Annotated in this window: 46 protein-coding genes and 5 pseudogenes (2 of these 51 running past the window's edge); 22 read left to right on the top strand and 29 right to left on the bottom strand. The window is 70.1% G+C overall.

Annotation, left to right across the window (positions count from 1 at the left end):
- Positions 1-197: pseudogene (locus ACIOKD_RS30005) on the top strand (transposase); its annotated part reaches 262 nt to the left of the window's first position; the annotation flags it as partial.
- Between the two features lie 227 nt (positions 198-424).
- Here the strand turns inward: ACIOKD_RS30005 and ACIOKD_RS30000 are convergent.
- From ACIOKD_RS30000 to ACIOKD_RS29960, 9 genes and pseudogenes are all read right to left on the bottom strand, one after another.
- Positions 425-1,342: a CU044_5270 family protein gene (locus ACIOKD_RS30000; RefSeq protein ID WP_402090184.1), complete on the bottom strand. Its 918-nt coding sequence runs from the start codon at positions 1,340-1,342 to the stop codon at positions 425-427.
- Positions 1,339-1,953 (bottom strand): RNA polymerase sigma factor, encoded by a 615-nt coding sequence (locus ACIOKD_RS29995; protein ID WP_402090182.1) that lies wholly within the window; start codon positions 1,951-1,953, stop codon positions 1,339-1,341. Before ACIOKD_RS29995 ends, ACIOKD_RS30000 begins: the two co-directional genes overlap by 4 nt.
- A 221-nt stretch (positions 1,954-2,174) precedes the next feature.
- Positions 2,175-2,294 (bottom strand): annotated as a pseudogene (locus ACIOKD_RS29990) (IS5/IS1182 family transposase); the annotation flags it as partial.
- 149 nt (positions 2,295-2,443) lie between these two features.
- Positions 2,444-2,725 (bottom strand): annotated as a pseudogene (locus ACIOKD_RS29985) (transposase); the annotation flags it as partial.
- Positions 2,726-3,489: 764 nt separating this feature from the next.
- A complete protein-coding gene (locus ACIOKD_RS29980) occupies positions 3,490-6,756 on the bottom strand; it encodes an RHS repeat-associated core domain-containing protein (RefSeq protein ID WP_402090329.1) in 3,267 nt (1,088 codons plus the stop codon).
- Between the two features lie 355 nt (positions 6,757-7,111).
- A complete protein-coding gene (locus ACIOKD_RS29975) occupies positions 7,112-7,261 on the bottom strand; it encodes a hypothetical protein (RefSeq protein ID WP_402090180.1) in 150 nt (49 codons plus the stop codon).
- Between the two features lie 484 nt (positions 7,262-7,745).
- Complete coding sequence (locus ACIOKD_RS29970; RefSeq protein ID WP_402090178.1) at positions 7,746-8,996, bottom strand: RNA-guided endonuclease InsQ/TnpB family protein; 1,251 nt, start codon at positions 8,994-8,996, stop codon at positions 7,746-7,748.
- Positions 8,997-9,243: 247 nt separating this feature from the next.
- A pseudogene (locus ACIOKD_RS29965) lies at positions 9,244-9,427 on the bottom strand (hypothetical protein); the annotation flags it as partial.
- Positions 9,428-9,523: 96 nt separating this feature from the next.
- Positions 9,524-10,471: a M56 family metallopeptidase gene (locus tag ACIOKD_RS29960; protein ID WP_402090176.1), complete on the bottom strand. Its 948-nt coding sequence runs from the start codon at positions 10,469-10,471 to the stop codon at positions 9,524-9,526.
- Between the two features lie 357 nt (positions 10,472-10,828).
- Between ACIOKD_RS29960 and ACIOKD_RS29955 the strand changes: the two genes are divergently transcribed.
- Both ACIOKD_RS29955 and ACIOKD_RS29950 read left to right on the top strand, forming a co-directional pair.
- Positions 10,829-11,740, top strand: coding sequence for a glycosyltransferase family 2 protein (locus ACIOKD_RS29955; RefSeq protein ID WP_402090327.1), 912 nt, complete (start codon positions 10,829-10,831; stop codon positions 11,738-11,740).
- A gap of 476 nt (positions 11,741-12,216) precedes the next feature.
- On the top strand, positions 12,217-15,783 hold the full coding sequence (locus ACIOKD_RS29950) for a BTAD domain-containing putative transcriptional regulator (protein WP_402090174.1): 3,567 nt from the start codon (positions 12,217-12,219) through the stop codon (positions 15,781-15,783).
- Positions 15,784-15,918: 135 nt separating this feature from the next.
- On the opposite strand, the gene ACIOKD_RS29945 is transcribed toward ACIOKD_RS29950, so the two are convergent.
- From ACIOKD_RS29945 to ACIOKD_RS29935, 3 genes are all read right to left on the bottom strand, one after another.
- The gene (locus ACIOKD_RS29945; protein WP_402090172.1) at positions 15,919-17,682 is read right to left on the bottom strand and encodes a bifunctional 3'-5' exonuclease/DNA polymerase; all 1,764 of its coding nucleotides are present in this window, start codon (positions 17,680-17,682) and stop codon (positions 15,919-15,921) included.
- A gap of 212 nt (positions 17,683-17,894) precedes the next feature.
- Positions 17,895-18,620 carry a Clp protease N-terminal domain-containing protein gene (locus ACIOKD_RS29940; RefSeq protein WP_402090170.1) on the bottom strand — a complete coding sequence of 242 codons (726 nt, stop codon included), beginning with the start codon at positions 18,618-18,620 and terminating at the stop codon, positions 17,895-17,897.
- Positions 18,621-18,724: 104 nt separating this feature from the next.
- The gene (locus ACIOKD_RS29935; protein ID WP_402090168.1) at positions 18,725-19,354 is read right to left on the bottom strand and encodes a LysE family translocator; all 630 of its coding nucleotides are present in this window, start codon (positions 19,352-19,354) and stop codon (positions 18,725-18,727) included.
- A 136-nt stretch (positions 19,355-19,490) separates the two neighbouring features.
- On the opposite strand from ACIOKD_RS29935, the gene ACIOKD_RS29930 reads away from it, so the two are divergent.
- Entirely contained in the window at positions 19,491-20,723 is a 1,233-nt protein-coding gene (locus ACIOKD_RS29930; protein WP_402090166.1) for a DUF2786 domain-containing protein, read from the top strand.
- A gap of 82 nt (positions 20,724-20,805) precedes the next feature.
- Here the strand turns inward: ACIOKD_RS29930 and ACIOKD_RS29925 are convergent, their stop codons facing one another.
- A complete protein-coding gene (locus ACIOKD_RS29925) occupies positions 20,806-21,363 on the bottom strand; it encodes a DUF4232 domain-containing protein (RefSeq protein WP_402090164.1) in 558 nt (185 codons plus the stop codon).
- A 216-nt stretch (positions 21,364-21,579) separates the two neighbouring features.
- On the opposite strand from ACIOKD_RS29925, the gene ACIOKD_RS29920 reads away from it, so the two are divergent.
- A complete protein-coding gene (locus tag ACIOKD_RS29920) occupies positions 21,580-23,805 on the top strand; it encodes an FUSC family protein (RefSeq protein ID WP_402090162.1) in 2,226 nt (741 codons plus the stop codon).
- Here the strand turns inward: ACIOKD_RS29920 and ACIOKD_RS29915 are convergent.
- Together ACIOKD_RS29915 and ACIOKD_RS29910 are read right to left on the bottom strand one after the other, a co-directional pair.
- Positions 23,783-24,319, bottom strand: coding sequence for a hypothetical protein (locus tag ACIOKD_RS29915; protein WP_402090160.1), 537 nt, complete (start codon positions 24,317-24,319; stop codon positions 23,783-23,785). The two genes, ACIOKD_RS29920 and ACIOKD_RS29915, sit on opposite strands and share 23 nt — an antisense overlap.
- 413 nt (positions 24,320-24,732) lie before the next feature.
- A pseudogene (locus ACIOKD_RS29910) lies at positions 24,733-24,864 on the bottom strand (30S ribosomal protein S14); the annotation flags it as partial.
- A gap of 331 nt (positions 24,865-25,195) precedes the next feature.
- Here ACIOKD_RS29910 and ACIOKD_RS29905 point away from each other — a divergent pair.
- Positions 25,196-25,414, top strand: coding sequence for a DUF397 domain-containing protein (locus tag ACIOKD_RS29905; protein WP_402090325.1), 219 nt, complete (start codon positions 25,196-25,198; stop codon positions 25,412-25,414).
- A gap of 151 nt (positions 25,415-25,565) precedes the next feature.
- Here ACIOKD_RS29905 and ACIOKD_RS29900 read toward each other — a convergent pair whose 3' ends face one another.
- Entirely contained in the window at positions 25,566-26,042 is a 477-nt protein-coding gene (locus tag ACIOKD_RS29900; protein ID WP_402090158.1) for an ATP-binding protein, read from the bottom strand.
- Positions 26,043-26,407: 365 nt separating this feature from the next.
- On the opposite strand from ACIOKD_RS29900, the gene ACIOKD_RS29895 reads away from it, so the two are divergent.
- The 5 genes from ACIOKD_RS29895 (at position 26,408) to ACIOKD_RS29875 (ending at position 31,343) form a co-directional block, all read left to right on the top strand.
- Positions 26,408-27,232: a helix-turn-helix domain-containing protein gene (locus ACIOKD_RS29895; RefSeq protein WP_402090323.1), complete on the top strand. Its 825-nt coding sequence runs from the start codon at positions 26,408-26,410 to the stop codon at positions 27,230-27,232.
- An 80-nt stretch (positions 27,233-27,312) separates the two neighbouring features.
- Positions 27,313-28,776 carry an aldehyde dehydrogenase family protein gene (locus ACIOKD_RS29890; protein WP_402090156.1) on the top strand — a complete coding sequence of 488 codons (1,464 nt, stop codon included), beginning with the start codon at positions 27,313-27,315 and terminating at the stop codon, positions 28,774-28,776.
- A gap of 82 nt (positions 28,777-28,858) precedes the next feature.
- Entirely contained in the window at positions 28,859-29,500 is a 642-nt protein-coding gene (locus ACIOKD_RS29885; protein WP_402090154.1) for a PadR family transcriptional regulator, read from the top strand.
- 113 nt (positions 29,501-29,613) lie between these two features.
- On the top strand, positions 29,614-30,585 hold the full coding sequence (locus tag ACIOKD_RS29880; protein WP_402090152.1) for an ATP-binding cassette domain-containing protein: 972 nt from the start codon (positions 29,614-29,616) through the stop codon (positions 30,583-30,585).
- On the top strand, positions 30,582-31,343 hold the full coding sequence (locus ACIOKD_RS29875; protein WP_402090150.1) for an ABC transporter permease: 762 nt from the start codon (positions 30,582-30,584) through the stop codon (positions 31,341-31,343). The genes ACIOKD_RS29880 and ACIOKD_RS29875 overlap by 4 nt, the downstream gene beginning before the upstream one ends.
- A gap of 52 nt (positions 31,344-31,395) precedes the next feature.
- Here the strand turns inward: ACIOKD_RS29875 and ACIOKD_RS29870 are convergent, their stop codons facing one another.
- Both ACIOKD_RS29870 and ACIOKD_RS29865 read right to left on the bottom strand, forming a co-directional pair.
- Entirely contained in the window at positions 31,396-31,605 is a 210-nt protein-coding gene (locus ACIOKD_RS29870; RefSeq protein ID WP_402090148.1) for a DUF397 domain-containing protein, read from the bottom strand.
- Positions 31,602-32,384: a helix-turn-helix domain-containing protein gene (locus ACIOKD_RS29865; protein ID WP_402090146.1), complete on the bottom strand. Its 783-nt coding sequence runs from the start codon at positions 32,382-32,384 to the stop codon at positions 31,602-31,604. Before ACIOKD_RS29865 ends, ACIOKD_RS29870 begins: the two co-directional genes overlap by 4 nt.
- A gap of 176 nt (positions 32,385-32,560) precedes the next feature.
- On the opposite strand from ACIOKD_RS29865, the gene ACIOKD_RS29860 reads away from it, so the two are divergent.
- Positions 32,561-32,794, top strand: coding sequence for a hypothetical protein (locus tag ACIOKD_RS29860; RefSeq protein WP_402090144.1), 234 nt, complete (start codon positions 32,561-32,563; stop codon positions 32,792-32,794).
- 109 nt (positions 32,795-32,903) lie between these two features.
- Here ACIOKD_RS29860 and ACIOKD_RS29855 read toward each other — a convergent pair whose 3' ends face one another.
- On the bottom strand, positions 32,904-34,310 hold the full coding sequence (locus ACIOKD_RS29855; protein WP_402090142.1) for a glutamate decarboxylase: 1,407 nt from the start codon (positions 34,308-34,310) through the stop codon (positions 32,904-32,906).
- Between the two features lie 240 nt (positions 34,311-34,550).
- Here ACIOKD_RS29855 and ACIOKD_RS29850 point away from each other — a divergent pair, with 240 nt between their 5' ends.
- Positions 34,551-35,309: a MerR family transcriptional regulator gene (locus tag ACIOKD_RS29850; protein WP_402090140.1), complete on the top strand. Its 759-nt coding sequence runs from the start codon at positions 34,551-34,553 to the stop codon at positions 35,307-35,309.
- A gap of 55 nt (positions 35,310-35,364) precedes the next feature.
- Here ACIOKD_RS29850 and ACIOKD_RS29845 read toward each other — a convergent pair whose 3' ends face one another.
- Positions 35,365-35,730, bottom strand: a complete 366-nt coding sequence (locus tag ACIOKD_RS29845) for a YbjQ family protein (RefSeq protein ID WP_402090138.1) — start codon at positions 35,728-35,730, stop codon at positions 35,365-35,367.
- Positions 35,731-35,871: 141 nt separating this feature from the next.
- Between ACIOKD_RS29845 and ACIOKD_RS29840 the strand changes: the two genes are divergently transcribed.
- Positions 35,872-36,906 (top strand): DedA family protein, encoded by a 1,035-nt coding sequence (locus tag ACIOKD_RS29840; protein ID WP_402090136.1) that lies wholly within the window; start codon positions 35,872-35,874, stop codon positions 36,904-36,906.
- 116 nt (positions 36,907-37,022) lie between these two features.
- On the opposite strand, the gene ACIOKD_RS29835 is transcribed toward ACIOKD_RS29840, so the two are convergent.
- Positions 37,023-38,681, bottom strand: coding sequence for a threonine/serine exporter ThrE family protein (locus ACIOKD_RS29835; RefSeq protein ID WP_402090134.1), 1,659 nt, complete (start codon positions 38,679-38,681; stop codon positions 37,023-37,025).
- A gap of 106 nt (positions 38,682-38,787) precedes the next feature.
- On the bottom strand, positions 38,788-39,279 hold the full coding sequence (locus ACIOKD_RS29830) for an inorganic diphosphatase (protein ID WP_402090321.1): 492 nt from the start codon (positions 39,277-39,279) through the stop codon (positions 38,788-38,790).
- A gap of 79 nt (positions 39,280-39,358) precedes the next feature.
- Here ACIOKD_RS29830 and dacB point away from each other — a divergent pair, with 79 nt between their 5' ends.
- From dacB to folE, 6 genes are all read left to right on the top strand, one after another.
- Complete coding sequence (gene dacB / locus ACIOKD_RS29825; RefSeq protein WP_402090132.1) at positions 39,359-41,032, top strand: D-alanyl-D-alanine carboxypeptidase/D-alanyl-D-alanine-endopeptidase; 1,674 nt, start codon at positions 39,359-39,361, stop codon at positions 41,030-41,032.
- Between the two features lie 213 nt (positions 41,033-41,245).
- Positions 41,246-42,370, top strand: coding sequence for a zinc-dependent metalloprotease (locus ACIOKD_RS29820; protein ID WP_402090130.1), 1,125 nt, complete (start codon positions 41,246-41,248; stop codon positions 42,368-42,370).
- A gap of 172 nt (positions 42,371-42,542) precedes the next feature.
- On the top strand, positions 42,543-43,583 hold the full coding sequence (gene tilS / locus ACIOKD_RS29815; RefSeq protein WP_402090128.1) for a tRNA lysidine(34) synthetase TilS: 1,041 nt from the start codon (positions 42,543-42,545) through the stop codon (positions 43,581-43,583).
- Between the two features lie 107 nt (positions 43,584-43,690).
- Positions 43,691-44,251 (top strand): hypoxanthine phosphoribosyltransferase, encoded by a 561-nt coding sequence (gene hpt, locus ACIOKD_RS29810; protein WP_189773346.1) that lies wholly within the window; start codon positions 43,691-43,693, stop codon positions 44,249-44,251.
- A gap of 211 nt (positions 44,252-44,462) precedes the next feature.
- A complete protein-coding gene (gene ftsH / locus ACIOKD_RS29805; RefSeq protein WP_402090318.1) occupies positions 44,463-46,502 on the top strand; it encodes an ATP-dependent zinc metalloprotease FtsH in 2,040 nt (679 codons plus the stop codon).
- 156 nt (positions 46,503-46,658) lie between these two features.
- On the top strand, positions 46,659-47,264 hold the full coding sequence (gene folE / locus ACIOKD_RS29800; protein WP_402090126.1) for a GTP cyclohydrolase I FolE: 606 nt from the start codon (positions 46,659-46,661) through the stop codon (positions 47,262-47,264).
- Positions 47,265-47,423: 159 nt separating this feature from the next.
- On the opposite strand, the gene ACIOKD_RS29795 is transcribed toward folE, so the two are convergent.
- The 6 genes from ACIOKD_RS29795 to ACIOKD_RS29770 form a co-directional block, all read right to left on the bottom strand.
- Complete coding sequence (locus ACIOKD_RS29795) at positions 47,424-47,906, bottom strand: DUF3180 domain-containing protein (protein ID WP_402090124.1); 483 nt, start codon at positions 47,904-47,906, stop codon at positions 47,424-47,426.
- Positions 47,907-47,954: 48 nt separating this feature from the next.
- Positions 47,955-48,563, bottom strand: coding sequence for a 2-amino-4-hydroxy-6-hydroxymethyldihydropteridine diphosphokinase (gene folK / locus ACIOKD_RS29790; RefSeq protein WP_402090122.1), 609 nt, complete (start codon positions 48,561-48,563; stop codon positions 47,955-47,957).
- Positions 48,560-48,919: a dihydroneopterin aldolase gene (folB, locus tag ACIOKD_RS29785; RefSeq protein WP_402090120.1), complete on the bottom strand. Its 360-nt coding sequence runs from the start codon at positions 48,917-48,919 to the stop codon at positions 48,560-48,562. The genes folK and folB overlap by 4 nt, the downstream gene beginning before the upstream one ends.
- A gap of 243 nt (positions 48,920-49,162) precedes the next feature.
- Complete coding sequence (locus ACIOKD_RS29780) at positions 49,163-49,666, bottom strand: nuclear transport factor 2 family protein (protein ID WP_402090118.1); 504 nt, start codon at positions 49,664-49,666, stop codon at positions 49,163-49,165.
- The gene (gene folP / locus ACIOKD_RS29775) at positions 49,663-50,541 is read right to left on the bottom strand and encodes a dihydropteroate synthase (RefSeq protein ID WP_402090116.1); all 879 of its coding nucleotides are present in this window, start codon (positions 50,539-50,541) and stop codon (positions 49,663-49,665) included. Before folP ends, ACIOKD_RS29780 begins: the two co-directional genes overlap by 4 nt.
- Positions 50,542-50,665: 124 nt before the next feature.
- Entirely contained in the window at positions 50,666-52,540 is a 1,875-nt protein-coding gene (locus ACIOKD_RS29770; RefSeq protein ID WP_402090114.1) for a phosphatidylglycerol lysyltransferase domain-containing protein, read from the bottom strand.
- Between the two features lie 224 nt (positions 52,541-52,764).
- Between ACIOKD_RS29770 and ACIOKD_RS29765 the strand changes: the two genes are divergently transcribed.
- Positions 52,765-53,889, top strand: coding sequence for an alpha/beta hydrolase (locus ACIOKD_RS29765; RefSeq protein ID WP_402090112.1), 1,125 nt, complete (start codon positions 52,765-52,767; stop codon positions 53,887-53,889).
- Between the two features lie 471 nt (positions 53,890-54,360).
- Positions 54,361-56,142: a hypothetical protein gene (locus tag ACIOKD_RS29760; protein WP_402090110.1), complete on the top strand. Its 1,782-nt coding sequence runs from the start codon at positions 54,361-54,363 to the stop codon at positions 56,140-56,142.
- Between the two features lie 73 nt (positions 56,143-56,215).
- Here the strand turns inward: ACIOKD_RS29760 and ACIOKD_RS29755 are convergent, their stop codons facing one another.
- Positions 56,216-57,116, bottom strand: partial view of a PH domain-containing protein gene (locus tag ACIOKD_RS29755; RefSeq protein WP_402090108.1) — the 3' portion only. It continues 404 nt past the right edge of the window; only the last 901 of its 1,305 coding nucleotides appear in the window; its start codon lies off the right edge, out of view — the gene reads right to left on this strand; it ends in the stop codon at positions 56,216-56,218.

Raw genomic sequence — 57,116 nt, 5'->3', positions numbered from 1 at the left:
TCCGGGTCCGCCGGGGGTTCAGGAACATCCGCGCTCACCTCGCCTGCCCGACCCGTGTTCCCAAACCACGAGGTGCAGGCCCCGGACGACCACCTGGCGCCAAGAACCAATACCGGGCCCCCCGCTACGACGTCGGCAAGACCGTCAAACGCTCCGAGACCCTCAAGGCCATCGGCAAGCCTGGCAGGTCCTGGTAGATGAAGAACAAGCTTAGAAACTGTTTCTGAACCTTTCGTTTCATCAACCTGTAGCCAGGGCCGTCGGGCTGGAATGTGGGGCTTACGGCCACCGTACGCGTGGCGCCCCGGCCGCTTCCTGCCGGCCAGGGCACCACGGTGTCCTTCGTCAAGCCGCTGTCACCGGGCTTCATGCTCCTGGTTCGGCAAGGCTTAGGTGCTCATCCGGGCGAGGCTTTCTCGCCCTCCTAAGGACGCTGGCCCGGCTTGTCGACGACAGTTCGCTCGATGACCGCGCTGGACCCGGTGAGTTCGCCCTTCTTCTGCCCGTCGGGGAGGTCTTGAACAGCGACGACGCGCTCCCCCAGGAATTGCTTCGTCTCCTTGTCGAAGATCAGCTCCTGGCGCTCGCCATCGTTCACGCGCGCGACGGCCACGCCGTGCCGTCCCGCCGCGTCGACCACGTCCGAAATGACGACGACCCCGGGAATTCTGGCTGCCGCGCGGTAGAGAGCTGCGCTCTGAGCGGGCGGCATCAGCCCTTCGAATGACAGATTACCGACCTGCACGAAGGTGTTCTGGTCCTCGCTCTCGCCCCCGTCGCTGACCCGGTGGAGCCACTTCAGCATCTTGTCGGGATCGGTCGGCAGGGTTTCCAGATTCCGGTAGTTGGTGGAGGCCTCGTAGAGCGGCTCGGGCTTCAGTGCCTCCTCGTCGGCGAAACCGTAGTCAGGCTCGCGGAGCAGCCCCGTGTGCAGCCCATCCACCGACAGCCAGACCTCCCGCTTGTGAAGGGGATCCAGTTTCGCCTTCTTGCCCTCCTCGTGCGTGGTGTAGCCCACCCTGCTCTCGACGTACACGAACTGGTCGTCACGGATGCCATGGGGCACCTTCGCGCGCTCGGCGGCCAACGCGATGTCCTCCAGCAACGCCACAGCCTCCTTTGTCGGCGGTTGCGCGCTTGCGCCCCCGTCGGACGACGGGAGGAGCACGAAGGTGACAGCGGCCGCGGTGGCGACGGCCGCCGCGGCGAACCCGGGCCGCATCCACTTCCCGCGTCCAGAACTCTGCGCGGGCGCCTCGGTCTGCCGGATCTCGGTCATCAGATGCTCCTTGAGGAGTTCGTGACGGCCCGGAGGAAGGCTTTTCTCGGGAAGCTCGGTCATCGGTTTCCCTCCTTGATGGGCCTGACCGCAGTAGCGCGGTCACCTCTCATCTGTCCGTGTCCGGAAAGCGGTTCCACATGTTTCGCGAGTTTTGTTCTTGCACGGGAGAGCCGCGATCGCACGGTTCCGACAGGCACCCTGAGCGCCTCGGCCGCCGCCGCGTAGTCGAGCCCCGCCCAGACGCAGAGGGCCAGTACTTCCCGATCGGCCCTGCGAAGCTCGGACAGTGCCGTCCGTACGAGAGCCAGCTGTGCCGAGTCATCGAGACGCCCGGCGATCTCGTCGGCGAAGTCACGCTCGATCTCGCCCCGGGGAAGTCGCGCGACGGCGGCCGCGTGTCTTCGCGCCGCCCGGCGCGTGTTGCGCGTGACGTTGGTGGCGATGCCGAGCAGCCAGGGCCGCAGCGAACCGCCTTCCTCATTGACCTTCTCGCGCAGGCGCCAGGCGTCCAGGAAGGTCAGCGACACGACATCTTGGGCCTGCGTCCAGTTCCCCGTAAGCCGGAAAGCATGGTTGTAGACGGAGCGTGCGTACGCGTCGAAGAGCTCACCGAAAGCGCCGTGATCCCCCGTGCTGATGCGTTTCCGCAGAGTCGTATCCACACCTTCCATCTGTCCGTACGGCGAAGGGCGGTTCCAGTGACTCACGTCACAGGGGGTCGGTCTTCGCCGACATACCTCGTGGAGGTCAGAGCGGCATGCGGTCGGCGCCGGACTCAAGCAGTCGGCACAGGCGGGAAGATGCTGAATGACTGCGGGTTTGGCCCAGTTTGGGCCGCCTGCGGCAGATAATGCGGGCTGACGGCGCACCGGACGGCGGGACGGGCCTTGCGTCGGGTGAGCCGTCGTGTCATCAGGGTGATTGCCGCCCACGTGATCAGCGACTCGTTCATCTCGGGGAGGCGCTCGTGGTCGCGGCAGTGCCGTCTGGCCCGCATGATCCAAGACCAAGACCCTCATGGCCGGACGCGCAGGCGTCCCACTCCTCCGCCATCGCGTCGTACTGATCGCACACCTACGCCGCCGTGATGCGGACCGGCCGACCCTCACGCCGAGATGATCTCCAGCTACGAAAATCTTGCCAGAGCCAGCTTAGGTCGTACGCCGACACCGGGCCGAAGACGGCTGGCTCACGCCGCAGCATCGCGACATCCGCTAGGCAGTCACCGCCCAGTGCGACCGCCAGAGCGACGTCCAGGAGGATCTTGCCGGGATCGTAAACGGCCCGCGGTTTGCGCCACGGAGTCAGAGCTGCGGATATCGCCTGGTCACAACCCGTCTTGCGGACCGTCTCCAGCAGCGGGACCGCACCGGCCTGCGAGAGCACCTGCCGACCGTCTCCCCGGACACGGACACGTGGGTACGACGAGAGAGGCTCTCTCACCTGGAAAGTGCTCTTTCCTTGCAGCCAACAGGACTCTCAGCAAGTCCTATCGCTGCGGGGCAAGGGCACTTTCCGTTTTTCTGATCAATTCTTGGACAGTCCACCTCGTGAAAGCGCGAGGTTGGGGCGCCGAAGCCGATGCCGACAGCGATGCAGCCGACACCGGTGGAACACAGAGCTGCCGTAGCAGCTACTCCCAGGACCCCACCGGCTGTTCCTCCGATGGCTTCGCCGATATCGGGGAGACTCAAGAGGTGTGCGGGGCTGATGCGGTTGACGGGGTCGCCGCTACTCCAGCCCGGTTCTAATCAACGGTAAAAATGCCAACAATAATTCCAGCCGCTATTATGATCACCCATAGGGTGACTTGAATCTTATTGGAGTTAGTCACGATCTACCACCGATCGGGCGGAACTCTTATGGGCTTCTGTGGTGTTAGCCGCTTTCAGTGACGACCGGCTGCCCCGTCGCACGGGGCAGCCGGTCATGTTTGAGCCCACTTGCCTGCGCGTCTTATGGCGGGCTCATTTTCATCTGGCTGTTACTGGCGTTGCCGTCTGCGGTTACTGAAGTACAGCGCGATGAATACGACCAAGGCGACGGTGAAGAGGCCTGTGACGACAAATCGCAAGGTAATCCATACGGGTCCAGAGGGGTCCCAGATGGCGTCTGCGAGGTTCAGAAGGACAGCTATGGCGAAGGCGCCCAGCAATGCGTTCTTTGCTCTCGCTGTTCTTTCTTGAGCCGTCGACATCAGCGTCCTTTCATTCCGTGACCCATGCGTACGGGTTGAAGCAACTGTTGAGGTCGCCAGCCTCATCCTTCAGGGAGTTGTCCGTGTCATCCCAGGCTTTTTTGGCGTAGCAGCCGACAGGCGCGGCGCTGGAGGCTCTGCCCAAGAATTTCGGGCCCTTGGTTTTCGCGAAGTTGAGAACGCCCGAGTACCAGGCCAGTCCGGTGGGGTCGATGCGGTTGACGGGGTCACCTTCGGCGTAGAGGTAGGGGTTCTGCTCTTGGCCGGAGGGGTCGGGGCTGGTGAAGCGGCCGATGTTGGGGTCGTAGTAGCGGGCGGCGAAGTGGTAGAGGCCGGTCGGGTCCTGGTAGCCGGCTGCGAACCGGTAGGGCTGGGGGACCGTCTCCGTTGTTGTGTCGCGGGTGACGCCACGGGGGCTGTAGGCGTACGTGTTGGCCTTCGCGCCCGACTCGTCGGCGAGCGCGACGACGGAGCCGAGCGCGTCGGTGAGGTAGTAGTACGCCTTGCCTCCAGCCGTCACGGAATTCAGCGTGCCCCCGGGTTCGCGGTTGAATCCCGTGTCCGCTCCGGCAGTTGACGTTCCGGACAGGCCCAGGGGACCGTTGTGGAAGTAGGTGTCACCGAGGCGGATTCGCTCCGACTGGTCGGTCGAGCCGTACTGGCCGGTGTAGGTCTTGCCGCCCGCTGTGATCGAGGTCAGCTGGGAGTAGTCCGACCACTTCTCGCCGGTGCGGGTGCCTTCCGGGGTGGAGGCGCCGGCGGTCTCGTTGCCGGTCTGGTCGTAGGACCAGTTGGCGGTCGAGCCGTTCTTGGAGGTGATCTGCTGGGCGTCGTTGACGGTGTACGTCGTGCCTCCGGGGCAGCCTGCCGCGGTGCCCTGGCTGGTGAGGTTTCCGGCGAGGTCGTAGCAGTAGAGCCAGGAGGCGTTGAGGGTGGTGCCCTTCTTCTCCTCGGCGTAGGAGAAGCGGCCGGCGCTGTCGTAGGTGTAGGTCGTCTTCAGCCCGGTGACGTTGTCGGCGGAGGAGCGGATCTTGCTGCCGTCGGTCGTGCCGCCGGTTCCGTAGCCGTAGGTGTAGGCCAGATCGACCAGCGTGCCCTTGGGTGAGGTGGTTTTGATGGTGGACGGCCGGCTGGACTTGTCCGGCTCGACTTTCTGCAGCGTTCCACCCGGGTACTTCGTGGTGGTGCGGAAGTCGTTGCTGTTGTACTCGTACGCCGTCACTCGGCCCTGTGGGTCCTTGAGCTCCTTGAGCTTGTTGACCTCGTTCCAGGTGTAGTCGGTCTTGCCCGTGGGGTCCTGGTAGTAGTCGACGTTGCCGGCCGGGGTGTAGGCCAGCAGGGTCTGTGAGCCGTCCTGGAGGGTGCGGACCGTCTCACGCTGGAGCGGATCGAACTGGTACTTGATCACGCCGGTGCCGTCCGTGCGCTGGGCGAGGTTGCCGTCCCCGTCGTACCGGTACTCCACGGTGTCGTTGGTGGAGGAGACCTTCGTGAGGCGGTCCCGGTTGTCGTACGTGTACACGGTCTTGATGCCGCGGCCGTCGGTGAGCGTCTCGGTGCGGCCCAGCGCGTCATAGGTGTAGGTCGTCTTGCCCAGCGGGGCGGGCGGGGTGGCGGTGTCGAGGTTGCCCTTGGTGTCGTGGTGGAAGGTGGTGGTGACTGTCTTCGTCGACGACATCTTCGTCTTCTGGGTGCAGCGCTGGCCTTCGAACCCGCCGCAGGTGGGGGTGGCCGGGTTGTAGGTGTAGGAGATGTTGCCGCCGCCGGTGCCGGTCTGTGCGACGGACATGGTGTTGCCGGCCGTGTCGTACGTGTACTCGGTCTTCTCGCCGTCCGGGTTGGTGGAGTCCTTCGGGACGTCGCCGCCGGCGATGGTCTGCCAGTTGTTGACCGTCTTGGCGCCGGTCGGCAGGGCCACGGTGTCCAGGTTGTTGCGGGTGTTGAAGCCGTAGTCGGTCACGTTGCCCGTAGAGGTCCCCGAGCCCATGGCGTCGGTGGCGGTGTCGATGTTGTGGTTGGCGTCGAACTTCGTGGACCGCTTGTGGGTCAGCGCGTCCGTCACCTCGGAGACTTCGCCGTCGGCGTTGTGCTTGTACGAGGTGCTGTGGGACTCCGGGTCGGTGACCTTTGTCGTGCCCGCGGCGGACGGCGTGGTGGTGTCGTAGCTGTAGGTCCAGGTGGGGCCGGTGTGGGCGGAGCCGTTGAAGTCGGTGGCGCGCAGCATGGAGGTGACGCGGTTGGCGTCGTCGTAGGTGAAGGCGGTGACGCGGCCCTCGGCGGTGGTGATCTTGTTGATCCGGCCGGAGGAGTCGTGGCCGAAGACGGTGGACTTGCCTTCGGTGTCGGTGGTCTTGGACAGGTTGCCGGACGGGTCGAGGTCGAAGACGGCGGTGCGGCCGGTGTGGTCCTTGGCCTGCCACTGTGAGGCGTCGGTCTTCAGCAGGTCGATCGACCGGCCGGAGCGGTTCTCGGTGAGTTTGAAGCCCTTGTGCTCGCTGCCCTCGTCGTGCTGGGTGACGGTGATGGTGCCGTTGTTGCGGTCGGTGACCTTGGTCAGGGTTCCGTTGGCGTTGTACGTGTCCTTCGTCCCGGACTTGCGCTGGGTGAGGGTGTAGGTGCCGTCGGCGTTCTTCTTCAGGTCCTTGCTGTAGCCCTTGGGTGTGGTGAAGGAGCCGTCCGTGTTCTGGGTGAAGCGCAGGGTGTCGCCGGAGGCGTCGTACAGCACCGTTTCGGTGTCGGAGATCTGCAGGTAGCGCTCGTACTGCTGCCACCATCGCTGGGAGACCTTGCCCCACGGGGCGTCCAGGGAGTTGTAGGTGCGGGCCAGGGTGAGCTTCTGGCCTACGCCGGCGATGTCGAAGTCGGTCGCGGTCAGCATCAGATTGCCGGTCGAGTGGTCGATCCGGGCGGTCAGCGCGTCGGTGATCGCGAAGTCTGTGATGCGGTGCCAGGGAACGTCACCCTGGCCCTCCGGAACAAACGCCAGCGCGTCGCCATCCGCCCCACCGGCATGACCAGAATCTGAGCCGGACTTGCCGCTCCTCGGGGCAGGGCGGGTGGCACGTTCCTTCTGGGCCTTGCGCCAGGCCACCACCTCCGCCGACGGTGACTTCTCCGCCTCCGTCGGCACCGGCTCGGTGGAGCCGACCTTCACCTCCGGCATGTCGAAACGGGGCGCGTCCTTGCCCCACGCCGAGGCAGGCTGCGGTTCGTCCGCGAACGCTTCAGTGGCCGGAAGCACCGACAGAGCCAGTGCACTTGAGGCGATGACGGCCATGACGGCCAGGCGGGATGATCTCTTACGGGCACGCCGAACGGGCATGCCTAAGGCACGAGTGTTCAAGGCTTCCCCCACAGGAAGACGGATCCCGGTGCACCCCAGTGGTCACCGGAAGCGCACAAGGTGTCACAGGAACCGCACAAAATTTCGGTTCCTACCCCGGAAGTCACATCTCATGCAGCCCGGAATCCGCCCCACCCCTTGAACCGTCCATAACGTACTGAAGGCGCTCGAAAGCCCTTACTGCTCGTTCTGGACCGTCGTCAACCACCGAACCAAGCGCCAGGAACTGACCGAAAGTCATGTCCCGTGCAATGAAGACGGCGGCTCTCCGCCCCGTCCTCCACGCTGATCACTCCTTCTCCTGGGCTGACTCGTCCTCGAACATCTCCTCGGTGAGCAGTGGGGCGTTGACTGCGATCCGTACGACGAGCGGCATGTCGACCGGTTCGAACAGTTCGTCAGCGCCTCCCTGGAGAGTCCCGGAGGGCCGTTGGCCCAAGGGCGTGGCTGGCCCGGGAGCTTGGCTGGAGAAGGGTGTTGGCCACTACTCCAACGTCGCCGACATCAAGGGAGGGGTGATCCTCCTCGACTGCGAGGCGAACAGGTCCAGTCCGACCGCAACGCGGTATCGCCACTACGGCCCCATGAGGACCAACTGACATGCTCGACAGGGAAGAGGCCGAGCGCAGGGCCGCGGAGTTTCTCACCGTCGAAGGCAGTCCTGGGGTCCGTCCTCCCGCGTCCGGATCATTCCCGAGTACCGCTTCTTCGACGGAGGGAGGCAGTTCACCGCTCTCTACGACCATGTCGACTTCCTCGACCACGATCAGGAGGACATTGGTGGTCAGGTTTCTTCTTGCTGCAGGTATCCGCCTGGTGGCCGACCGGTGGCCAACTGAACCAACTGCGCAAACGACGTGCATTGACTTGTATCTCGTGCTGAAGCGCGAGGATTCTGGCCTTCTCGACTTGTTGCTGTGCCGCTACGCGGCACGGGCTTGGGTCGGGGATCCGTGACTTCCTGTTTCTTCGCGCTGAGCCGGGATTGCTCCTGGTCTTACCGGCGCTCCGCAGGCCGATACCGCCAGTCCGGCGGCCGTCTTCACATTTTTTGCGGCATTGTGGTCCCGGTCGTGGACCGCGCCGCAGGCGGCACACGTCCACTCCCGGATGTTCAGGGGCTTGGGCCCGTCTTTGACGCCGCAGGTGGAGCAGGTCTGACTGGTCGGCTCGAACCGGCCGATCCTCACCAGAGTCCGCCCGTACCGCTCCGCCTTGTATTCCAGCATGTTCACGAACGAGGCCCATCCGGCGTCGTGGACGGACTTGGCCAGCCTGGTGCGCGCCAGTCCCGCCACCGCCAGGTCCTCCACAGCGATCCCTTGGTTCTCGGAGATCAGCTTCGTGGAGAGCTGGTGGTGGAACTCGTGGCGGGCGTCGGCGACCTGGGCGTGGGCGCGGGCGACCTTGAGCCGGGCTTTTTCGCGGTTCCTGGACCCCTTCTGTTTGCGGGACAGTTCCCGCTGGGCCTTCTTCAGTTTCTTCTCCGCGCGGCGCAGGAACCGCGGCGAGTCGATCTTCGTGCCGTCGGACAGGACCGCGATGGGGGTCCCCCCGGACGAAGTCTGGGGGAGGGTGAGGCCCAGGTCGATGCCGATGGTGCGGTCGGTGTCGGGCATCCGGGCCGCGTCGGCGGCGGGGTCGGTGTCGATGACGAAGGAGGCGAAGAACCTGCCGGCCGCATCTTTGATGACGGTGACCGAGGTGGGGGTGGTGGGCAGGGTGCGGGACCACTTCACCTTCACCGCCCCGATCTTCGGCAGGTTCAGCCGCCCGCTGCCGGTGATCTTCCAGCGGGCGTTCGCGGTGAACCGGATCGACTGGCGGGTGTCCTTGCGGGACTTGAAGCGGGGCGCACCGGTCCTTGGCCCCTTGCGGGTGCCCCTGAGGGAAGCGAAGTAGTTGCGGTACGCGGTCTCGGCGTCGCGCAGGGACTGCTGCAGGACGACCGCGGAGACCTCGCCCAGCCAGGAGCGTGCGGTGGTCTGCTTCGCCTGGGTGATCAGGTGGGTGGACAGCTCGGCGGCCGTCGGGAACGGCTTTCCCGCCTTGCGGGCGTCCTCGCGGGCGCGTACCGCGTCGTTGAACACGACGCGGGCGCACCCGAACGCCTGCGCCAACGCGGCGCGCTGGCCGGTGTCCGGGTACAGCCTGAGGGCGTACCTGAGCTGCATGCCGATCACACTAGACAGGTCGAACGCACACCGTCATGACGGAACATTCGTACGAACCCGCACCGCTCCGGCAGCAAAGTCCGGCTCCGCGGGAAGGACACCGCGACGCTCCGCGTCGCGACCATCAGATTCGCTTCACCACCGGGCTGAAGCCCGATGCACTGCGAATGAATCCGGTAGCGGAGGCCCGGGACTGCCGACGGGGGATGTAGACGCGGCTCACGCGGGTGTGCAACCGGGATCTAATGGTTCGTGAGGTGTCCAGGGACCGGGCGGAGGTCGGCGAGCGCGTAAAAGTCGTTCTCCCGTAGGCCAATCCGCGGGTTGACGTGGTGCAGGAGCCCGGGACTTTGGTGGCGGGCGGTCACGTACGTCTGATCCAGCTCGCTCTGCTCGTCCTCCACCCAGGCGAATGGACGGCCGTCTGGGTAGGACCAGTTGGTGGTCGAAGCGTTCTTCGACGTCATCTGCTGGTGTCCCGCCTCGTAGAGCCGGACCGACGTCCTGTCCGCGACTGGCGGAAGGCCCTATGAGGCCAGTGTCGCCAGCGCCGGGCCGAAGGCGATCAGCAACGGGACCAGCGGAGCCAGTGCGGCGGCCGTCGTGGTGCTTCTGCGGTGGGATCGGGTGAGGCGGGGCGGCGGGTCCAGGAGGCGTTCCACGCGTTGGTGGAGCAGGGGCCTGGGGGTGGCGCAGGAGAGCACGCCCCGGTGCTGGTTCAGCTCGATGAGGGCCAGCGCGGTCGTGAGGTGGCCGCAGCGGCGCGAGGCGGTGTCGTCGGCGGAGAGTTCGACGAGGCGGTGCGTCTGGTCGCGGAAGTCACGGAAGACCGGGATGCCCGGGAAGCCGCCGGCCAGTGCCTGGGAGAGATGCAGGAGCCAGTCGTGGCGGGCGCGGGCGTGGCCGAGTTCGTGGGCCTGGATGGCGTCCAGCTGGTGGTCGGTGAGGCGGTGCAGGGCGCCCGTGGTGACGACGAGCTGGGACGGGTTGCCCGGCATCCACCAGGCGTCCGGATACTCGTCCTCCAGTACGAGGAGTGGGCCGCGGGAGGTCGGCAGGCCGGCCGGCAGCTCGGGGGCCCGTTCACGCAGGTGCTCGCGGCGCAGGCGGCTGCGCCTGCGGGCCTCCGTCACCTCGCGGGCGAGCATCGCCGTGGTCCAGGCGGCGCCACCGGCCAGCAGCAGCGTCAGCGCGGTGGTCCAGGGCGGGGCAGCGGCCAGGTCGTACGCCGCGGTGACGGAGGGCGGCGCGGGCGCGAAGACATGGGCGCGGACCGTGTGGAAGACGGCGGATGCGCTCAGCACGAGCGACGACAGACAGCACAGCAGGACCGTGGCGACCAGGCACTGCCACACCCACAGCGCGAGTACGGGCTCCCGCTCGGGCCAGGAAGCGCCGGTCAGGACGCGGGGCGCCACCACCGCGGTACTCAGGGCGACGGCCGCCATCAGCATGAGGGAGACGGTTACGGTCATGTCGTGGGCCCCTTCTTCCCCTCGGTCCTGCGGCTCCTGCGGCTCCTGCGGCTCCTGCGGCTCCTGCGGCTCCGGCGTGTCCTGCGTGTCCCGCCGAATCTGCCGGTCGTCCCGTAGTCCTCTGGTCTTGTGGTCATGCGGGTCATGCGGGTCATGCGGGTCATGCGGGTCATGGACACGCTACCGGTCGTCGGGCTCCCGAGCACCCAGCGAAGTGACGGCCGCAGCTCACACCCGTACCGCACGGGGAGCGCAAGCAAGCCGGAACGCGCCGCGACACCCTTACGAAGTCGCGTACTTGAGGAGTCCGCAGCGTGAACGGCTAGCATCGTCCTCTGGTTGTCCGACGAGGTCGAGATCGGGGTGGGCGTCGTGTCGGTGGGACCGCGGATCGCGGTGGCCGTGGTGACGATGGGGACGCGGCCCGCAGAGGTCGACGCGCTGCTCGCGTCGGTGGCCAAGCAGGACGTCGCCCCCGAGCGGATCGTGATCGTCGGGAACGGCTGTCCGCTGCCGGAGTTCGCCGAGCGGCTGGGCCTGCCCGGTGAGGTCACCGCCATCGAGGTCGACGAGAACCTCGGCTGCCCGGGCGGCCGCAACGTCGCACTGCGGCGCCTGCGGGAGTTCGGGGACGTGGACGTCGTCGTCGAACTGGACGACGACGGGCTGCTCGTCGACCCCGATGTCCTGCGGACGGTACGGGACCTGTACGCCGTCGAGCCGCGCCTGGGCATCGTCGGTTTCCGCATCGCCGACGAGAACGGCGAGACCCAGCGGCGCCACGTACCCAGGCTCGGCGCCAAGGACCCCATGCGCGGCGGCGAGGTGACCTGTTTCCTCGGCGGTGGCCACGCCCTCTCCATGGAGATGCTCGCGCAGACGGGGGACTGGCCCGCCGAGTTCTTCTTCGCGCACGAGGAGACCGACCTGGCGTGGCGGGCCGCCGACGCCGGCTGGACCATCCGGTACGAGCCCCAGCTGCTGCTCCAGCATCCGAAGACATCACCCGCCCGGCACGCCATCTACTACCGCGTCACCGCGCGCAACCGCGTCTGGCTGGTCAGGCGTCGGCTGCCCCTTCCACTGATCCCCGTCCACCTGGCGGTCTGGATCGCGCTGACCCTCGTACGGACGCGGTCCGTCGGTGGGCTGCGGGCGTGGTTCGGCGGTTTCGTGGAAGGGCTGAGGGCGTCGGCCGGGGAGCGTCGGCCGATGCGCTGGAGGACCGTGTGGCGGCTTACGCGGCTGGGGCGGCCGCCCGTCATCTGAGGGGCGGGGAGGGCGGGAGGTGCGCCCGATTCCTTCGTTTTTGCCCGGTACGCGGGTGTCTCACGCGTATTCCGCGGACTTTCGGACCCGGCCGCGACGGCGACACTCCCCCGAGTCGCGGCGACCTGCGACGCCTACCGCGTACCGGAGCGACCGGATCCGATGCGGTGATCAAATCAGGCCACGCCAACCGATCGCTAACATGGGACGAACGGTGCGGCGAGGCACGGAGTTTCGCCCGAGGGTCGGCGGAGCGTCGGATTCCGGCCGCCCGACGCCGCCTAGGAAGGGGCGTACAGGTGGGCGGCGGGACACGCGGGACACGTGGGACACGGTCGGAGCGGGAAGCCGGTCTGCCCAGCATGTCCACGTTCACGTCCACGGCTTCGTCCACATCCACGGCCTGGTCCACGGCTTCGGCTTCGGCTTCGTTCCCTTTGCCCGGGGTCCCGCCTCTTCCGCATGCCTCGGACGTCGTGCCCGCTCCGGACACCTCGCTCGACGCTTCCGCCGCGGGCCCGTGCCGGTTGCGCTTCGGGCTGCTCGGGCCCACGGTCGTGTACGACGCCGACGGCGCACCCCGGCCGGTCAGCAGCGCCAAGGGGCGCGTCCTGCTCACCGCTCTGCTCCTGGAGCCGGGGCGGGTCGTCTCCGTGCACACGCTCAAGGACGCGTTGTGGGGCGGGTTTCCGCCCGCGTCCGCGCACGCCTCGCTGCAGAATCATGTGACCCGTCTGCGGCGGCTCCTGGACGACCCGGACCGCCTGCGGTCGGTGGCCCCCGGCTATCAGTTGCGGTTGTCTGAGGGTGAGTTGGACGTCGAGGTCTTCGAGGCCCGGGGCGTGGCCGCCCGCGCGGCACACGCACGGCGCGACTGGGCGAGGGCTTCGGCCGAGGCCGTGGCGGCGCTCGCGCTGTGGCGCGGTACCCCGTTGGACGGCTGGTCCCCGGAGGTCGGAGGGATCTCCCTCGTGCAACGGCTGGAGGAGACAAGGCTGGTCGCGCTGGAGTGCCGTTACGACGCCGAACTGGAGCTCGGTCGGGGAGCGGCCGACCGGGGTGTACGGCTCTCCGGGCTCGCTCCCGAACTGGCCGCGTTGGTCGCCGGGTTCCCTCTGCGTGAGGCCTTCCACCGGCAGTTGATGCTGGTCCTGTACCGGACGGGCCGTCAGGCGGAGGCGCTGGCCGTCCACCGCGAGCTGCGCGGCAGGCTCGTCCGCGAACTAGGTGTGGAGCCGGGCAGCGCGGTGCGGGAAGCCCATCTGGAGATTCTGCGGGAGCCGGGGGGTGGGCCTCCTGGCGGCGAGGCCGCGGTGACCACCACCCGTTTCCGGGCGCGGACCGACGAAGGGGCTGCCGACGAAGGGGCTGCCGGTGAATGGACCGACGGAGGTGTACGGACCGACGGAGGTGTACGGACCGACGGAGGTGTACGGACCGACGGAGGTGTACGGACCGAGACGGAGGTGTACGGACCCGACGGCGGCGTACGGTTCGCCGGCGTGCGGGCTGCCGGCGAGTCCAGCTCCCGGGGGACCGCCCCGCCCCTGCGGCCTGCCACCACCACCATCCTGGCGGAGACGTTCGCCACAGGGCCGTTTCCGGCTCCGGCTCCGGCTCCGGCTCCGGTACGGGCTCCGTTTCCGTTTCCGTTTCCGGTTCCGGCTATTCCCGCGCAGGCTCCCCGGGCCTCCCGGGCTGTCACCGCCACCGCCACCGCCATTGCCACCGCCATCGCCACCGCAGTTCCGAGGCCCGCCCAACTTCCCCCTGTCCCTGTCCACTTCACCGGCCGTGAGGCAAGCGTTCAGGCGCTGCGCACCGCGCTCCTCCCCGCTGGGGACGGCCGCCCCCGGGTCGCCGTCGTCAGCGGTATGGCGGGGGTCGGGAAGAGTGCGCTGGGCGTCCGGGTGGCGCACGGGCTGCGGACGGAGTTCCCCGACGGCCAGCTGTACGTACGCCTGCACGGGGCGACGCCGGGCGTGCCGCCGCTCACCGTCGGGCAGGCCCTCGCCGCACTGCTCCGCGACCTCGGTGCGGAACCGCGAGACGTACCCGAACACCCGGACGCGGCAAGCGCGTTGCTGCGCTCGCTGCTGGCACCCACCCGCACCCTGCTCGTGCTGGATGATGTCGCGAACGCCGCCCAGGTCCGCCACCTGCTGCCCGCGGGCCCCGGGTGCGCGGTGATCGTCACCAGCCGTTCGCCCCTCACCGCGCTGGACGGCGCGACGCGCTTTCCGCTCGCGCCGCTCTCCGACGAGGAGAGCGCCGAGCTGCTGCGCGCCGTCTCGGGAAGGGACGGCCTCGACGGTACGCACCCACTCGTCGGTCTCACCGGACGGCTGCCCCTCGCGCTGCGGATCGTCGCCGCGCGGCTGGCCGCCCGGCACGTTCTCTCGCCGGACGCGCTGGCCCGTCAACTGGCCGCCAGCGACGAACGGTTGCACCATCTGGAGTACGACGACCTGAGTGTGCGCCGCTCGCTCGCGGTCGCCCTCGACGCGCTGCGCGTCTCGGACCGCGAGGCCGACCGGGACGCCGCGCTCGCCCTGCGCCGGATCGGCGCGCTCGACCTGCCGACGTACGGGATTCCGCTGCTGGCACGGCTGCTGGCCACCGGTGAGCGGCGCGCTGAGGCCGCTCTCGACCGCCTCGTCGACGTCGCCCTCCTCGACGAGAGCACGTACGGTCGCTACGCCCCCCACGACCTCGTACGGGATTTCGCCCGCGAGGTCTCCCGGGAGGTCTCCCGCGAGGGTGCCGCCGATTTCGCCCGCGCGGCGGGGGCGGGGTCCGGTACCCCGGACTCGCCGGACTCGCCGGACTCGCCGGACTCGCCGGACTCGCCGGACCCGGTCCCGGTCCCGACGGGCCATGCGGGCCATGCGGGCCCGTACGACCCATGCGCCCTGTACGACCCGACCGACACAGCCCTCCGTTGGTACATCGCCTCCGCCCGCCAATGCGTGCTGGCCCTGACCCCCTCCGGAGTCGACCGGGACAACCGGCTCGATGTGACCGTCGCCGAGAGGGAGCGCGCGGCCACTGATGGAGCCGGGGCCCTGCCCCCGCCGTTCGGTTCGGCCGCCGAGGCCGTCGCTTGGGGAGACCGGGAGGTGGCGAACGTCGTCGCGCTCGTCGAAGGGCGGGCCGCCGCCTCCCCGCTCGTCCCCGTCCTCGTCCGCGCCCTCTTTCCGTATCTGCAGCGCCGCGGCCGGCTCCGCGAGCTGGCGACGCTCGGGCGGCGGGCGCTGGACGTGGCTCGGCGCCTCGGTGACGAAGCCGCCGAGGCGATCGCGCTCTCCGACCTGGCGGGCCTGCACTTCATGCAGGGCCGGGCCGGCGAGGCGCTCGTCCTGACCGATCAGGCGCTCGCGCGCTGGCGCGGTCTCGGCGTCCTGCGGCGCGTCCAGCGCTGTCTGAACAACCGGGGCCTGCTGCTCGAAAGTCTGGGCCGGTACACCGAGTGCGAGACCGCCCTGCGGGAAAGCCTCGAACTGGCACGGCAGGCGGGCGACGCGGACGGCGAGGCCGTCGTCTACAGCAACCTCGGCAACCTGTACGAGCACAGCGACCCGCGCGCCGCCATCGAGTGGCACGAGAGGAGCCTCGCGCTCGGGGAAGTCATGGGCGACTTACGAGTCCGCGAGTCGGGGCACTGCAACATCGGGTACGCCCACCTCACGCTCGGCGAACCGGCCGGTGCGCTGGAGCAATTCGACCGTGCTCTGAGCATCTCGGACGGGGTCGACTGGCAGAGCGGTTCGCAGACCCGTCTGGGCCTGGTGCGCGCCCTGCGCGACCTCGACCGCTCGGAGCGGGCCGCCCGGGAGTGCGCTCTGCTGCTGGAGCGGGCCGAGCGGCGCGCCGACCGCTACACCGCGGGTCTCGCCCGGCACCAGCAGGGACTGCTCCTCCGGTCGGCAGGCCGTGCGGAGGAGGCGTACGAGCAGTGGGAACTGGCCCTCGACGATCTCGACGGCACCGACAGCCCGGTGGTCGAGGAGCTGAGGGATCTGCTCCTGAGCCGCATCGGCTGACCAACTGACCAACTGACCAACTGACCACCTGGCACCGGGCACCGGACACCGGGCTCACGGCGCTCACGGTCCTCACGGCGCTCACGGTCCTCACGGCGCTGACGGTGCTCCCGATGCCCACGGTGCTCACGGTGCTCACTTCGCGTCCGCGTAGCACTTCACCACCGCCGTGGTGAACGGGAACCGCACCGGCGTTTCCCCGAACGTCAGCCGTCCCGCCTCCGCCGCCGCCCCCCGGATGGCCTCGACCACCGCGTCGGCCTCCTCCTCCGGGCAATGCACCATCACCTCGTCGTGCTGGAAGAAGACCAGCTCGGCGGCCATGTCCCGGCAGCTGCGCCGAAGCCCGGCGAGCACGAGAAGGGTCCAGTCGGCGGCGCTGCCCTGCACCACGAAGTTACGGGCGAAGCGGCCCCGGGCACGGGAGTTGCTGGACGCGTAACCGGGCACCCAGTCCTGGACGCTCCCGGCGTCGGCACCCTCATCCGGACCGCCCGGACCGCCCGGACCGCCCGGACCGCCCGGACCGCCCGGACTGCCCGAACCACCGGCCTCCTCGCTGTCCGGAATACCCGCCTCCTCGCCCGAGGAGTCCGACCCCGCCGCGGGTGGGCAGGTGCGGCCCAGCCAGGTCCGTACGAGCCGGCCCTCCTCGCCCGCGCGGGCCGCGTCGTCCACGTATGCCACCGCCCTGGGGAAGCGGCGGCGCAGCAGCGCGAGGTTCTTGAGGCCGTCGCCCGACGTCTGGCCGTAGATGGCGCCGAGGACGGCGAGCTTCGCCTGGGCGCGGTCGCCGGAGAAGGCCCGGTCGGAGACTGCCTGGTAGAGATCGCTCTCGCGGCCCGCGACCTCCATCAGACCGGGGTCGCGGGAGATCGCGGCCAGTACCCGCGGCTCCATCTGGTCGGCGTCCGCGACGACGAGTCGCCAGCCGGGGTCGGCGACCGCGGCCCTGCGGATGACCTTGGGGATCTGCAGCGCGCCGCCGCCGTTGGTCACCCAGCGGCCGGTGACGGTGCCGCCCGCCTGGTACTCCGGTCTGAACCGCCCGTCCCGCACCCAGTCCTGGAGCCACGACCAGCCGTGGGCGACCCAGATCCGGTACAGCTTCTTGTACTCGACCAGGGGCTTCACCGCCGGGTGGTCGATGGCCTCGATCTCCCAACGCCGCGTGGACCTCACCTTGATCCCGGCCTGCGCAAAGGCCTTGACGACATCGGCGGGCAGGTCGGGCCGGACCCGGCGGCCGAACGCGGCCGACACCTCTTCCGTCAGCTCGGCCAGCCGCCGTGGCTCACCGCCGCCCGCGTACCGTTCGCCGAGCAGTTCGTGCAGTACCTCCCGGTGCACGTCGGCGCTCCACGGCAGCCCTGTCTCGTTCATCTCGGCCGCCACGAGCATGCCCGCCGACTCGGAGGCCGTGAGCAGCCGCATCCGCCCGGGCCGCGCGGTCGCGTCGTGTCTTCGCTGCTGGTCCCCGTACACCTCGATGAGCTGGGCCAGCGGTACGTGGACGGGGCGCGGCTCGAAGAGGGAGGACTGCGAGCCGGGCTCGGCGGAACGCTGCGCAGGGTCGGGCGGTACGGGGCCGCCGCGCAGCCTGGCCAGGGCGGCTGCGGCCGAACGGGGCTCGCCGAGCCGTCCCTCGTGGCCGAGGAGGAGGGTCTCGGCGGCCTCCAGGTCGTAACACCGCTCGACCCGGACGCCCTCGGCGCGCAGCCGTGGGTAGACCTCCGCCGTCGCCCGCCAGACCCAGCGGGTGACGTCCGGCCGGGAGCGGACGGATTCGGCGAGGTCCGGTTCCCGCAGGAGCGGTCCGGCGGGCAGCCCGTCGGGGCCGAGGGGGGCGAGCTCGGCGCCGCCGTCCTCGGCCGGCACGAGAGCCCACCGTCCGGTCATGACGTGAGTCTCGCAGGAGGGTCTGACAATCCGGCCTCGCCGCGGCTCACCGCCCCTCACCGCCGCTCGCCGCCGGAACTGCCGGAACTGCCGGAACCGCCGGAGAGGCCAGGATCTACCGGAGGGGCTGGGGTCTACCGGAGGGGCCGGGGTCTACCGGAGGGGCCGGGGTCTACCGGAGGGGACCGGGGGCTACTGGAGGGGACCGGGGGCTACTGGAGGGGCTGCTTCAGCTGCTCCAGTGACTTCGCGATGTCCGCCTCGGTCGCCGTCTTGGTGACGCCGAGTCCGCTCAGCAGGCCCGTACCGGCCTCGTGCTCCAGCAGGGCGAGAAGGATGTGCTCCGTGCCGATGTAGTTGTGGCCCAGGCGCAGGGCCTCGCGGAAGGTGAGTTCGAGGGCCTTCTTGGCGCCGGCGTCGAAGGGGACGAGCGCGGGCATGGTCTCCGCGCGCGGTGGGAGGCAGGCGCTGGCGGCCTCGCGTACGGCGTCCAGGGTGACGCCCTGCGCGGTGATCGCCTTCGCCCCGAGGCTCTCCGGTTCGGCGATCAGGCCGAGGAGCAGGTGCTCGGTGCGGATCTGGTCGTTGCCCGCGGTCCTGGCCTCTTCCTGGGAGGCCACCACCACGTTCCTGGCGCGTGCCGTGTAACGGCTGAAGCCCTGGCTCGGGTCGAGGTCCGACTCGGCCTTCGGTACGAACCGCTTCTGGGCCGCCTGCCGGGTGACCCCCATGCTCCTGCCGATGTCCGTCCAGGAGGCGCCCGAACGCCGGGCCTGGTCCACGAAGTGCCCGATCAGATGGTCGGCCACGTCGCCGAGGTGGTCCGCGGCGATCACCGCGTCCTGGAGCTGGTCGAGGGCGTCTTCGTGGACCTTCTTGATGGCCTCGATGAGGTCGTCGAGGCGTACGGAAGTCGTGCCGCGTGGATTCGTGGTCATGTGTCAACCGTAGGTTGACGATCTGAGAGTGTCAACCTCGTGTTGACACTGCATTCCTGGATGACCACCATGGGCTGTCCCGGCCCGTGTCCCGGCCCGTCCGGCTACTTCGGGGACGCCACGAGCAGACGTACGGCCAGCCCCGTGAAGACCGTGCCGCTGAAGATGTTGAGCGCCCGGGCGACCCGGCGGCTGCGCCGCAGCAGGTCGGAGAGGCGGCCGGAGAGCGCCCCCACCGACGCGTCGAAGGCGAAGCCCATGACCACGATGGTGACGCCGAGGACGAGGAACTGGCCCATCACATGGCCGAGTCCGGGGTTCACGAACTGCGGCAGGAACGCCACGTTGAAGAGGATCACCTTGGGGTTGAGCAGGTTGGTGACCGCCCCCTGCCAGAAGGCCCGCCGCCGGCCCGGACCGACGGCGGTGCCCTCCTCGACCGGTACCGAGCGGTCCCGGAACGCCTTGACCGCGAGGTACAGGAGGTAGACCGCACCGACCCAGCGCAGTAGGTGGTACAGCGTCGGCAGCGCCGTGAACAGGGCGGAGAGGCCCAGCATCGCGGCGACCGAGTGCACGAGCATCGCCGTGGCGACACCCGCCGCGGCCATCACCCCCGTGACCGGCCCGCCCCTCCCTCCCATCGCCACGATGAACATCATGTCGGGGCCGGGGCTCACCACGAGCGCGAGCGCGGCAACCAGGAACGCCGCGTACAGAGAGGTGTCGACCATAGGGGCATGTTCGGGCCCGTCCGCCACCGGGTCGAGCGTTTTTCACCCACTGAGACGCCCGCTTCCGTATCCGGGCCCGGCGCGGGTCTCCCGGCGGTCACCCGGCCCCCCGGCCCCCCCATGACACGATCGACGAATGAGTAGTACGTCCTCCACGGTGGAGCGCGCCTTCGCGGCCGCCCTCTACGCCGACTCCGACACGGCCCTCGACACCGGCGCCTCCCTGCTCGCCGCCGACCCCGGTTCCGACACCGAACTCGCCCGTCGCGGCGAGGAGTTCGTCGCGGCGGCCTGGCGGCGCGGCTGGCAGCCCGCGGACGTCGTACGGATCGTGCGGCGCGAGCTGGACGACGTGCACGAACGCCTGGCGGCGGAGCTGGTCCTCGCCGAGGCCGCCCGGGACCGTACGCCCCGAGGCCCACGCTGGACGGCACAACTGGACGAGCTGCGGTCCGGACCGCCCGACCGCTCCGACCGCTCGGATCGCTCGGATCGCTTGGACCGCTCCGACCGATCGGGCGGTCCGGACCGCCTGGACCGTTTCCAGTACGCGACCACCGCCCTGGAGCTGTACCGCCTGCTGCTGCGCCTGCCCTCCCTGGAGCCGCTGGACGCCCATGTACCCCGCGCGCCCGGCGTCGGCTCCGCCAAGCGGGACACCCGCGTGCTCACCCGTATCCGTGCGCTCCTCGCCAAGGCGGAGGCGACCGGGTTCCCTGAGGAGGCGGAGGCGCTGAGCGCCAAGGCGCAGGAGCTGATGGCGCGGCACAGCATCGACGAGGCCCTGCTCGCGGCGCGTACACACGCCAAGGACGCGCCCGGCGCCTGCCGGATCGGCGTCGATCCGCCGTACGAGACCGCCAAGGCCGTGCTCCTCGACGCGGTGGCCGGCGCCAACCGCTGCCGAGCGGTGTGGAACGAGGCCCTCGGCTTCTCCACCGTCGTCGGCTTCGAACCCGACCTGGAGGCGGTCGAACTCCTCCACACCTCGCTCCTCGTGCAGGCCACGGCCGCGATGACGAAGGCGGAGGCGGCCCAGCGCGCGGGCGGCAGGAAGCGTACGAAGTCCTTCCGGCAGTCCTTCCTCGCCGCGTACGCGCATCGCATCGGCGACCGGCTGGCCGACGCGGCCGACGTGGCCGAGGGACAGGTGACCGCCACGGAGGGGGAGACGGCCGCCACGGCGGGGGAGTTGCTGCCGGTCCTCGCCGCGCGCGACGTCGCGGTCACGGACGAGACGGAGCGCATGTTCCCGGACACCGTCACGACCCGGATGCGCGGGGTGAACGACGCGGCCGGCTGGCAGGAGGGAGCCGCGGCGGCGGACCGCGCCCAGGTCAGGGCACGCCCGCCGCTGCGCAGGCCCTGATCCGCCCCGTCAGGGGCGCGGGGGAACCGTGCGACCGGCCCCCACCGGCCCGCGGATCATCCCCAGGCTCGCAGCGGAGCGTTCAGTCCCCCGTCCGCTGCAGCGGAGTCACCGACGCGTCCGGCTCGCTGCCGCCCGCGCTCCGCAGCGCCACCTCGCCGTACTTCCAGGCGAAGGACAGCTCGCCGTCGGCTCCGGGCAGCCCGAACTTCACGGTCGTCACGGCGGCGGCCTTTTCGGCGTCACCTGCGGGCCCTCGTACGTACGTGATCGTGAAGCCGACCGTCTCGTCCTTCTTCACGGTCAGCTTCTGCGCCTCCGCGGACTTCTCCGGAGCGACGGACAGAGCGGTGCCGCCAACGTCCAGGCCGACGGTGGGGAAGCCCTTCAGTGTGCAGTCGGCTCCGGAGCCGTTCGTGAGGGTGACGGAGACGGTTCCGGTGTCGCCCGCGGCCGGGGCCTCGCTGGCGACGACCTCCTGAGCGAACTTGTCGGCCGCGCAGACGGTGGAGGAACTCGACGAACCGCTCTTCTCGCTGCTGGTCTTCTTGTCACCGCCGCCACCGTCACGGCCGCAGGCGGTCAGGGTCAGGGTGAGTGTCGCCGCGAGGGCGGTGACGGCGATCGGCAGGGTGCGCATGGATGTCCTCTGACCTCAGGATGCTGATGCTGATGCTGATGCTGATGTTGGTACTGGTACTGGTACTGGTACTGGTACGGGCACGGGCACGGGCACGGGCACGGGTACGAGTCCTGGTACTGGCGATGCTGGTGATGCGGGGTGATGACGATATCCGTAGATCATCATGGATCCTCCGCCCCTCCGCCCCTCCGACCCCTCCCGTACGCTGGCTCAGTGAGCTGGCGACGAGCGCTTAAGGACACCGCGCGCTCGGGGCTCGCCGTGGAGAAGAAGCGGCTCGAACCTCTCATCGCGGTGCGCGGAGCGGCGGGGCTCGCGATCGTGATCGCGGTGAGCCTGTGGGCCTTCGGTCCGGCCGCCGCCGCGAGTTCGGCGTTCGGCGCGTTCCAGGCGGCGATCGCCACGTTCCAGCGCAGTTGGCGCCCCCGCCCCGAACTGGCCCTCGCCTCCGGTACGAGCCTCGCCGTCTCCACCTTCCTCGGCTACCTGACGGTCTCCCAGGAACCGCTCTTCCTCGCACTGCTGGTGGTGTGGACGTACGCCGCAGGGATGAGCTGGGCCGCCGGCCCGACCATCGGCCTGATCGCTTCCTCGAACGTGGCGATCATGCTCGTGACGGTCACCCTGCCGACCTCCGTCGCCCAGGCCGCGGGCCACGCCGCGATGATGATCGTGGGCGGTGTCGTCCAGGCCGCACTGATCGTGCTCTTCCCCGTACGCCGCTGGGGCGCCCATCGTGACGCGCTCGCCGACGCCCTGGCCGCCGAGGCGGACTACGCGCGCCGGCTGCGCCACGACCCCCTCGCGTCCTTCGACCCGCTGCCCCTGATGGAGGCCCGCAACGCGGCCGCCGTCACACCCCGCCAGGCCCGGCGCCGCCCCGCCGAACTGCACGGCGCCCGCGGTGTCGCCGAGCGCATCCGCCCGGTTCTCGCCTCCCTCGCCGACCCGGCGATGGGCGTACCGGCGGAGGGGCGCGCCCGCGACCGAGTCCGTGAACTGCTCGCCGCCGCCGGCGCCATCCTCGACGTGGCGGCCCACGCGATCCGCCGGGGTGAGCCCGTGACCGTCCCGGGCGCGGCCCTGGCCACCTTCCGTACCCCGGACACCGGCAGCATCCTCACCGGCCGCCCCTACCGCGCGGCGTCCCGCCTCAACACCCTCCTCCAGGACGTACTGGAAACGGCGGGCGGCAGCACACCGAAGGGCAGTGACCGGGCCCCGGCCGTCGGCGTCGCCCCGGCCGCCCCGTCCCACCGCCCCCGCAGCCGTCCCACCCTGCTCGCCCTGATCCCCACCGCGCTCAGGGCCATGCGCAAGGAACTCCGCAGGGGCTCTCCGATCACCCGGCACGCCACACGGGTGTCCGCGGTCGCCGCCGCAGGCTACGTCCTCGGCACCGCGCTGCCCTTCGGCCACGGCTACTGGGCCCCGCTGACCTCGGTCATGGTCATGCGCCCGGACTTCTCACAGACGTACAGCCGGGCGGTGGCCCGGCTCGGCGGCACCGTCGTCGGTGTGGCCGTGGCCACGGCCGTGCTGCGGCTGGCCGACCCGGGCACGTACCTCTCCGGCACCCTCGCCGTGGTGAGCGCCGCGCTCATGTACCTACTGATGCGCACTGGCCAGTTCGCGGCGCAGGGTTGCATCGCCGCGTACGTGGTCTTCCTGCTCGGCATGGGCGGCGAACAGTGGACACAGACCGTGCCCGAACGTGTCCTGCTCACCCTGCTCGGCGGACTGCTGGCGATGCTCGCGTACGCCGTCTACCCGGCGTGGGAGACACCGCGCCTGCGTACCCGCCTCGCCGACTGGCTGGCGACGCAGGGCCGTTACGCCGCCGTGGTCTTCGACGCCTACGCCGACCCGGCGCTCAGGAACGCCCCGGACGTCCGCGAGGCCCTGCTCGCCGCGCGCACCGCCCGAGCGGCCTGGCACACCGCCGTGGCCCGTGCCACCGCCGAGCCGGTCCGCCACCGGGGCCTCTCCCGGACCGCCGCGGACGACGCCGAGGACGCGCTCGCCCAGCTGGGCCGCGTCGCCATGCTCCTGGAGGCCCATCTTCCGGAACGCGGCGCGACACCGGTCCCGGCAGGCGCCGGCCTCGCCGAGGCTCTGCGCGAGTCCACTCAGCAGGGGGCGAAGGGCATCCGCGAGCGCCGGGTGCCGGGCTGGGACGCGGTACGGGCTGTCGTGGAGGCCTGGGAGGCGGAGTCGCCGGACGCGGAGGAGGTCTCCCTCGTCCCCTCCAACGACACATTCGTGGGCGGCGCGGCGCGGCTCGTCCTCGATGCCCTGACCGAGCTGTCCGAGGCCCTCGACACCGCCGTACCGCCGATGACGCTCGACGGGACGTCGGCGGGCGCGGAGCCGGTGACGAAGCCCGTGACGAAGCCGGTCACGAAGAAGTCCGGTGTCAGGAACCCAGGCTCGCCGTAGGCAGCCCGGGCGGCAGGCCCTCACCCTCGGACCTGGTGTACGTCTCCGCGCCGAAGCCGTCCCAGGTGACCTTCAGGGTGGTGGAGTCGACGGAGTCCACCATGCCCTCGGCGCGGTCCTTGTTCCCGTCGGTGCACTTCAGCGCGATCATGCTCATGCCCGAGGTCTTGTCGGCGGTGCCGCTGCAGATGGATCCGCCCGTCGAGAACAGGCCGGCCTGCTTGCCGTTGATCACCAGGGCCACGGCCTTGCCGCCCTTGGTGGTCAGCCAGTTGCCGTCCAGTTCGTCGGCCTCGGCCGTGCTGTCGCCGGAGGCGCCGCCGGTGTCGGCGTCCGCGGACTGGGTGGACGCGGCGCTCGTCGTGGACGACGGATCTTTGCCACCGTCACCTTCACCGTCACCGCCGCCGTCGCTGCTGCAGCCCGTCGTCAGGGTGAGCGCGACCGCCAGCCCTGCGGCTGCGGCCGCGGTGCGCGCGTGCTTGCGCGTGCGCGGGAAGGTCGCCGAAGTCACTGAGCCTCCAGGGGTCTGGCCGGACGGGTCCAACCGCTGCAAGTTACCAGCAGTAGGTGTATTCGTCCGTGGGGTGCGGGCGGGCGGGGGTCGCCTGCGCAGTTCCTCGCGCCCCTGGGGGGCCCACCCGGGCGGGGTGGGGTAGGGCGAGTTTGTCCGTGCGGGCCGGTGGGGGCCAGCCGCGCCGTTCCCCGCGCCCCTGAAGGGCGCCACGGCGGGGCCCGCTTGCCCAGCCCCCGGCCTGCTGCACGGGGCACGACCCGCCCCCCACCGGCCCGCCTTCAAGGGGCGCGGGAAACGGCGCGACCAACCCCCACCGGCCCGCAGCCGAAGTGCACCCCCACCGGCTGTGAACCCCCACCGGCCCGCAGCCGAAGTGAATCCCCGTCGACCACGCCCCCACTCACCAACCCCTACCAGGAAGACTTCCGCACCCCCGGCAGGAAGCCGCGGTGCGCCAGCACCCGCAGGTTCACCCGTGAGACTCCGAACGCCCGCACATACCCCCGCTGACGCCCATCCACACCGTCCCGGTTACGTACCCGCCCCGCCTCATCCCGCCCCGCCCCGCCTCGCCTCATCCCGCCCCGCCCCGCCCGTGCATTCTTCGGGCGGGGCGGGACGGGGCGGGGTTATGCCGGAACAGGAACGGCCCCGCGTGCGTCTCTTCCATTGACAGGGCGCGGAGTCGGAACGATTCGGGCTTCGCGACCGTCAAACCTGTAACCAGGAGACCACCCCCCGTGCACGTGCATCTGCCCATGCATCTGCATGTGAAGACAGCTATGATCCGGGGCAGTTGACCACTGCATCTATGGCAACAGACGCCAATGCACCACCGGGGAGCGACCTGTGGACCACGACGTGTACAACGGCATGGCTGCCACGGAGCTGCACGAGGCGGCCTGGCAGAAGAGCCGGCACAGCAACTCGCAGGGTTCCTGCGTGGAGTTCGCCCGGCTGCCCGGCGGCGAGGTGGCCGTGCGCAACTCGCGCTTCCCCGACGGCCCGGCCCTCGTCTACACCCGCGCGGAGATCGAGGCCATGCTTCTGGGCATCAAGGACGGCGAGTTCGACCACCTGACAGCGAGCTGACGCCGGCAGCTGTCCGTCATGGGTGCGTGGCGGGCGCACAGGGGTGTATGCGGCCCCGGTGCGGCGCGCTGCGGGGCACCCCGCAGTCCCCGACGGCCCCGGGAGCCCGTAACGCGCGTAGAACCGCGGCGCGAAAAAGCGCCGCGGTTCCTCACGCGGAAGGCCCCAGGCGGAACAGCGCCCATACGACCTTGCCGTTGAGGGTGTTGGTGAGCGGGTGCCATCCCCAGCCGTCGGCGAAGGACTCGACCAGGAACAGGCCCCGTCCCGACTCCGCCGAGAAGTCGTCGGAGTCGCCCGCGACCGGGCTGTCGTGGCTGGGGTCGCGTACCGCGCACACCAGTCTCTCGGTCCACCGCATCAGGTGCAGCCGCACGGGCGGGTCCTGGTCGGCGGAGCGGGGGGTGTCCGCGGGCAGCGCGTGCCGCAGTGCGTTGGTGACGAGTTCCGAGACCACCAGGCAGACGTCGTCGAAACGGTTGCCCACGTCCCACTGGTCGAGCGTGCGGCGGGTGAACTGCCGTGCGTCGCGCACCGCTTCGTAACGGGGCGGAAGGGCGCAGGAGGCGGCGTTGGAGACGGCCGCCGGGTCCAGTGGCGGAAGCCCCTGCCTTAACGGCTCCAGCATGGTCGATCCATTCGTCCCCATGCGAGGCACTCCCGGGGTTCGCGGTCGTTGCGATGCAGCGGTGGCGCTAGACCATCGTTCCGTCTGCGTTCAGCAGATGCAAGGGCAGATGCACGTGCACGCGCCCGAATTGGACCTTCCCATACCGCTTCTTGGTGCTTTTTTCCGCCACCTCTCCGCCACATTTCTCGGTCTGGCTTGTCTTCTCCTTGTCGATTCCTGTGTAACTCCCCTGAAAGCTTGCCGTTTCTGTAACCGAACGAGTACTGCTTGAAGTGTTTTAGTGGCAGACTGCGGCCCTTGAAGTCGGGTTGGGGAGGCTGGCGAACGTGAGCGCGCAGGAGTCGGGATCGGTGGTACGGCGCATGCTGCTCGGCTCACATCTGAGGCGGCTGCGCGAATCGCGTGGGATCACCCGGGAGAAGGCCGGTTACTCGATCCGAGCCTCCGAGTCGAAGATCAGCCGTATGGAGTTGGGCCGGGTGAGCTTCAAGACGAGAGACGTCGAGGATCTGCTGACGCTCTACGGGATCGCCGACGAGGCCGAGCGCAGATCGCTGCTCTCGCTCGCCAAGGAGGCCAATGTCGCGGGCTGGTGGCACAGTTACTCGGACGTCCTACCCAGCTGGTTCCCGACCTATGTCGGCCTTGAGGGCGCCGCGGCGCTGATCCGCTCGTACGAAGTGCAGTTCGTGCACGGTCTGTTGCAGACCGAGGCGTACGCGCACGCGGTCGTCACCCGGGGTATGAGAGGCGCGAGCGGAGCCGACATCGATCGGCGCGTGGCGCTGCGTCTGGAGCGTCAGAAGTACCTCGTGGCGGAGAGCGCGCCCGAGTTCCACGTGGTCCTTGACGAGGCCGCGCTGCGGCGGCCGTACGGCGACCGGAGCGTGATGCGCGGTCAGCTCCAGCACCTCATCGACATCTCCCAGCGCCCCAACGTGCGCCTCCAGGTCATGCCGTTCAGCTTCGGCGGGCACGCGGGGGAGAGCGGGGCCTTCACGGTGCTCAGCTTCCCCGAGTCCGACCTGTCGGACGTGGTTTACCTGGAACAGCTCACCAGCGCGCTGTATCTGGACAAGCGCGAGGACGTCGCCCAGTACGAGAAGGCGATGAAGGAGCTCCAGCAGGACAGTCCGGGCCCCGACGAGAGCCGCGATTTGCTCCGAGGACTGCTCCAACTCAGTTGAAAGACCCGTACGATGACATGTGATCAGATCGTGCAGATGCATGGGCTGTTGCCTTGGGCAGCAAGGGATTGAGGGATCACATGTCGTCGTCCTACTTCACCGACCTGGCTCAGCAGTACATCGACGGCCGATGGCGTCCGGGTACCGGGTCCTGGGACATCATCGACTTCAATCCGTACGACGGTGAGAAGCTGGCCTCGATCACGATAGCCACGGTCGACGAGGTGGACGAGGCCTACCGGGCCGCCGCCCGCGCCCAGAAGGAATGGGCGGCGACGAACCCGTACGCGCGGCGGGCCGTGTTCGAGAAGGCGCTGCGGATCGTCGAGGAGCGCGAGCGGGAGATCGCCGAGGTGATCGTCGCGGAGCTCGGCGGTACCCGGCTGAAGGCCGGCTTCGAACTGCACCTCGCCAAGGAGTTCCTGCGCGAGTCGGTCAACCTGGCGCTGCGGCCCGAGGGAAAGATCATCCCCTCGCCCGGCGACACCAAGGAGAACCGCCTCTACCTCGTCCCGGTCGGCGTCGTCGGTGTGATCAGCCCCTTCAACTTCCCGTTCCTGCTGTCGCTGAAGTCCGTGGCGCCCGCCCTGGCCCTCGGCAACGGCGTGGTCCTCAAGCCGCACCAGAACACCCCGATCGTGGGCGGCTCGCTGGTCGCGAAGATCTTCGAGGACGCGGGTCTGCCGGCCGGTCTGCTCAATGTCGTGATCACCGACATCGCGGAGATCGGCGACGCCTTCCTGGAGCACCCGGTCCCGAAGGTCATCTCCTTCACCGGGTCCGACAAGGTCGGCCGCCATGTCGCGACCGTCTGCGCCGCGCACTTCAAGCGCTCGATCCTCGAACTGGGCGGCAACAGCGCCCTGGTGGTCCTGGACGACGCGGACGTCGACTACGCCGTGGACGCCGCGGTCTTCAGCCGGTTCGTGCACCAGGGCCAGGTCTGCATGGCCGCGAACCGCATCCTCGTGGACCGTTCGGTCGAGACGGAGTTCACCGAGAAGTTCGTGACCAAGGTGAAGTCCCTCAAGGTCGGCGACCCGAGCGACCCGGAGACCGTCATCGGCCCGGTCATCAACTCCTCGCAGGCGGACGCCCTCTCGTCCGTCGTGAACCAGGCGCTCGCCGAGGGCGCGACCGCCCTCGTAGCGGGCACCACCACGGACAACCTCGTCGAGCCGACCGTCCTGACCGGTCTGCCCGCCGGGTCCGACATCCTCCGGCAGGAGATCTTCGGCCCCGTCGCGCTCCTCGTCCCGTTCGACGGCGAGGAGGAGGCGGTACGGATCGTCAACGACACCCCGTACGGGCTGAGCGGCGCCGTGCACACCGCCGACGTCGAGCGCGGTGTCTCCTTCGCCAAGCGGATCGACACGGGCATGTTCCACGTGAACGACGGCACCGTGCACGACGAGCCGCTGGTCGCCTTCGGCGGCGAGAAGTCCTCGGGCGTGGGCCGGCTGAACGGCGAGGCCACGGTCGAGGCGTTCACCACCCAGAAGTGGATCTCGGTCCAGCACGGCCGCAGTCTCTTCCCGTTCTGAGCGGTGCCGAGCCGACAGCTTCGCGCCGGGTCCCGGTGGGCCCGGCGCCCGGGGCGGAGCGCGGCGTCCTACGCTTGACCGCATGTCAGCGATCCGCCTCCTCGTCCTCGGCGCCGTACGTCAGCACGGCCGGGCCCACGGCTACCAGGTGCGCAACGACCTGGAGTACTGGGGCGCGCACGAGTGGTCCAACGCCAAGCCGGGCTCGATCTACCACGCGCTCAAGCAGATGGCGAAGCAGGGAATGCTGATCGCCCACGAGATCGCGCCGTCCACGGTCGGCGGTCCGCCGCGCACGGAGTACGAGATCACGGAGAAGGGCACAGCGGAGTACCTCACCCTTCTGCGTGAGTCCCTGACCTCGTACGACCAGAAGCCGGACGTCCTCTCCGCGGCGCTCGGCTTCGTGGTGGACCTCGGCCGCGAGGAGGCGCTCGAACTCCTGGAGGAGCGGGTGCGGGGCATCGAGGAGTGGCGCACGGCCGTCACCGAGCACTATGTGCCGGACGACGGGCCCGAACAGCTCGGTCACATCGGCGAGATCATGAACTTCTGGGTGCACTCCGCCGACAGTGGCGCCGAGTGGACCCGCGGCCTGATCCAGCGGATCAAGAAGGGCGCGTACACCTTCGCGGGTGAGGGCGAGCCGTTCGTGGGGGTGCTCGCGGAGGGTGCGGAGAACCCGTACAGCACGGGGGAGAAGCATCCGGGAGACGCCGGATAATCAAGTTTGACTAATGCTTTGCGCGGGCGTATTCTCCGTCAGTGCATTAGTAGTCAAGTTTGATTAATGGGTAGATCGCCTGTAGGGGATCGCCCGTATACGGAGGGAGCCCGATGACCGACGTGATCGTCGTCGAGGGCGTTCGGAAGCGGTACGGGGACGCGTACGCGCTGGACGGGCTCGACCTGCGGGTCGCGCGCGGCACGGTGCACGCGCTGCTCGGCCCCAACGGCGCGGGCAAGACGACCCTGGTCAGGGTCCTGTCCACGCTCCTGCGGCCCGGCGGGGGCCGGGTGGAGGTGGCCGGACACGACGTGGTGACCCGGGCACGGGAGGTGCGCCGCCGGATCGGCCTGCTCGGCCAGCACGCGGCGCTGGACGAGGAACTGGGCGGACGCCAGAACCTGGAGATGTTCGGACGCCTGTACCACCTGAGTGCCCGCGACGCGCGCGTGCGGGCCGACGAGCTCCTGGAGCGCTTCGGCCTCGCGGACACGGGCCGCAAGGCGGTGAAGCGGTACAGCGGCGGCATGCGGCGGCGCCTGGATCTGGCCGCCTCGCTCATCACCGAACCGGAGGTGCTCTTCCTGGACGAGCCGACCACGGGCCTCGACCCGCGGGGCCGGACCGAGGTGTGGGAGGCGGTGCGCTCCCTGGTCGGCGGCGGTACGACGGTGCTGCTCACCACCCAGTACCTGGAGGAGGCGGACCAGCTCGCGCACGGGATCTCGCTCCTCGACCGGGGGCAGATTGTCGCGGGCGGCACGGCGAACGAACTGAAGGCGCTGGCGGGCGGCGACCGTATCGACGTGGTGCTGCGGGACGGCGGTCAGCTGGGCGCCGCGGTGGCCCTGCTGCCGCTCGCCGGGGCGGAGATCTCGGTGGACGTGGACGTGGACCGGCGGCTGCTGAGCGCCCCGGTCGTGGACCGCATGAAGGCGCTAGCCGGGGTCGTACGGGCCCTGGAGGAGGCCGGGATAGAGGCGGAGGACGTGGCCCTGCGGCGGCCGACGCTGGACGAGGTGTTCCTGCGCCTGACAGCGGACGGCGACCTCGGCTCCGACCTCGCGAAGGAGGCGGTGTGAGCACGTACGCGCTGAGTGATTCCTGGGTCATGACCCGCCGCGAACTCGCCCACTGGGTGCGGCAGCCGGCCCAGGTCCTGGTCGGGCTGGTCTTCCCGGTGATGCTGCTGCTGATGTTCAGCTACCTGATCGGCGGCGGCCGGGGCGTCGAGGGCGACTACGTCGACTTCCTGGTGCCCGGCATGTTCGCGCTGACCATGGCCTTCGGCCTGGAGGGCACGATGCTGGCCGTCACCCAGGACCTCAACAAGGGAGTGATCGACCGCTTCCGCTCGATGCCCATGGCCAACGGGGCGGTACTGGTGGGCCGTTCGGTCGCCGACATGCTCCAGTCGGCGCTCGGCCTGCTCGTGCTGATGGGGGTCGGGTACGCGCTCGGCTGGCGCGCGCACGGAACCCTCGGCGCCTTCCTGGGCGCCACGGGCCTGCTTCTACTTCTCCGGTTCGCGATGCTGTGGATCGGCATCCTGCTGGCGATGGTGGCCGGCCGACCGGAGATGGTGCAGGCCGTGCAGATCCTCGTCTGGCCCGTCGGCTTCCTCTCCAACGCCATCGCGACCCCCGAGTCCATGCCGGACTGGCTGGCCACGGTCGTCGCATGGAACCCGCTGTCCCGGACGGCCACGGCCGTACGCGACCTGTTCGGCGGCGGGGGCGCCGAGGCGGCCCACATCTGGGCGGCGGTGGCCTGGCCGCTCGCCCTGCTGGCGGTGTTCTTCCCGTTGGCGGTACGGAAGTTCGGGGCGCTGAGCAAGTAGGGGGCCGGGGGCAGCCTGTCGCGCGGCGCTGACGTGGAGGAGGGGGGTGGCCTCAGCCCTCGGGGTGCTTGAGGTGCGTGATGAAGGCAGCCCAGGCGGGGGTGGTGACGATGAGGGCGGGGGCCTCGGGGCGTTTGCTGTCGCGGATGGGGGTGAGGGGGGAGTGGTTGTCGGCTACCTCTACGCAGTTGCCCCCGTCAGAGTTGCTGTAGCTCGACTTGCGCCATACAGCGGCGCTCAGGTCGGGTCGGAGGGATTTCATGACGGGTTGTCCTCCATCGTTTCCTGGATCACCTCCACAGACTTCTGCGGAGAGAGGGCGAAGTCCCTTAGCAGATCGTAAGACAGCTTCAGCCGCTCGACTTCTGTCGGGTCCTCAAAAAGCTCGCCGTTTACGTTGGTCTCCGTGTACGCCGCAGACTTGCCGTCCGGTAGCCACAGAATCGTGAGCGACGTACCCATCAAGTGATGTAGCCCAGCAGAAAAGGGCAACACCTGAAGCGTGACCCTCGGCTGGTCGGCGACGGTCAGGAGGTGACCCAACTGCTGGGTCCAGGCCACCTTGTCGCGCATGGGGCGGCGGAGCACGGATTCGTCCAGTACGGCGCGGAAGTGCGGGACGTCCTCGCCGTGCAGCAGCTTCTGTCGCCCCATCCGCGCGGCCACCTGTTCCTCCAACCCCTGTTCCTCACCCGGAAAACTCAGAGCCAGTACGGCGCGGGCGTACCTTTCGGTCTGGAGCAGTCCCGGGACCGCACCGACGGCGTACTCGTAACGTACGGTCGCCTGTTGTTCCAACTCCATGAAGCGCTTGTACTTGTCCCGGAAGACGTCGTTCCTCGCCAACTCCCAAAGATCCACGAGGTGCTCCCCGGTGTCGTGCGCCTTGTCCAGTGCCTCCATGACATCAGGCGAGCCCAGCTTCACCCCCGTCTCCAACTTGTGCAGATACGTGCGGTCGTACGTCGTGTCGGCGGCGAGGTCGCTCAGCGACTTGCCGGACTTCTCGCGCAGCCTCGCCAGTTCTGCGGCCAGCACCATCCGTGCTGACCCGTTGTGATGGTTGCCCCGGTTCGGGCTCGACTTCCGTGGTGGCATCGGTGGCACCTCTCGTGGACCTGACATGCGGGTCTACACCCTTCCACTACCGACCGTAGCCTCCGATCGGTCACGCTGTGAGTGCAATCGACAACTCGGGGTGACCGAAGGGGAATCGAATGAATGACTTGGATCCGGCCAAGGGCTGGCGAATCGACCGCATCCCCGGCAAGCGGGTGACGGCGGTTCATGAGGGCGTACGCCTCCCGCTCTGGCTGCTGCACGACGGCGAGCACAAGGGTGACGCGCTGTTGCGGCTCAGCGTGGTCGAGGCGGAACAACTGCACGCCGAGCTGTCCTACGTGCTGGACCAGGACGCGGCACCGGCGTGCCGCCCGGCGGCTACCCGCTGACCCTGGCACCGGGTGGGGAGTGGGCCGTGCGCGCTCAGGCCCACTCCTCCGCCTTGACCTCGGTCTGCTTCAGTACGCGGTCGATCGCGTCCGGTGCCGGGCGCGTGACTCAGTGATGGAAGGCGGTAGCCGCCTCCTTGTCCCTGGTCACCGGCCGCGACTGGCAGCGCAGCTCGGGCAGGAGGCGCTGCAGGTCCTCCAGGAACAGCTGGGCCAGATCGGACGAGAAGCCGTTGCGGCACACCACCCTCAGTACCGAGAGGTCCTCGCGGTTGGCGGGGAAGGTGTACGCGGGCAGCAGCCAGCCACGCTCCCGCATACGGCGGGACACGTCGAAGACGTCGAACGCCGTGACGTCCGGGGCGGTGGTGAACGCGAACACCGGCAGCTGATCACCCCGGGTGAGGAGCCGGAACTCGTCGAGGGCGCCGATCCGTTCCGCGAGCCCCATGGCGACGTCCCGGGTCGTCCGCTGGACGGCCCGGTAGCCCTCCCGGCCCAGCCGCAGGAAGGTGTAGTACTGCGCCACCACCTGGGCGCCGGGACGCGAGAAGTTGAGCGCGAAGGTCGGCATGTCGCCGCCCAGATAGTTCACACGGAAGACCAGTTCCTCCGGCAGCTCGGCGGGCGAGCGCCACAGCGCCCAGCCGACACCCGGGTAGACCAGTCCGTACTTGTGCCCCGAGGTGTTGATGGAGGCGACCCGCGGCAGCCGGAAGTCCCAGACCAGGTCCTCGTCCACGAAGGGGGCGACCATCGCGCCGGACGCGCCGTCCACGTGGACGGGGATGTCCAGGCCGGTGCGCTCCCGCAACCCGTCCAGCGCGGCGCAGAGTTCGGCGATCGGCTCGTACGACCCGTCGAAGGTGGAGCCGAGGACGCCGACGACCCCGATGGTGTTCTCGTCGCACAGCTCGGCGGCGGCCCGCGGGTCGATGTGGAAGCGGTCGCCCTCCATGGGTACCTGGCGGGCCTCGACCTCCCAGAAGTTGCAGAACTTGTCCCAGCAGACCTGCACGTTGACGCCCATGACGAGGTTCGGGCGGGCCCCCGGATACCGGTCCGCGTTCCGTTTGGTCCAGCGGCGCTTGAGCGCCAGGCCGGCGAGCATGCACGCCTCGCTCGACCCGGTCGTCGAACACCCGACGGCGGCGGCCGGGTCCGGCGCGTTCCACAGGTCGGCCAGCATCGCCACGCACCTGCGCTCCAGCTCGGCCGTGCGCGGGTACTCATCCTTGTCGATCATGTTCTTGTCCCGGCACTCGCCGAGCAGCACATCGGCCTGCGGCTCCATCCAGGTGGTGACGAAGGTCGCGAGGTTGAGCCGGGAATTGCCGTCCAGCATCAGCTCGTCGTGCACCAGCTGATAGGCGGTGGAGGGAGCCAGCGGTCCGTCGGGCAGCCGGTGCTGGGGTGGGGCCTCGGTCATACCGTCGACCGGGTTCGCCTCCCCGTAGAAGGGGTTGACGGTCGAGGGGTGCTCGTCGGACTTCGCGGGGCCTTTGTGGAGCGCCATGATGCCTCCGGTCGTCTGGGTGGGATCCAGGGGGCGAGGGGATCCAGGGGGTCGAGGGGGTCCAGGCCTCCATGGTGGGTCACCCTCTCGCCGAAACCGGTTAAAAGCGACATCGCGTGGGTGGCTTTCCCGCTTGCACCTCACGTGACGTGAGGCCGCAACCTGGACCGCGTACCGAAAAGGCCACGTACCGAAAGGGCCGAAAGGGCCGAAAGGGCCGAGAAGGAGGGGGCGGAGGCCATGAGCCATCCCGTGGGACAGGTCGCCGGTTTCGCCGGAGTGACGGTGCGGACGCTGCACCACTACGACGAGATCGGACTGCTCGTACCGAGCGGGCGCAGCCACGCGGGCCACCGGCGCTACAGCGACGCCGACCTCGACCGGCTGCAGCAGATCCTGTTCTACCGGGAGCTGGGGTTTCCGCTCGACGAGGTCGCGGCCCTGCTCGACGATCCGCGGACGGACCCGCGCGCGCAACTGCGCCGGCAGCACGACCTGCTGACCGCCCGGATCGAGAAGCTGCGGAAGATGGCCACGGCCGTGGAGCACGCCATGGAGGCACGCACGATGGGCATCAACCTCACACCCGAGGAGAAGTTCGAGGTCTTCGGCGGCAAGGACCCTGAGGAGCACGCCGAGGAGGCCGAGAGCCGCTGGGGCGGCACCGGGACGTACGCCGAGTCGCAGCGCCGCACCGCCCGCTACGACAAGGACGACTGGCAGCGCATGCAGGCCGAGGTCGCCTCCTGGGGCGGGCGCTACGACGCCCTCATGGCGTCCGGCGAACCCGCCACGGGGAAGCCCGCCATGGACATGGCCGAGGAACACCGGCAGCACATCACCCGCTGGTTCTACGAGTGCTCGTACGACATCCATCGGGGGCTCGGCGAGATGTACGTGTCCGACGAACGGTTCAAGGAGTTCTACGACTCCATGCGCCCGGGGCTCGCCGGGCACCTCAGGGACGCGATCACGGCGAACGCGGCACGGCACGGATGACAACAGTCGGTAAGGGGCGTCGGCAAGGACGGGCGCCCCTTACCGATCGATCGCGCTATCCCTTGACCATCACCACGGCCGTGCCGTACGCGCACACCTCCGTGCCCACGTCCTGCGCGTCCGTCACGTCGAAGCGGAACATCAGCACGCCGTTGGCGCCCCGCGCCCGTGCCTGCTCGATGAGTCGTTCCATCGCCTGGTTACGGGTCTCCACCAGGGTCTTTGTGAGGCCCTTCAGCTCGCCGCCGATCATCGACTTCAGCCCCGCGCCGATCTGGCTGCCCAGATGCCTGGAGCGGACGGTCAGCCCGAAGACCTCACCGATGACCTGCTCGACCCGGTAGCCGGGTACGTCGTTCGTCGTCACGACCAGCACGTCGGGCCGGGGGCCCTGGCCCCCGCCGTATTCTTCGATACCCATGGCTCACAGCTTTGTCCCAGTCGGGGCACAGTGCATCCTGTAGGAGCCGGTGGAACCTGGCCCCATCGTGGCGCGTTGATAACTTTGGTCGGCCACACCTTCGCCCGCCGCCGCATCCACCACCCTCAGGAGCCCGGAAACGTGACGACGCTTGCCCTTGGCCCAAGCTGGTTGGATCCGGACTACCTGCTGGACTCGTTCGGTATCTGGGGCCTGCTCCTGATCGTCTTCGCCGAGTCGGGCCTGCTCATCGGCTTCTTCCTGCCGGGTGACTCGCTGCTGTTCACGGCGGGCATGCTGATCACCTCGAACGCCCTGGACTTCCCGCTGTGGGGTGCGGTCGTCCTGATCTGCATCGCAGCCATCGTCGGTGACCAGGTGGGTTACATGTTCGGCAAGAAGGTGGGGCCGTCGCTCTTCACCCGGCCGGACTCCCGCCTCTTCAAGCAGGAGAACGTCGCCAAGGCGCACGAGTTCTTCGAGAAGCACGGCCCGAAGTCGCTGGTGCTGGCCCGCTTCGTGCCCATCGTGCGCACGTTCACGCCGATCATCGCCGGCGTCAGCGGCATGAAGTACCGCTCGTTCCTGATCTTCAACGTGCTTGGCGGCATCCTCTGGGGCGCGGGCGTCACCCTTCTCGGTTCCTGGCTCGGCAGCATCGAGTTCGTCCGCAAGAACATCGAGCCGATCCTGCTCCTGATCGTCCTCATCTCGGTGGTGCCGATCATCATCGAGTTCCTGAGGGCCCGCGGAAAGAGCAAGACGAACGCGGCGAACGGGTCGCAGGCCGAGTCCCAGGCCCCCCACGCCCCGCAGCCGGGCCCCGTCATGGACGACCGCACGGCCCAGCTCCGCCAGATCCCGCAGCCCCACCAGAACGGCTACGACCAGCAGCAGTACGGCCAGGACCAGGGCTACGGCCAGGACCAGGGCTACGGCGACCAGGGCCGGCAGCAGTACGACCAGTACGACCAGTACGGCAACCAGAACCAGAACCAGAACCAGAACCAGAACCAGAACTACTACCAGCAGCAGCCGTACGGCCAGGACCAGAACTACGGCCAGCAGCAGTGGCAGTACCCCGAGGACCAGCAGCAGTACCAGCAGCCGTACCAGCAGGGCCAGCAGCAGGGCCAGCAGCAGTACCCGTACGGCCAGGAGCACGGCCGCAACTGATCAGCCGCCTCGACCCGCGCCCGCGCAGGGGCGCGGGGAACGGCGCGCTCAGCCCCCGCCGGCGCTCAACCGACAAACGACACAAGGCGCCCCGCGCCCCGCGCCCGGCACCCCGCTCAGAACCCCCGGGTCCGCTTCGCCGCGCGCCGCGCCCCCGCCGTGGCCCCCGGCAACCGCAGGAACAGCCGCGAGATCTCGGACCCCAGGTTCATCCCGATCGCGATGGCCATCGCGAGCGCGGCGGCCTTGCTGAGCTGTACAAGGCCTTGGTCGACATCGTTCTGGGCGATGGCGAGCAGCCCGAAGTACGTGGCGGAGCCGGGCAGCAGCGGCCCGATCGCGGCGGTCGTGTACGGCAGCGCGGAGGCGAACCGGTAGCGCGACATGAGCTGTCCGAAGAGCCCCACCAGACCGGCGGCCACCGCCGTCGAGGCGACCGGCGAGATCCCGCCCGCGTAGTGCATCGCGCCGTACACGCTCCACGCGACCCCGCCGTTGAGGGTCACGATCAGCACGGTCGACCGTTCCTGCTGGAGCAGTACCGCGAAGGCGAGCGTGAGGAGCATCGACGCGCCGATCTGCCACAGCGGCCGGTTCGTGGACAGCAGGGCCGCGTCCGGGTTGAGCTGGGCGCCCAGGGTCACGCCGAAGTACAGGACCACCAGGACGCCGATGACGATGCCGACGTAGAAGTACATGACTTCCAGGAGCCGGGCCGACGCGGTGATGTAGTAGCCGGTCAGGCCGTCCTGCACACCCGCCACGAGCGCCCGTCCGGGCAGCAGCGCGAACAGCCCACCGGTGATCACCGCGGACGCCCGTACGTCGACGTGTGCGACCGTGAGCGCGGCGCCCAGCGCGGCGGCCGGCATCGCGGCCACTGTGAACTGGTAGAACTCCGGCAGCCCGCGTCCGGCGCACAGCCACGCCAGCCGGTCGCCGAGCATCGCGCCGACGACCGCCGCGACGAACACGATGATGTCACCGCCGACGAGCACGGAGGCCGCGCCCGCGAGCAGCCCGGTGGCGAGGGTCAGCACCCAGCCGCTGTACGGGTGCCGGTTGCGGCGGATCTCCGCGAGCCGCCGGTAGGCCTCCTCAAGGGAGACCTCGGTCTCGTCGTCGCTGATGTCGTCGACGAGCTGGTACACGGCCGCCAGACGCGTGTAGTCGGTGCCCCGGCGCCGCACGGTCCGTGACGCGGTCACCGGATCGTCGACCAGCGACGGCTGGTACGAGATCGACAGCAGGGTGAAGGTGACGTTCGGCTCGCAGCGGTCGAGGCCGTAGGAGCGGCAGACGGCGAACATCGCCGCGTCCACGTCCTCGGCGCCCTCACCGCCCGCGAGCAGCAGCTCGCCGACGCGCAGGGTCAGGTCGAGGACGCGCGGCACGGCGGGCCCCTCGTCCTCCGCCTTCTGCACGGTCTCGGGCACGGGCCGGTCGGCGACCGGCATGCGCAGCATCGTGCGCATCCGGTCCTGCCAGGGGGCGTCCTTGATGAGGTCGACCCGCGGTATGCCCGCCGGGGGCGTGAAGGCGGGCGGCGCGTCCCGGGAGCTGTATGTCCGCGGTGTGCTGAACGCCGACCCCTCGGCAGGGTCGGCGACGGGCGTCTGCGTGACGCCGTACCCCTTGGGCAGAGCGAACTCGGACGTCGTCGAGGACTCCTCCTCGACCGGCGGGGCCTGTGTCACCACACCGCTCGGCGGAACGAAGGCGCTGCGTGCCTCGTCCGACTGCGGTTTGCGGTCCTCGGCGTCCGATTCCGTCACGCACTGCTCCTGGTTCGTACGTCCAGTACGCCCCAGTATGCGCACTGGTACACAAACGGGCCGCGCGACCCGGTCGGGGTCACGCGGCCCGCAGGACGGAGGGGGATCAGTGACCGCCCGCTTCCTTGGCGCGCTTGTACGAACGCTCGATCTCGGCCTCGGCGTCCGTGCGGCCGACCCAGTTGGCGCCCTCGACGGACTTGCCGGGCTCCAGGTCCTTGTAGACCTCGAAGAAGTGCTGGATCTCCAGACGGTCGAACTCCGACACGTGGTGGATGTCCCGCAGATGCTCCACGCGCGGGTCGTGCGCCGGAACGCACAGCAGCTTGTCGTCGCCGCCGGCCTCGTCCGTCATACGGAACATGCCGATCGTGCGGCACTGGATGAGGCAACCGGGGAAGGTCGGCTCGTCCAGGATGACCAGCGCGTCCAGCGGGTCGCCGTCCTCGCCGAGGGTGTTCTCGACGAAGCCGTAGTCGGCCGGGTAGCTGGTCGAGGTGAAGAGGCGACGGTCCAGACGGATCCGACCGGTCTCGTGGTCCACCTCGTACTTGTTCCGTGAACCCTTCGGAATCTCGATCGTGACGTCGAACTCCACCGGTGGCTCCTCCATGATCAACACATAGTTCTGGTGGTTAAGTGTCCCTCACGCAGGTGTGTGATCGCGAAAGGGGCTGGTGGTCGTGCCAGAGCTGAGGGCTTGGCGGGCCGCGAGACCGCATGTGGTGCGGGTCGCGCGATCCTTGGGACCGCAACTCGTCCGGGCCGCGGAAGCCGTGAAGCCACCGCTCGTACGGGCGGCGGAAGCTGTGAAACCACCGCTCGCCCGCGCGACGGGAGTCGTGAAACCGCTGGTCAAGCGGCCGTCCACCGTGCAGTTCACGACGGGCGCCGCCACTCTCGGACTCGTCGTGGCGGCCACCGTGGTCACCGCGGCCGGGCCCTGGGACTCCACCGGCCAGCGTACGGCGGAGCGCGACTGGGCCGCATCGCGAGAGCGCGCGGGTGGCGCAGATCACGGCTCGGTGTCCGGTTCGTCCGGCAAGGAGCCGGCGCCCGCGCCGAGCGCCGTGTCCGTGCTCGCGGGCCTCGGCGGCTCCGTGGGGTCCGTACCGTCACCCACGGAGAAGGCCCTGAGCGGCGTCCTCGGGCCGTTGCTCGACGATCCCGCGCTCGGCACCGACCGTGCGGGCGTCGTCGTCGACATGGCCACCGGCAAGCGGCTGTACGGCAAGGGCGCGGACGATCCGCTGACCCCGGCCTCCACCACGAAGATCGCCACGGCCGTGGCGGCGCTCACCGCGGCCGGCCCGGACCACCGCATCGCGACCCGGGCGGTCCTGGAACCCGGCACCGAGGAAGTCGTCCTGGTCGGCGGCGGCGATCCCACGCTGACCGCCCGCGAGGACGCGGACGGCAACGCGAGCCTGCGCGACCTCGCCGACGACACGGCCCGCGCCCTCAAGTCCCGCGAGGCAGGCAAGACCGACAAGGCCGGCAAGGGTGGCAAGAGCGAGAAGGGTGGCAGGACCGCCGAGGTGACGCTCTCGTACGACACCTCGCTGTACGCGGGCTCCGCCGTGCACCCCATCGGCGCCGACAACACCAACCTCGCGCCGGTCACCGCCCTGATGGCCGACGAGGGCCGCCTCGACGACTCCGCCGGCGGGCCCGCGGACCGCAGTGACGATCCTGCGGCCGACGCCGCCGACACGTTCGCCGACCTCCTCCACGAGCGGGGCATCAAGACCACGGCTCCCGGCACCTCGAAGGCGTCCGCCCGCGCCAAGACCCTCGCCACCGTCAAGTCGCCGCCCCTGTCCGCACTCGTCGAACGCATGCTGACCAGCAGCGACAACGACATCGCCGAGGCCCTCGCCCGCCAGACCGCCCTCGCGGCGGGCGAACCGGCGAGCTTCGAGGGCGGCGGCGCGGCGACCCACGAGCAACTGAAAAAACTAGGGCTGCCGCTCAAGGGGGCGAAGTTCGCGGACGGCAGCGGCCTGGACCGCGCGGACAAGCTCACCGCGGACCTGCTCACGGCCCTGCTGGCCGAGGCGGCCGACCCGGACCGCCCCGAACTGCGCCCGGTCCTCACCGGCCTGCCCGTCGCCGGCTTCACCGGCACCCTCAGCAAGCGTTACGCCGGTCAGCCCGGCACCGGCCTCGTACGCGCCAAGACCGGCACCCTGACCGGCGTGCACACCCTCGCGGGCACGGTCGTCGACACCGACGGCCGCCTCCTGGCCTTCGCGTTCCTCACCGAGTCCGACCCGCCCACGGACGCGACGACCACCCAGCGGGGCCTGGACGCCCTGGCCTCCACCCTGGCAACCTGCGGCTGCAACTGACCCGCCCCTTTTTTTCGCGCCCCGCAGGGGCAGCCGAAAAGGGGGCGCGGGGAACTGCGCGCCCAGCCACGGCGGACCCGCAGCCGACCGGACAAGGCGGCCTCCCAGGGGGCGATCGCGCCCGGCCACAGCGGCCCCGCACGGCCCCGCAGGGCGCCAACCCTCACGGCCCACCCCTGCCCCCAGCGGCAGCGCTCACGTACGGTTGGCAGCATGACGAGCATCCGTGGTGCCGAGATGGTCGACTGGAATCTCGCGGTGGCGACCGCGACCCGACTCGTACGGCCGGGCCCAGAGGTGAGCCGCGACGAGGCCAGGGCCGTCGTCGCCGAGCTGCGCCGGTACGCGAAGGCGTCGGAGGAACACGTCCGCGGTTTCACGCGGATGGGCGGGGACGACCTGCATGACACCCCCGTACTCGTCGTCGACCGACCGGGCTGGGTCCGGGCGAACGTCGCCGGGTTCCGGGAGATCCTCAAACCGTTGCTCGACAAGATGCAGGAACGTCGCGGCAGCACCCCGGGCGGAGCCGTCCTCGGCGCCGTCGGCGGCAAGGTCACCGGCGTCGAGCTGGGGATGCTGCTGTCCTTCCTGTCCTCCAGGGTCCTGGGCCAGTACGAGACGTTCGCCCCGGCCAGCCGGGAACTGCCCGCCGGGCAGAACGGCGGCGGCAGGCTCCTCCTGGTGGCGCCGAACATCGTGCACGTGGAGCGCGAACTCGACGTCCAGCCCCACGACTTCAGGCTCTGGGTCTGCCTCCACGAGGAGACCCACCGCACGCAGTTCACGGCCGTGCCCTGGCTGCGCGACCACCTTGAGGGCGAAATCCAGTCTTTCCTGGGGGAGACCGAGGTCGACCCCATGACCGTCCTGGAACGCGTCCGCGAGGCCGCCCAGTCCCTCGCGGGCAGCCGCCCCGAGGGCGAGGAGGGCGACGAGGCCCGCTCCATCGTCGAGATCGTGCAGAGCCCCGCCCAGCGCGAGATCCTCGGCAGGCTCACCGCGGTGATGTCACTCCTGGAGGGCCACGCCGACTTCGTGATGGACGGCGTCGGCCCCGCCGTCGTCCCGTCCGTCGCCGAGATCCGCGAGAAGTTCCAGCAGCGGCGCGCCCGCGGCGCCTCCCGCCTCGACCTCGCCCTGCGCAAACTGCTGGGCCTCGACGCGAAGCTGCGCCAGTACCGGGACGGCGAGCGCTTCGTCCGCGCGGTCGTGGACGAAGTGGGCATGGACGGCTTCAACCGCGTGTGGACCTCGCCGAACACACTTCCCACCAAGTCGGAGATCGCCAAACCGGCGGACTGGGTCGCGCGGGTGCACCGTAAGGCAGAGTCGTGAACTGAATTCGGCCGACGGCAGGTGAACGCCCCTCCAATCACCCGTCCGAGGGACCGTGAGGCATGGGTAGGCGTGCAATGCTCGGGGAACGGCCCGGTTCTGTCACCATCGACACACTCTGAGTGACCGAACCCGGGCTCACCCCCCGACAATTTCATGAAGGGAACCGGACATGGGTCCCCATCCTGCGGTCGCGGCGATACGCCTGGCGGTCCGCCGCGTACTCCATGACGTCCTCACCGACCACGCCCCCGAACGCGCCCTCGATCAGGCCCCCGACGCGCCCTCGCGCGCGCCGCTCGTACTGGTCGCGTGCTCCGGCGGCGCCGACTCCATGGCGCTCGCCTCCGCCCTCGCCTTCGAGGCGCCCAAACTCGGCATCCGCGCCGGCGGCGTCACCGTGGACCACGGTCTGCAGCCCGGGTCGGAACTGCGCGCCGACGAGGTCGTCCTGCGGCTCACCGAGCTCGGACTGGCCCCCGCCGAGTCCGTCGCGGTCACCGTCGGCCGGGACGGCGGCCCCGAAGCCGCGGCCCGCGACGCGCGGTACGCCGCTCTGGACGCCACCGCGGAGCGGCACGGCGCCACCGCGGTCCTGCTCGGCCACACCCGCGACGACCAGGCCGAAACCGTCCTGCTGGGCCTCGCCCGCGGTTCCGGGACGCGCTCCCTGTCCGGCATGGCCGCAGTCTCCGGCAGGCCGGGCGCCGACCGCCGCTACCGCCGTCCCTTCCTGCACCTGGACCGGCAGACCGCCCGCAAGGCCTGCATGGTCCAGTCGCTGCCCGTCTGGGACGACCCGCACAACGCGGATCCGGCGTACACCCGCTCCCGGCTGCGCCACGAGGGGCTGCCCGCCCTGGAGAAGGCGCTCGGCAAAGGCGTCGTCGAAGCCCTCGCCCGTACGGCCCAGCTGTCCCGTGACGACGCAGACGCGCTCGACGCGTGGGCCGGCCGGGCCGAGGCCGCCGTACGCGACGCGGCGGGCCTCCTGGAGTGCGCCAAGCTGTACGCCCTGCCGCCCGCCGTGCGCCGCCGCATCCTGCGCCGGGCCGCCATCGAGGCCGGGGCGCCCGCCGGTTCGCTGTTCGCCCGGCACATCGAGGAGATCGACCGGCTGATCACCGGCTGGCGGGGCCAGGGAGCCATCAACCTGCCGGGCAAGGTCGTCGCCCAGCGGCAGGGTGGCAGACTGGTGATTCGGCAAGGCTGAAAAAGAGTCGCCCTTCGGACGGCGACTCCCCCGGAGGGCAACCCCTTCGGGGAGCGGCCCCTCTTCGCCGAGGGACCGGGAAGCAGCCGGTGGGACGACCGAAAGTGATGCGGGTGGACGCGAAAGACCTGGGCACCGACCTCCAGTCGGTGCTCATCACCAAGGAAGAGATCGACGCGAAGCTGGTCGAGCTGGCCGCGAAGATCGACGCGGAGTACGCGGGCAAGGACCTGCTCATCGTCGGTGTCCTCAAGGGCGCCGTGATGGTCATGGCGGACCTGGCCCGGGCCCTGTCCACCCCCGTCACCATGGACTGGATGGCCGTCTCCTCGTACGGCGCGGGCACCCAGTCCTCCGGAGTGGTGCGGATCCTCAAGGACCTCGACACCGACATCAAGGGCAAGCACGTCCTGATCGTCGAGGACATCATCGACTCCGGTCTGACGCTGTCCTGGCTGATCTCCAACCTCGGCTCCCGCGAGCCCGCGTCCCTCAAGGTGTGCACGCTGCTGCGCAAGCCCGAGGCCGCGAAGGTCGCGATCGACGTGGAGTGGGTCGGCTTCGACATCCCGAACGAATTCGTCATCGGGTACGGCCTCGACTACGCGGAGAAGTACCGGAACCTCCCGTTCGTCGGTACGCTCGCGCCCCATGTCTACGGCGGTTGAGGCACCCTGGACGGGTGATGCCCCTGACAAGGGCACAGCTCCTGCAGGACGGCCGGGAACCCCAGAGGGTTTCGCGCCGTTGGAGCATACGTAGACGGGGCTTGTCAGCCGGACCGAGCAGCTTCCGGTGGCAATGCTGGGGTACCGTCCGAAGAACAGTCTTATCAAACTCACTATGGCAGGAGGGACGGGGCGGCACCGCTCCGTATGGATGGACGTGAAGCGATACTTCCGTGGGCCGGTCATGTGGATCGTGCTGGCCGTCCTTGCCGTGGTCGTGTTGATGCAGGTCGTCGGCTCGTCCGGCGGCTACAAGACGGTGGACACCGGCCAGGTCGTCCAGGCGATCAGTGACAACAAGGTCAAACAAGCCAAGATCACAACCGGCGACGAGCAGGTCATCAAGGCCGAGCTCAAGGACGGCGAAAAGATCGAGGGCAGCTCGAAGATCCAGGCGAGCTACATCGGTGACCAGGGTGTGAACCTGGCCACGACCCTCCAGGACAAGTTCCAGAACAAGCAGATCCCGGACGGCTACACGGTCTCGCCGACCAAGCAGAACGCTTTCGTCGGCATCCTGCTGTCCCTGCTTCCCTTCGTCCTCATCGTCGTCGTCTTCCTGTTCCTGATGAATCAGATGCAGGGTGGCGGCTCCCGGGTCATGCAGTTCGGGAAGTCCAAGGCGAAGCTCATCACCAAGGACACCCCGAAGACGACGTTCGCCGACGTGGCGGGCTCGGACGAGGCGGTCGAGGAACTCCACGAGATCAAGGAGTTCCTCCAGGAGCCGGCGAAGTTCCAGGCCGTCGGCGCCAAGATCCCCAAGGGCGTCCTCCTGTACGGGCCTCCCGGTACGGGCAAGACTCTGCTCGCGCGTGCCGTCGCGGGCGAGGCGGGCGTCCCCTTCTACTCGATCTCCGGTTCCGACTTCGTCGAGATGTTCGTCGGTGTCGGTGCCTCGCGAGTGCGTGACCTGTTCGAGCAGGCCAAGGCGAACGCTCCGGCGATCGTCTTCGTGGACGAGATCGACGCGGTCGGCCGCCATCGCGGCGCCGGCCTCGGCGGCGGCCATGACGAGCGCGAGCAGACGCTGAACCAGCTGCTCGTCGAGATGGACGGCTTCGACGTCAAGGGCGGCGTGATCCTCATCGCCGCGACGAACCGCCCGGACATCCTCGACCCGGCCCTGCTGCGCCCCGGCCGCTTCGACCGCCAGATCGCGGTCGACCGCCCGGACATGCTGGGCCGTCTGGAGATCCTCAAGGTTCACCAGAAGGGCAAGCCGGTCGCACCGGGTGTCGACCTGAGCGCGGTCGCCCGGCGTACGCCGGGCTTCACGGGCGCGGACCTGTCGAACGTGCTGAACGAGGCTGCGCTGCTCACCGCGCGCAACAACGGGAAGCTGATCGACAACGACATGCTCGACGAGGCGATCGACCGTGTGGTCGCGGGCCCGCAGAAGCGGACCCGGATCATGTCGGACAAGGAGAAGAAGATCACCGCGTACCACGAGGGCGGACACGCCCTGGTCGCGGCGGCCTCACCGAACTCCGACCCGGTGCACAAGATCACGATCCTCTCCAGAGGCCGTGCTCTCGGCTACACGATGGTCCTGCCGGACGAGGACAGGTACTCCACGACCCGCAACGAGATGCTCGACCAGCTGGCGTACATGCTGGGCGGGCGCGCGGCCGAGGAGCTCGTCTTCCACGACCCGACCACGGGTGCTGCGAACGACATCGAGAAGGCCACGGCAACGGCCCGCGCGATGGTCACGCAGTACGGCATGACCGAGCGCCTCGGCGCCATCAAGTTCGGCGGCGACAACACCGAGCCCTTCCTGGGCCGGGAGATGTCGCACCCGCGCGACTACTCGGAAGAGGTCGCCGCGCTCGTCGACGAAGAGGTCAAGAAGCTCATCGAGAACGCGCACAACGAGGCCTGGGAGATCCTGGTCGAGAACCGCGACGTGCTCGACGCGCTGGTGCTGCAGCTGCTGGAGAAGGAGACGCTGAGCAAGGAGCAGATCGCCGAGGTCTTCACTCCCCTCGTCAAGCGTCCGGCCCGCCCCGCGTGGACCGGCTCCTCCCGCCGCACCCCGTCCACCCGCCCGCCGGTGCTCTCCCCCAGGGAGCTGTCACTGACGAACGGGACGAACGGTTCGGCCCCCGCCATCACCTCGAAGGCCAACGCACCCGCCGAGGCCCACCCGGTGACCGAGACGGCCCCCGAGGACCGCACCGAGAGCTGACGGGCACCCTGGCTCCCGGTGCCCTCACCAGGCCCGGAATGAATGCCGCGCCCCCCAGGTTCTAGCCTGGGGGGCGCGGCATCTTCGTATGCCCGATCGCGATACGCGCGATACGCGCGGTTCGCGCGTGCGAGAGGCACAGGAACGAGGCACGAGATGATCGACCCCGTGAAGCTGGACGGAGAGGGTGTGATCGGCGACTTCGACGAGAAGCGCGCCGAGAACGCCGTACGAGAACTGCTGATCGCGGTCGGCGAGGATCCGGACCGTGAAGGGTTGAGGGAGACGCCGGGGCGGGTCGCCCGGGCGTACCAGGAGATCTTCGCGGGGCTGCGGCAACGGGCCGAGGACGTCCTGACGACGACGTTCGACCTGGGCCACGACGAGATGGTCCTCGTGAAGGACATCGAGGTGTTCTCGACCTGTGAACACCATCTGGTGCCGTTCCGGGGCGTGGCGCACGTGGGCTACATCCCGAGTACGTCCGGGAAGATCACGGGCTTGTCGAAGCTCGCCCGGCTCGTGGATGTGTACGCCCGGCGGCCGCAGGTGCAGGAACGGCTCACCACGCAGGTCGCCGACTCGCTGATGGGGATTCTTGAGCCGCGCGGGGTGATCGTGGTGGTGGAGTGCGAGCACATGTGCATGTCGATGCGCGGTATTCGTAAACCCGGGGCCAAGACGATAACTTCTGCCGTTCGGGGGCAGTTGCGGGATGCGGCGACCCGTAACGAGGCCATGAGCCTCATCATGGCGCGGTAGGCGGGTGCGGGTGCGGGTGCGGCTGCGTGCCACGGGGGGCCTCTGTGGGTGGGTGCGGGTTCGTTGTGGCTGGTCGCGCCGTTCCCCGCGCCCCTGAAAGACGAAAGACTGCGCCGTTCCCCGCGCCCCTTGATGAAGGGCTGCGTTCCGGCCCTTGGGTCAGGCCGGGGCCGTTGTGCCGTTCGTGTCGTCGTCTTCCGGGAGTTTGCAGACTCGTTCCAGGAAGAAGGCGGCCGCTATGACGGCGAAGCCTGCCAGGACCGAGAAGCCGGCGTAGATGGCCTGGTCGCGGCGGGCGGGGATGTCCAGCGACTCCAGCAGGAACGCGCCCGTGCCGCCGTACATCCCGGCGACGAGGGCCGCGACCAGCGCGCTGGCCTGGCCGAAGACGACCGCGCGGGCGGCCATCAGAGGGTCGACCCCCTTGGCGCCGGCCACGCGCTCGCGCTGGGCCTTCAGCCGGGCCCGCAGGGAGAGCGCCGTGGCCAGCAGGACCACGGCGATCAGAGCCAGGACGACGGGGGCCGCGAGGGGCACCCGGGGCAGCGTGCCCACCGAGTTCCACAGGCGGGCGCCTGCCCAGGACAGCACCCCGGCCACGAGGAACACCGCGGCCAGCGTCCTGATGCGCAGCTCTTTCACTCAGTCCCTCTCACGATGGTGTGTCCTGACGCGTCTTGACCTTAACGACTACTCGGGCAGCTGGAGTTCCAGGTCGGCCCTGGGCGCGACACCGTCACGGGTGACCGCGGCGAGCAACTGTGCCACGGGGCCGCGACCGGGCAGCTGGGCCTCGGGCTCCACGTCGTTCCACGGGGCCAGCACGAAGGCCCGCTCGTGGGCGCGCGGGTGGGGGAGGGTCAGCGTCGGATCGTCGGAGACCACGTCCGCGTACGCCACGATGTCGACGTCGATGGTGCGTGGGCCCCACCGCTCGTCCCGTACCCGGTGGAATGCCTCCTCCACCGCGTGGGCCCGCTCCAGGAGCGAGGACGGGGGGAGGGTCGTCTTCAGGACGACCACCGCGTTGAAGTACGACGGCTGGCTGTCCGCCTCCACGCCCCACGGTTCGGTCTCGTACACCGGGGAGACCGCCCTGACGCGGACGCCGGGGGTGTCCTCCAGGGCGTCGATGGCGCCCTGGAGGGTCTCCAGGCGGTTGCCGAGGTTCGAGCCCAGGGAGATCACGGCCCGCCTGGGGTTCTGCAGGGTCGTGTCGGCGGCGTCCACCCGTTCCACCACGGAGGCGGGTACCGGCTGTACGGTCGGGTCGCTCTGGCCCCCGGTGAACGCTGTCATGCACGGCTCCGGATGATGGTGACGGTCACGTCGTCGAAGGGGACCGTGATCGGGGCGTCCGGCTTGTGGACGCACACCTCGACCTCCTGGACCCCGTCGTGCCGCAGACAGGTCGTGGCGATCCGCTCGGCCAGGGTCTCGATGAGGTTCACCGCATCGCCCTGGACGACGGCCACGACCTCCTCCGCCACGATGCCGTAGTGCACGGTCTTCGTGAGGTCGTCGTCGGCCGCGGCGGGCCGGGTGTCCAGGCCCAGGACGAGGTCCACGATGAAGGTCTGGCCCTCTTCGCGTTCCTTGGGGAAGACGCCGTGGTGACCACGGGCCCTGAGGCCGCGCAGCGCGACACGATCCACGCGAATCACTCCTGCAATCGTCGTCGGTGAGGGCCGGTCCCGCCGTGTGCGGGCGGTGCGCCGACCTGGAACGAATCTACCCGCGAGCACTGACACGGCCGGTCGGTCGGCCGGGCCACGGGGCCGGCGCCACGATCACCAACGTACTACGACGGTGATCGGCCGCCCGGCCTGCCTCGGGGCCTCAGCGGGCCTCAGCGGGCCGCAACGGGCCGCGAGGGGAGCAAGGGGAGCAACGGGCCATCAGGGTGTCGGCTCGTCCGGTTCGTCGTCGTCGGTCTCGGCGAGGACGGGTGAGGCGTGGTGCGACCAGAGCTTCCAGCCCTCCGAGGTGCGGCGGAACACGTTCGTGGCGACGACGAGCTGGCCCACGAGCGGCCCCAGTTCGTCACTGTCCTCGGGTGGGGGGCCGCCGCTGAGGATGTTCTCCGTGCAGGTCACCAGCGCGGTGTCACCCGTGATGGAGACATGCACGTCGGTCAGGAAGAACTGGATGTACTCGGTGTTCGCCATGATCAGCGCGTACGACCGCAGGACCTCGCCGCGGCCGTTGAGGACCGGCCAGCCGGGGTGGACGCAGGAGATCTCACCGGCCTGCGCGGGGTCGTGGTACTCCTCGTCCTGGCCCAGGTCGGAGGGCGTCAGCCAGAGCGAGGACAGTTCCTCGAAGTCGCCCTGTTCCAGCGTCTCGTAGAAGGCCGTGTTGGCGAGTTCGACCTGTTCGACGTCCGTGTGCGGGGCGCTCACCGGGCTCCCTCTGCGGTCCGGGCGCCTTCCACGGCCCGGGCGACCCGGACGGCGTCGGCGGTGGCCCGTACCTCGTGGACGCGGACGGCCCACGCGCCCTGGTGGGCGGCGAGCGCGGAGACCGCGGCGGTGGCCGCGTCCCGCTCACGGGCGGGCGGCGGGGCACCCTCCGGGCCCGCCAGTACGCGGCCGAGGAACCGTTTGCGGGACGCCGCCACCAGCAAGGGGTGGCCGATCTCCCGGAGGCGGTCGAGGTGGGCGAGGAGGACGAGGTCGTGCCCGGCCTCCTTGGAGAAGCCGAGGCCCGGGTCGACGACGATGCGGTCCGGGGCGATGCCGCCCGCCAGAACGGCCTCCACGCGCGCGTGGAGCTCGTCGACCACTTCGGAGACGACGTCCTCGTACGAGCCCCGCACGGTGCTGCCCTGGAGGAAGCCGCGCCAGTGCATGACCACGAAGGGGGCGCCCGCGGCGGCGACGGCGGGGATCATCGCCGGGTCGGCGAGGCCGCCGCTGACGTCGTTGACTAGGACGGCGCCCGCCGCGAGCGAGCGCTCGGCCACGGAGGCGCGCATGGTGTCGACGGAGACCGTGACGCCCTCGGAGGCGAGGCCGCGGACGACCGGTACGACGCGTTTGAGCTCCTCCGCCTCGTCGACGCGGGCGGCGCCCGGGCGGGTGGACTCGCCCCCCACGTCGACCAGGTCCGCACCCTCCGTGACCAGGTGGAGGCCGTGCTTGACGGCGGCGGTCGTGTCGAAGAAGCGGCCGCCGTCCGAGAAGGAGTCGGGGGTCACGTTCACGACGCCCATGACCGCGCAGCGGTCCCACGCCGGGAGCCCTGACACTTGCCCTCGCCCGCTCATCTTGCTCATACCGTCCAGCCTAGGCCCAAGGGCGTGGGTCACCCCTCACTGCCGCAGACCTGCCAGGACCGGCCGCCGCGCGGCACCGGGGTGGGCGTCACGAGGCGGCCGGGATTCGATGGGAGCGAGGGGCTCAGGCCGCCCGTACGCCGCGTTCGGCCGGCGCGTGGGCGCACGGGCGGAGTGCCCTCGGGCGGCGGCGGCGCAGGACGCGCGGCAGGGCGAGGCTCACGAAGCCCTCGGCCTGCAGGGCGGCGAGGCCGATGCGGGGGAGGTCGCGGGAGGTGCGGTAGACGACGAAACGGGGCTCCCAGCAGGGGCGGAACTTGGCGTTGAACCTGTAGAGCGACTCGATCTGGAACCAGCGGGACAGGAACACCAGCAGACCGCACCAGATCCGCAGGACCGGGCCCGCGCCGATCTTCTCGCCGCGGGCCAGGGCCGCGCGGAACATCGCGAAGTTCAGCGAGAGGCGGGTGATGCCCAGGCGGGGAGCCGCCTGCAGGGCCGCCACGATGAGGAGTTCGTTCATGCCGGGGTCCGCCGAGCGGTCGCGGCGCATGAGGTCGAGGGAGACGCCGTCCACGCCCCAGGGGACGAAGTGGAGCACGGCCTTCAGATCGCCGTACGGGCCGGGTTCGCCGTCCGCCTTGTGCGCCGTCGCGACGAGGCAGTCGCCGTCCGCCGGATCGCCGATGCGGCCGAGCGCCATGGAGAAGCCGCGCTCGGTGTCCGTGCCGCGCCAGTCCTCCGCGGCCCTGCGGATCCGGCCCAGCTCGCCCTCGCCCAGGTCACGGATGCGCCGTACCCGGGTCTCGTAGCCGGCGCGCTCGATGCGCTTCACCATCTGGCGCACGTTCCGCATCGCACGCCCGGCCAGGGAGAAATCCGCGACCTCCACCACCGCCTCGTCACCCAGTTCGAGGGCGTCGAGGCCGGTCTCGCGGGTCCAGACCTCGCCACCGGCCTCGGAGCAGCCCATGACGGCGGGCGTCCAGGAGTGGGCCGTGGCCTCGTCCATGAAGCGCTCGATCGCGCCGGGCCAGGCCTCGACGTCGCCGATCGGGTCGCCGCTGGCGAGCATCACCCCGGAGACGACGCGGTAGGTCACGGCCGCCTTGCCGCTGGGGGAGAAGACGACCGCCTTGTCGCGGCGGAGCGCGAAGTGGCCGAGCGAGTCGCGTCCGCCGTGCCTGTCCAGGAGGGCGCGCAGGCGCACCTCGTCGTCCTCGGTGAGGCGCGCGGCCGGGTGTTCGGGGCGGAAGGCCAGATAGATCGTGGTCACGGCGGTCAGCAGACCGAGCGCGCCGAGGGAGAAGGCCACCGTCCAGGACGTGGTGCCCGTGTAGTCGAGGGGCCCCTCCAGGCCGAACAGGCCGTACAGCACATGGGCGATACGGTCCGCGAGGCTCGGGTCGCCGATCATGCGGTGCGGGTGGGCGCTGACGACGACCAGGCCGAGTACGAGCGAACCGGCGCCCATGAGGACGAAGTTGGCGAGCGCCCGCCAGCGGCTGCGCGGGTCGGGCAGCGCCGTGAACTCGTCCCGGTGGCGCAGCAGCGGGGCGAGCAGCGCGAGCGAGATGATCACGCCGGCCAGCGAGTGACGGTACGTGAACTGGGCGAGGGCGCCCGCCGGGAGCAGCCCCACCGCGGCCCGCCACGCCCGCCGTTTGCGCCGGCGCAGTCCGTGGGCCAGGAGCAGCAGCAGGACACCCGTACTGAGCGACAGAGCGGCGGCGAACGGGCCGAGCGCGCCCGGCAGTACCTCCGCGAGCGTGTGCATCCGGCTGTGGCGGAAGCGCGGGAAGACACCCGCTGCGATGTCCAGGACGCCCACGAGCGTGCAGGCTCGGGCGACCCAGGCGGGGACGGCCTCGGGGCGCGGACCGTGGAGGACACGGCGCGGACCGCGCGGTGCGCCGCCCGGACGGCCGAGCGCGCCCCGCGGCCGGTCCGTCCGTTCCGGAACCCCGCCCGACTTTTCCCCATCTATCCTGACAGACATCGCATCCCGTGGTTCTGCGAGAGACCGTGAATCCGGTGCCAATCCGGCATCCGGCGACATTGCGCCCTCTAGGACGGTGTCCTGAGGAGCCAGGTTCACTCCCTTGCGGAAAACCGCTCCAAAGGGACTCCAAAGGGACTCCTAAGGGAAAGGAAAGACCGGGACAAGCCGCAGCGAAGGAAGCGGCGCGGCCACCGGTCGGAAAGCGCAGGCAGGAACAGCTCATGGGACTCACGAGCAACAAGGTGCTGGCACTGACGGTCCTCGTCGCCGTGCTGCTGTTCGTCGGCACGGTGTGGTGCTGGCCGCTGCTCGCGCGCCGCGATCGGCGTGCCGTGTCGGGGCGGATCGCCCTGCTGACGGCCACGCAGGTCGCGGTCTTCGCATCGGTCGGCCTCGGCGCCAACCAGGCCTTCGGCTTCTACGCGAGCTGGGCCGACCTCCTCGGCAGGGAATCCGGACAGGGCGTCGTGGTCGACCACGATCCCGGGGACGCGGCCGGGCCGCTCCAAGTGGTCGGCACCCGGCACGTCAACGTGTCCGGCGGGGCGCGGCCGCAGATCGGCGGCCAGCTCCAGAAGGTCGAACTGGTGGGCCGGCGGACGCACATCGCCAGTCCCGCGTACGTCTATCTGCCGCCGGAGTACTTCCAGCCGCAGTACCGCGCCCGTACGTTCCCGGCCGCTGTCGTGCTCACCGGCTACCCGGGCACCGCGGAGGCGCTCATCAAGGGCCTGCACTATCCGCAGACCGCCCACGCGCTGGCCGAGGACGGCCGGATGCAGCCGATGATCCTGGTCATGATGCGGCCGACCGTCGCGCCGCCGCGCGACACCGAGTGCGTGGACGTACCCGGCGGACCGCGGACCGAGACGTTCTTCGCCCGGGACCTCCCCGACGCCGTGTCACATCACTACAGGGTGGGCGGAAGACCCGGCAGCTGGGGCATCGTCGGCGACTCGACGGGCGGTTACTGCGCGCTGAAACTCGCGATCCACCACCCGGGGACGTACGCCGCCGGAGCGGGCCTGTCCCCGTACTACCGGCCGCCGTCCGATCCCACGACGGGCGATCTCTTCCACGGGGACCAGGAGTCGCGCGACAACGCCGACCTGCTCTGGTACCTCAGGCACCGGCCCGCGCCCGACACCTCGCTGCTCGTCAGCAGCAGCAGACAGGGCGAGAGCAACTACCGGGAGACGCTGCGGTTCATCGACCTGGTCGAGGCGAGGAAGCCGACCCGGATCTCGTCGATCATCCTCGACAGCGGCGGCCACAACTTCAACACCTGGCGGCGTGAGATCCCGGCGACCCTCCAGTGGCTCAGCGGTCGGCTGACCGATAACTGAGCGGCCGTCGGCCATGGCTTCCGACGGTGGCTGTACGCGAATACGCGGCACGGTCCGCTGAATTCACCGGTCCGAAGATTTCCGTGGATCTCGGGAAGCGCGGTGGCAAGGCCGGCGATCTCGGCCCGGTGGCGAATGCGAGGAGCTTGATCGAGAAGTGGCGCGGCGGCCACGGGGGAGTCCGCGTCGAATAGGCGGACGGCGGACGGACGGCGGGCGGACGGTACGGGACCCGTGCGACTGCTGGTGGCGGGCCCAAGTCGTGGTCCGGGAGGGGCCGGTGCGGAAATTGTCCGGGGAAGGGGCGACGAGAAGGTTTCGGTGTGGCTGCGTTTTTGCCCCGCGGGGCACCATCATTCGCCTACGCGCGGTAAGTTTCTGGCCATGCCACGAGGACGTCACCGCCATTCCCCACCTCTGCACCGGCTGTTGCCCCCCTCGGCGATCGCAGGCGTATCCGTCGTCTGCGCCGTGGGGCCATGGCTGTTCTCCGAACCGATGGTGCTCCGAGGGCTGGCCGCGGGCGCCGCGCTGACGGCTGTCCTGGGCGCGGTCGTCATGCGCCGCTGGGACGCCTCGGCGGGCAGGCGCGTCGCCGATCTCGCCCGCGGGCGAGAGAGCGACGAGTGGCGTCACGAGGAGCGGGTCGCCGAACTGGAGAGCGACCTCGACGAGTCGCGCGAACTCCGTACGAAGCTGGAACAGCGGCTGCGCGCCAAGCGTGCCGAGCTGGCCGGGCTGCGCAACGAACACGCCGCGCTGCTGAGGCGTTACGCCACGGCGGAGACCGAGCGGGCCACCGCGCTGGAGGGCCGCCGGCTCCTGGAGATAGAGGCCGCTCCGGCCTCGGAGGACTCCGTCACGGCTGCGGGGGCGAAGGAGACGGCCCCCGAGGTAGCCGACGACACGGCTCCCGAGGCCGCGGTGCCCGAGGCGACGACGGCAACGGTCCAGGCGGCCCTGGCGGCGTCCTCCGCCGCCTCGGTCCTCTATGTGAAGGCCAACTCGGTGCTGGACCGGCTCCTGGGGGCCCGCAACGCCGTCGCGGTCGAGGACGAGGCTCGGACGGACGATTCGAGCGCCGCGGACGCCGCGGACGACGACGGGCCCACGCCCGAGTCCTCCACGGTCGGGTTCGGGGACGACACCGCCGTCGATGCCGTCCCGGAGGAGTCCGGCTCGGTGCGGGCCGACTCGCCGATGGACGCGTCCATAGCCGCCGAAGCAGGAGCCGAAGCGGGAGCCGACGCGGCAGCCGAGGCCGGTTCGGCGCAGGCCGGCGCGGTCGCGAACAGCACGACCCCCGACGACCCGACCTCCGACGACCCGGCCCCGGACGACCCCGGCACCGGCGGTCCCGCGCCGGCCACGCCCCCCAAGGGCGGCCCGGTCAAGCGGACCTCCGCGAAGGGCGGTACCCGTAAGGGTTCGCCGTCGCCGGGCGGCCCCGGCAAGGGCGCCCCCAGGCCGGGCGGCTCCCCGAAGGCCGCCGCCGCTTCCGCGGCGGGCGGCGCCATGACGGGTGCGCCGGCGAAGGGCGACACCCGGCAGGAGGACGAGGCGCCGGGGAAGCCCGAGGCGGCCGACGGGCACGAGCGCACGGCCGCCGCGACGGCCCCGAGGCCCACGCGGGCCACCGGGACCGAGAACGTACGGCCCCACGCACAGCCCGCCGAGACCGCGCAGTCCGCCGCGACCGCTCGGCCCCGCGCACGGTCCGGCGCCGTCGGCGTGACGTCCCTGCAGTCCACTGCGACCCGCAAGGCGTCCCGGTCCGCGCCGGACACCGCGTACGCGCCGGCGCCCGAGTCCTCGCCGGGCAGCGCCCTCGCGCGTCCCACCCCGTCGGAAGTGGCCCGCGTACAGCAGCCGCCCGCGGCCGAAACGGGTCCGTCGCCGACGAGCGCGGTCGCGCTGACGCCCGCCGCGCGGCCCGCGCGCCCCGCCGGACACTTCACCGTGCCCACGGCCGTGGCGGTCGCGCCGGCCTCGCCCGTGCGGCGCCCCGCCGTCGAGGGCGGCTTCGACTTCTTCGGTACGCAGAAGGGCGCGGAAGCGCTGGAGGCCGTGCAGAACGAGGACCTCGCCGACGTGGTCGGACAGGAGGCGCTCGCGCTCCACAAGGCCGAGGCCGAGTCCGGCTTCAAGCCCGTGGGCGAGGAGTCGCGCGGTGTCGGCCAGGTCATCGACCTGACCGCGCACGACGAGACGGAACAGATCGACCTGACGGAACTGCGGAGCGCGGTCTCCTAGAGGCCTCCCAGCGGTCCCCTCGAAGCGGGGTCTTCTAAAGAAGGCGCGGTTTTCCGAGGCAGGTCAGGTCAGGTCAGGCCATCCAGCGGTCGGGCCTGGCCTCGCGCCGGCCGGTCAGCGCGCGGTCCGCCTGCGCGTACAGCAGCTCCGCCGCCTCCGAGGCGTCCCGCAGCCGGGCCGTCACGGTCTTGTTGGCCCCGGTGTCCACCCGGACGTCGGCGAGCCCCTGGCGGCGCTGCCACGGCCCCTGTTCGAGGCGCACGCTCTGCACCTTCGCGTGCGGTACGAGCGAGATGCTGCGGCGCAGCAGTCCGTGCCGGGCCACGAAGACGGTGTCGGTGACGGCGATCCCGTAACCCCGCCACCAGAACGGCAGGCACCGGCCCGCCCGGCGCGGGGGGCGCGCGAGGGTGCTCGGCACGGTCACTCCAGGCAGCACGCGCGCGATGACCGACTCGGCGACCTCGCGCGGGGCGACCGGTACGAGTACGGAGTTGGACGAGCCCGCCACATCCAGCTCGACCCGGACCCAGCCGCGCCGCCGCCACAGGAGCGGCTCGACGATGTGCAGGGTCTGGACGCGCCCGGGCGGCACGGTCTCGTGCGTGCGGTCGAGGAGTCCGTGGTCGATGCGCAGCCCGTCCGGCGACTCGCCCACGGTCCAGTCGTACTCGGCGACGAACCGGCCCGCGCTGCTCGCGCCCGCCGCGCCGAGCAGTGGCAGGGCCGTCGCGAGCACCGTCCACACGCTGTGGGTGGCGAACCACAGCAGCGGCGGTACGACGAGTGCGGCGGCCAGCGTCCCCCAGGTGGCCCCGGTCAGGACGAGCGAGACGGCGAGGACCCTGGCCGGTACGTGCAGCAGTTGGCGCACCGGTGCCTCGCCCACCTCGTGCACGGTGTCGGGGGCGAAACCGGCGGCGCGGGCGAGGAGTTCGGCCCGCAGTATCCGGGCCTCCTCCTGGCCCAGATAG

The organism is Streptomyces sp. NPDC087844 (assembly GCF_044742785.1).
Taxonomy (GTDB): domain Bacteria; phylum Actinomycetota; class Actinomycetes; order Streptomycetales; family Streptomycetaceae; genus Streptomyces.
This window is presented reverse-complemented; position numbering and strand designations above follow the sequence as displayed.

Coding starts and splice junctions, on each gene's coding strand:
- ACIOKD_RS29845 (WP_402090138.1), bottom strand. CDS start 35,730: ATGGGTATCGAAGAATACGGCGGGGGCCAGGGCCCCCGGCCCGACGTG.
- ACIOKD_RS29960 (WP_402090176.1), bottom strand. CDS start 10,471: ATGACCGTAACCGTCTCCCTCATGCTGATGGCGGCCGTCGCCCTGAGT.
- ACIOKD_RS29880 (WP_402090152.1), top strand. CDS start 29,614: ATGACCGACGTGATCGTCGTCGAGGGCGTTCGGAAGCGGTACGGGGAC.
- ACIOKD_RS29885 (WP_402090154.1), top strand. CDS start 28,859: ATGTCAGCGATCCGCCTCCTCGTCCTCGGCGCCGTACGTCAGCACGGC.
- ACIOKD_RS29765 (WP_402090112.1), top strand. CDS start 52,765: ATGGGACTCACGAGCAACAAGGTGCTGGCACTGACGGTCCTCGTCGCC.
- ACIOKD_RS29995 (WP_402090182.1), bottom strand. CDS start 1,953: ATGGAAGGTGTGGATACGACTCTGCGGAAACGCATCAGCACGGGGGAT.
- folK (WP_402090122.1), bottom strand. CDS start 48,563: ATGACAGCGTTCACCGGGGGCCAGAGCGACCCGACCGTACAGCCGGTA.
- folE (WP_402090126.1), top strand. CDS start 46,659: ATGATCGACCCCGTGAAGCTGGACGGAGAGGGTGTGATCGGCGACTTC.
- ACIOKD_RS29930 (WP_402090166.1), top strand. CDS start 19,491: ATGAGTAGTACGTCCTCCACGGTGGAGCGCGCCTTCGCGGCCGCCCTC.
- ACIOKD_RS29865 (WP_402090146.1), bottom strand. CDS start 32,384: ATGGTGCTGGCCGCAGAACTGGCGAGGCTGCGCGAGAAGTCCGGCAAG.
- folP (WP_402090116.1), bottom strand. CDS start 50,541: ATGAGCAAGATGAGCGGGCGAGGGCAAGTGTCAGGGCTCCCGGCGTGG.
- ACIOKD_RS29940 (WP_402090170.1), bottom strand. CDS start 18,620: ATGACCACGAATCCACGCGGCACGACTTCCGTACGCCTCGACGACCTC.
- ACIOKD_RS29895 (WP_402090323.1), top strand. CDS start 26,408: ATGCTGCTCGGCTCACATCTGAGGCGGCTGCGCGAATCGCGTGGGATC.
- ACIOKD_RS29890 (WP_402090156.1), top strand. CDS start 27,313: ATGTCGTCGTCCTACTTCACCGACCTGGCTCAGCAGTACATCGACGGC.
- ACIOKD_RS29850 (WP_402090140.1), top strand. CDS start 34,551: ATGAGCCATCCCGTGGGACAGGTCGCCGGTTTCGCCGGAGTGACGGTG.
- ftsH (WP_402090318.1), top strand. CDS start 44,463: ATGGACGTGAAGCGATACTTCCGTGGGCCGGTCATGTGGATCGTGCTG.
- hpt (WP_189773346.1), top strand. CDS start 43,691: ATGCGGGTGGACGCGAAAGACCTGGGCACCGACCTCCAGTCGGTGCTC.
- ACIOKD_RS29925 (WP_402090164.1), bottom strand. CDS start 21,363: ATGCGCACCCTGCCGATCGCCGTCACCGCCCTCGCGGCGACACTCACC.
- ACIOKD_RS29980 (WP_402090329.1), bottom strand. CDS start 6,756: ATGGCCGTCATCGCCTCAAGTGCACTGGCTCTGTCGGTGCTTCCGGCC.
- ACIOKD_RS29945 (WP_402090172.1), bottom strand. CDS start 17,682: ATGACCGGACGGTGGGCTCTCGTGCCGGCCGAGGACGGCGGCGCCGAG.
- ACIOKD_RS29935 (WP_402090168.1), bottom strand. CDS start 19,354: ATGGTCGACACCTCTCTGTACGCGGCGTTCCTGGTTGCCGCGCTCGCG.
- ACIOKD_RS29770 (WP_402090114.1), bottom strand. CDS start 52,540: ATGTCTGTCAGGATAGATGGGGAAAAGTCGGGCGGGGTTCCGGAACGG.
- ACIOKD_RS30000 (WP_402090184.1), bottom strand. CDS start 1,342: ATGACCGAGCTTCCCGAGAAAAGCCTTCCTCCGGGCCGTCACGAACTC.
- ACIOKD_RS29855 (WP_402090142.1), bottom strand. CDS start 34,310: ATGGCGCTCCACAAAGGCCCCGCGAAGTCCGACGAGCACCCCTCGACC.
- ACIOKD_RS29870 (WP_402090148.1), bottom strand. CDS start 31,605: ATGAAATCCCTCCGACCCGACCTGAGCGCCGCTGTATGGCGCAAGTCG.
- ACIOKD_RS29860 (WP_402090144.1), top strand. CDS start 32,561: ATGAATGACTTGGATCCGGCCAAGGGCTGGCGAATCGACCGCATCCCC.
- tilS (WP_402090128.1), top strand. CDS start 42,543: ATGGGTCCCCATCCTGCGGTCGCGGCGATACGCCTGGCGGTCCGCCGC.
- ACIOKD_RS29900 (WP_402090158.1), bottom strand. CDS start 26,042: ATGCTGGAGCCGTTAAGGCAGGGGCTTCCGCCACTGGACCCGGCGGCC.
- ACIOKD_RS29820 (WP_402090130.1), top strand. CDS start 41,246: ATGACGAGCATCCGTGGTGCCGAGATGGTCGACTGGAATCTCGCGGTG.
- ACIOKD_RS29905 (WP_402090325.1), top strand. CDS start 25,196: ATGGCTGCCACGGAGCTGCACGAGGCGGCCTGGCAGAAGAGCCGGCAC.
- ACIOKD_RS29970 (WP_402090178.1), bottom strand. CDS start 8,996: ATGCAGCTCAGGTACGCCCTCAGGCTGTACCCGGACACCGGCCAGCGC.